This window comes from Nocardiopsis sp. CNZ308, assembly GCF_004217075.1.
Window position 1 is genome coordinate 1383175 of the sequence record NZ_SHKJ01000001.1, and the last position, 57671, is coordinate 1440845.

The 57671-nt window shown below is 72.7% G+C and carries 49 protein-coding genes (2 of these 49 only partly in view); 23 read left to right on the forward strand and 26 right to left on the reverse strand.

The genetic code is table 11. From position 1 onward, the window contains the following. A protein-coding gene (locus EV372_RS05900) for a helix-turn-helix domain-containing protein (protein WP_130395167.1) crosses the window boundary here: on the reverse strand, positions 1-116 show its beginning. It extends 646 nt beyond the left edge of the window; only the first 116 of its 762 coding nucleotides appear in the window; it begins with the start codon at positions 114-116; its stop codon lies off the left edge, out of view. Between the two features lie 168 nt (positions 117-284). Between EV372_RS05900 and EV372_RS05905 the strand changes: the two genes are divergently transcribed. Further along, positions 285-593, forward strand: coding sequence for a hypothetical protein (locus EV372_RS05905; protein ID WP_130395168.1), 309 nt, complete (start codon positions 285-287; stop codon positions 591-593). Positions 594-626: 33 nt separating this feature from the next. After that, positions 627-752, forward strand: coding sequence for a hypothetical protein (locus EV372_RS29330; protein ID WP_263364055.1), 126 nt, complete (start codon positions 627-629; stop codon positions 750-752). A gap of 217 nt (positions 753-969) precedes the next feature. On the opposite strand, the gene EV372_RS05910 is transcribed toward EV372_RS29330, so the two are convergent. The 4 genes from EV372_RS05910 to EV372_RS05925 all read right to left on the reverse strand — a co-directional run bounded on the left by EV372_RS05910 (position 970) and on the right by EV372_RS05925 (position 4307). Beyond that, entirely contained in the window at positions 970-1302 is a 333-nt protein-coding gene (locus tag EV372_RS05910) for a hypothetical protein (protein ID WP_130395169.1), read from the reverse strand. Between the two features lie 178 nt (positions 1303-1480). Further along, entirely contained in the window at positions 1481-2116 is a 636-nt protein-coding gene (locus EV372_RS05915; protein ID WP_130395170.1) for an MBL fold metallo-hydrolase, read from the reverse strand. A gap of 103 nt (positions 2117-2219) precedes the next feature. After that, a complete protein-coding gene (locus tag EV372_RS05920) occupies positions 2220-3203 on the reverse strand; it encodes an adenylate/guanylate cyclase domain-containing protein (protein ID WP_130395171.1) in 984 nt (327 codons plus the stop codon). A gap of 243 nt (positions 3204-3446) precedes the next feature. Beyond that, positions 3447-4307, reverse strand: coding sequence for a biotin--[acetyl-CoA-carboxylase] ligase (locus EV372_RS05925; protein ID WP_130395172.1), 861 nt, complete (start codon positions 4305-4307; stop codon positions 3447-3449). Between the two features lie 183 nt (positions 4308-4490). On the opposite strand from EV372_RS05925, the gene EV372_RS05930 reads away from it, so the two are divergent. Next, complete coding sequence (locus EV372_RS05930) at positions 4491-5045, forward strand: Uma2 family endonuclease (protein WP_253794956.1); 555 nt, start codon at positions 4491-4493, stop codon at positions 5043-5045. Between the two features lie 78 nt (positions 5046-5123). On the opposite strand, the gene EV372_RS05935 is transcribed toward EV372_RS05930, so the two are convergent. After that, positions 5124-7769, reverse strand: a complete 2646-nt coding sequence (locus EV372_RS05935) for a phosphoenolpyruvate carboxylase (RefSeq protein ID WP_275101103.1) — start codon at positions 7767-7769, stop codon at positions 5124-5126. Positions 7770-8080: 311 nt separating this feature from the next. Between EV372_RS05935 and EV372_RS05940 the strand changes: the two genes are divergently transcribed. The 6 genes from EV372_RS05940 to EV372_RS05965 all read left to right on the forward strand — a co-directional run bounded on the left by EV372_RS05940 (position 8081) and on the right by EV372_RS05965 (position 17429). Further along, positions 8081-9691, forward strand: a complete 1611-nt coding sequence (locus EV372_RS05940) for an acyl-CoA carboxylase subunit beta (RefSeq protein ID WP_130395174.1) — start codon at positions 8081-8083, stop codon at positions 9689-9691. After that, positions 9688-9912, forward strand: a complete 225-nt coding sequence (locus tag EV372_RS05945; protein ID WP_130395175.1) for an acyl-CoA carboxylase subunit epsilon — start codon at positions 9688-9690, stop codon at positions 9910-9912. Before EV372_RS05940 ends, EV372_RS05945 begins: the two co-directional genes overlap by 4 nt. 81 nt (positions 9913-9993) lie before the next feature. After that, positions 9994-11763 (forward strand): ATP-binding protein, encoded by a 1770-nt coding sequence (locus EV372_RS05950; RefSeq protein WP_130395176.1) that lies wholly within the window; start codon positions 9994-9996, stop codon positions 11761-11763. A gap of 650 nt (positions 11764-12413) precedes the next feature. Further along, on the forward strand, positions 12414-13856 hold the full coding sequence (locus EV372_RS05955; RefSeq protein ID WP_130395177.1) for a dicarboxylate/amino acid:cation symporter: 1443 nt from the start codon (positions 12414-12416) through the stop codon (positions 13854-13856). A gap of 337 nt (positions 13857-14193) precedes the next feature. Then, positions 14194-15453 carry a chemotaxis protein CheA gene (locus EV372_RS05960; RefSeq protein ID WP_130398782.1) on the forward strand — a complete coding sequence of 420 codons (1260 nt, stop codon included), beginning with the start codon at positions 14194-14196 and terminating at the stop codon, positions 15451-15453. Between the two features lie 683 nt (positions 15454-16136). Then, a complete protein-coding gene (locus EV372_RS05965) occupies positions 16137-17429 on the forward strand; it encodes an HNH endonuclease signature motif containing protein (protein WP_130398783.1) in 1293 nt (430 codons plus the stop codon). Between the two features lie 486 nt (positions 17430-17915). Here the strand turns inward: EV372_RS05965 and EV372_RS05970 are convergent, their stop codons facing one another. The 3 genes from EV372_RS05970 to EV372_RS05980 are packed head-to-tail and all read right to left on the reverse strand — an operon-like array spanning position 17916 to position 20409. Further along, a complete protein-coding gene (locus EV372_RS05970; protein ID WP_130395178.1) occupies positions 17916-18557 on the reverse strand; it encodes an AAA family ATPase in 642 nt (213 codons plus the stop codon). A 34-nt stretch (positions 18558-18591) separates the two neighbouring features. Further along, positions 18592-18981 (reverse strand): TFIIB-type zinc ribbon-containing protein, encoded by a 390-nt coding sequence (locus EV372_RS05975; protein WP_130395179.1) that lies wholly within the window; start codon positions 18979-18981, stop codon positions 18592-18594. Positions 18982-19029: 48 nt separating this feature from the next. Beyond that, on the reverse strand, positions 19030-20409 hold the full coding sequence (locus EV372_RS05980) for an NAD(P)H-quinone dehydrogenase (protein WP_130395180.1): 1380 nt from the start codon (positions 20407-20409) through the stop codon (positions 19030-19032). Between the two features lie 165 nt (positions 20410-20574). Here EV372_RS05980 and EV372_RS05985 point away from each other — a divergent pair, with 165 nt between their 5' ends. After that, positions 20575-21129: a gamma-glutamylcyclotransferase family protein gene (locus EV372_RS05985; RefSeq protein WP_197044367.1), complete on the forward strand. Its 555-nt coding sequence runs from the start codon at positions 20575-20577 to the stop codon at positions 21127-21129. 87 nt (positions 21130-21216) lie between these two features. After that, positions 21217-22041, forward strand: a complete 825-nt coding sequence (locus EV372_RS05990; RefSeq protein WP_130395181.1) for a purine-nucleoside phosphorylase — start codon at positions 21217-21219, stop codon at positions 22039-22041. 403 nt (positions 22042-22444) lie between these two features. Here the strand turns inward: EV372_RS05990 and EV372_RS05995 are convergent, their stop codons facing one another. From EV372_RS05995 to EV372_RS06015, 5 genes are all read right to left on the reverse strand, one after another. Further along, positions 22445-23074, reverse strand: a complete 630-nt coding sequence (locus tag EV372_RS05995; protein ID WP_197044368.1) for a PH domain-containing protein — start codon at positions 23072-23074, stop codon at positions 22445-22447. Beyond that, the gene (locus EV372_RS06000) at positions 23074-24171 is read right to left on the reverse strand and encodes an adenosine deaminase (protein WP_130395183.1); all 1098 of its coding nucleotides are present in this window, start codon (positions 24169-24171) and stop codon (positions 23074-23076) included. Before EV372_RS06000 ends, EV372_RS05995 begins: the two co-directional genes overlap by 1 nt. A gap of 84 nt (positions 24172-24255) precedes the next feature. After that, positions 24256-25494 (reverse strand): M20 family metallopeptidase, encoded by a 1239-nt coding sequence (locus EV372_RS06005; RefSeq protein ID WP_130395184.1) that lies wholly within the window; start codon positions 25492-25494, stop codon positions 24256-24258. A 25-nt stretch (positions 25495-25519) separates the two neighbouring features. After that, complete coding sequence (locus EV372_RS06010) at positions 25520-26692, reverse strand: glutamate--cysteine ligase (RefSeq protein WP_130395185.1); 1173 nt, start codon at positions 26690-26692, stop codon at positions 25520-25522. A gap of 181 nt (positions 26693-26873) precedes the next feature. Continuing rightward, the gene (locus tag EV372_RS06015; protein WP_130395186.1) at positions 26874-27998 is read right to left on the reverse strand and encodes a YhjD/YihY/BrkB family envelope integrity protein; all 1125 of its coding nucleotides are present in this window, start codon (positions 27996-27998) and stop codon (positions 26874-26876) included. A gap of 233 nt (positions 27999-28231) precedes the next feature. Here EV372_RS06015 and EV372_RS06020 point away from each other — a divergent pair, with 233 nt between their 5' ends. Then, the gene (locus EV372_RS06020) at positions 28232-29353 is read left to right on the forward strand and encodes a galactokinase family protein (RefSeq protein WP_130395187.1); all 1122 of its coding nucleotides are present in this window, start codon (positions 28232-28234) and stop codon (positions 29351-29353) included. A 183-nt stretch (positions 29354-29536) separates the two neighbouring features. Next, entirely contained in the window at positions 29537-30832 is a 1296-nt protein-coding gene (locus EV372_RS06025; RefSeq protein WP_130395188.1) for an LCP family protein, read from the forward strand. 565 nt (positions 30833-31397) lie between these two features. Here the strand turns inward: EV372_RS06025 and EV372_RS06030 are convergent. Beyond that, positions 31398-32615: an NADP-dependent isocitrate dehydrogenase gene (locus tag EV372_RS06030; protein ID WP_013154964.1), complete on the reverse strand. Its 1218-nt coding sequence runs from the start codon at positions 32613-32615 to the stop codon at positions 31398-31400. A gap of 183 nt (positions 32616-32798) precedes the next feature. Beyond that, positions 32799-33290, reverse strand: a complete 492-nt coding sequence (locus EV372_RS06035; RefSeq protein WP_130395189.1) for a DUF3017 domain-containing protein — start codon at positions 33288-33290, stop codon at positions 32799-32801. A gap of 525 nt (positions 33291-33815) precedes the next feature. On the opposite strand from EV372_RS06035, the gene EV372_RS06040 reads away from it, so the two are divergent. Continuing rightward, on the forward strand, positions 33816-34421 hold the full coding sequence (locus tag EV372_RS06040) for an FHA domain-containing protein (protein WP_013154966.1): 606 nt from the start codon (positions 33816-33818) through the stop codon (positions 34419-34421). A gap of 137 nt (positions 34422-34558) precedes the next feature. Here EV372_RS06040 and EV372_RS06045 read toward each other — a convergent pair whose 3' ends face one another. The 3 genes from EV372_RS06045 to purN are packed head-to-tail and all read right to left on the reverse strand — an operon-like array spanning position 34559 to position 37633. Continuing rightward, positions 34559-35416, reverse strand: coding sequence for a bifunctional methylenetetrahydrofolate dehydrogenase/methenyltetrahydrofolate cyclohydrolase (locus tag EV372_RS06045; RefSeq protein ID WP_130395190.1), 858 nt, complete (start codon positions 35414-35416; stop codon positions 34559-34561). 16 nt (positions 35417-35432) lie between these two features. Next, positions 35433-37001 carry a bifunctional phosphoribosylaminoimidazolecarboxamide formyltransferase/IMP cyclohydrolase gene (purH, locus tag EV372_RS06050; RefSeq protein WP_130395191.1) on the reverse strand — a complete coding sequence of 523 codons (1569 nt, stop codon included), beginning with the start codon at positions 36999-37001 and terminating at the stop codon, positions 35433-35435. Further along, positions 36998-37633, reverse strand: coding sequence for a phosphoribosylglycinamide formyltransferase (gene purN, locus EV372_RS06055; protein WP_130395192.1), 636 nt, complete (start codon positions 37631-37633; stop codon positions 36998-37000). The genes purH and purN overlap by 4 nt, the downstream gene beginning before the upstream one ends. A gap of 440 nt (positions 37634-38073) precedes the next feature. Between purN and EV372_RS06060 the strand changes: the two genes are divergently transcribed. The 9 genes from EV372_RS06060 to EV372_RS06100 all read left to right on the forward strand — a co-directional run bounded on the left by EV372_RS06060 (position 38074) and on the right by EV372_RS06100 (position 49393). Beyond that, on the forward strand, positions 38074-38466 hold the full coding sequence (locus tag EV372_RS06060; protein ID WP_130395193.1) for a DUF4190 domain-containing protein: 393 nt from the start codon (positions 38074-38076) through the stop codon (positions 38464-38466). 216 nt (positions 38467-38682) lie between these two features. Continuing rightward, positions 38683-41238, forward strand: a complete 2556-nt coding sequence (locus EV372_RS06065) for a lipopolysaccharide biosynthesis protein (RefSeq protein ID WP_130395194.1) — start codon at positions 38683-38685, stop codon at positions 41236-41238. After that, positions 41238-42656 carry a ligase gene (locus EV372_RS06070; protein ID WP_130395195.1) on the forward strand — a complete coding sequence of 473 codons (1419 nt, stop codon included), beginning with the start codon at positions 41238-41240 and terminating at the stop codon, positions 42654-42656. Before EV372_RS06065 ends, EV372_RS06070 begins: the two co-directional genes overlap by 1 nt. Next, on the forward strand, positions 42653-43876 hold the full coding sequence (locus tag EV372_RS06075; RefSeq protein WP_130395196.1) for an aminoglycoside phosphotransferase family protein: 1224 nt from the start codon (positions 42653-42655) through the stop codon (positions 43874-43876). The genes EV372_RS06070 and EV372_RS06075 overlap by 4 nt, the downstream gene beginning before the upstream one ends. 143 nt (positions 43877-44019) lie before the next feature. Continuing rightward, positions 44020-44901, forward strand: coding sequence for a sulfotransferase domain-containing protein (locus EV372_RS06080; protein ID WP_130395197.1), 882 nt, complete (start codon positions 44020-44022; stop codon positions 44899-44901). Further along, positions 44871-46412, forward strand: a complete 1542-nt coding sequence (locus tag EV372_RS06085; protein ID WP_130395198.1) for a lipopolysaccharide biosynthesis protein — start codon at positions 44871-44873, stop codon at positions 46410-46412. The genes EV372_RS06080 and EV372_RS06085 overlap by 31 nt, the downstream gene beginning before the upstream one ends. 255 nt (positions 46413-46667) lie before the next feature. Further along, complete coding sequence (locus tag EV372_RS06090) at positions 46668-47126, forward strand: glycosyltransferase family 28 protein (RefSeq protein ID WP_130395199.1); 459 nt, start codon at positions 46668-46670, stop codon at positions 47124-47126. Then, complete coding sequence (locus tag EV372_RS06095; protein WP_130395200.1) at positions 47123-48748, forward strand: glycosyltransferase; 1626 nt, start codon at positions 47123-47125, stop codon at positions 48746-48748. Before EV372_RS06090 ends, EV372_RS06095 begins: the two co-directional genes overlap by 4 nt. A gap of 60 nt (positions 48749-48808) precedes the next feature. Next, complete coding sequence (locus tag EV372_RS06100) at positions 48809-49393, forward strand: GNAT family N-acetyltransferase (protein ID WP_130395201.1); 585 nt, start codon at positions 48809-48811, stop codon at positions 49391-49393. Positions 49394-49495: 102 nt separating this feature from the next. On the opposite strand, the gene EV372_RS06105 is transcribed toward EV372_RS06100, so the two are convergent. The 7 genes from EV372_RS06105 to EV372_RS06135 all read right to left on the reverse strand — a co-directional run. Further along, on the reverse strand, positions 49496-50620 hold the full coding sequence (locus EV372_RS06105) for a glycoside hydrolase family 26 protein (protein ID WP_130395202.1): 1125 nt from the start codon (positions 50618-50620) through the stop codon (positions 49496-49498). 103 nt (positions 50621-50723) lie between these two features. Then, positions 50724-51614, reverse strand: coding sequence for a sulfotransferase (locus tag EV372_RS06110; protein WP_019609769.1), 891 nt, complete (start codon positions 51612-51614; stop codon positions 50724-50726). 240 nt (positions 51615-51854) lie between these two features. Next, a complete protein-coding gene (locus EV372_RS06115) occupies positions 51855-53015 on the reverse strand; it encodes a S8 family peptidase (protein ID WP_486484098.1) in 1161 nt (386 codons plus the stop codon). 537 nt (positions 53016-53552) lie between these two features. Further along, positions 53553-54836, reverse strand: coding sequence for a sulfate adenylyltransferase subunit CysN (gene cysN, locus EV372_RS06120; protein ID WP_268742225.1), 1284 nt, complete (start codon positions 54834-54836; stop codon positions 53553-53555). 181 nt (positions 54837-55017) lie between these two features. After that, positions 55018-55947: a sulfate adenylyltransferase subunit CysD gene (cysD, locus tag EV372_RS06125; RefSeq protein WP_130395204.1), complete on the reverse strand. Its 930-nt coding sequence runs from the start codon at positions 55945-55947 to the stop codon at positions 55018-55020. Between the two features lie 50 nt (positions 55948-55997). Next, a complete protein-coding gene (locus tag EV372_RS06130; protein ID WP_026338425.1) occupies positions 55998-56789 on the reverse strand; it encodes a 3'(2'),5'-bisphosphate nucleotidase CysQ in 792 nt (263 codons plus the stop codon). Positions 56790-56792: 3 nt separating this feature from the next. After that, positions 56793-57671 carry the 3' portion of a sugar transferase gene (locus EV372_RS06135; protein ID WP_130395205.1) on the reverse strand. The gene runs 681 nt beyond the window's last position, so the window shows 879 of its 1560 coding nt (coding positions 682-1560); its start codon lies beyond the right edge, outside the window; the stop codon is at positions 56793-56795.

Below are 57671 nucleotides of genomic sequence, written 5' to 3' on the forward strand. Positions count from 1 at the left end.
GTCCATCGGGAAGCCGAGGCCACGGACGTGTGGACACGGTGCGCGAGTTGCTTCTGGGAAAGCCCGTTCAGCTCTCGGAACTTGGTGAGCACATCGGAAAAAGGGGGTTCCGCCATACGCGAGAGGTTACGCCTGGGTTCCCCATCCCGTCAGGCGTTTGCCGAAACTCCGCAGATGCTGGAGCGACCCTTCTTCCAAGGCGCATGCTGATCCCGTGAAGGGCCGAGACTACCGACCGCCCTTCGCCCGACTCGGACGTGAGCAGTGGGAGAACGGTGAGCGCAGTGGCCTGGGAAGTCAGCGACGACCGCGCGCAGTACTCGGCCGCCCAGCAGCTCCACTTACTCCACCGCCGCCTCTGGTGGGTGATGTGGGCACCGGCGTCCCGGCGCTTCTTCGCCTTCTACCAGGGCGACGCCGAGTTCGCACCCCTCTCGGACGCCACCCCGCAGGGGCTGGACGCCCGGATCCGCCGCGCCCAGGCGACCATCGCCCGGGTCCATCCCAACGCGCACTGGCACTGCCCCGTGTCCGGGTGCGCGTGGACCTCCGTCAACCCGACGCTCCACGGGCCCTGTCCCCTGCCGGGATGAGCCCCCGACCCCCGAAACGGAACCGCACCCCCCGTGTCCACTCTCATCACCGACCTGCTGGTCGCCCTGACCGAGGTCCACCGGCTCGCCCTGACCATCGGCGCCCACGACGAGGCCGCCGACATCGCCCGCCTCATCGACACCCTCCGGATCCACTGACGAGCCTTCGGCAGCACGTTGACAACCGTCCGGCACTCGGGCACCGGATCGAAACCAGATCCGGACCGGGACCGCTGGCCGGGCCGGGGCGGCCTTCCGAAGCGATCGCCCCGGGCCCGGTCAGAGGGCGGAGCCGTCCAGCCGGAACGGGCCTCCGCCGTGCCCCCCGGGGGACGAGCTTCCCCAGCGGGTGTGGCGCCTTCGCCGTGTCCGGCTCCTACGCGGCGTCCCGCATATCCACCACGAACCAGTCACCGGAGTAGTGGACGGCGAAGCACCTGTACTCGGCGCGCTCCACCTCACCGGCGTCGTTCTCCGTGGTGGCGCTGGCGACGACCTCGTAATCCCACGAGTTCTCGTCGCTGGTCACGGTGATGTCGGAGGAGGTCTCGAACTCCGCGCTGACCAGGGACTCCCACGAGCGCTCGACGTGCTCCTGGCACGTGTCCGCGGCCGTCTGCCTCTCGCTCTCGGCAGTGGGCTCGGGGCCGCACGCGGTGGCGGCCAGGGCGACGAGGAGGGCTGCGGGGGCGAGACGGGTGGGGTTCATGGTGCTCCGATCCAGAAAGTGCAATCCGAGCGTAGAGGACCGGTTCGGAAGGATCTGATCGGCCCCGTTGTCCGGGACTGCCCCGGACGATCCCGGCTCGGCGGGTGCCGGACCGGGCCTCGGGCGGACCCGGCGGAGCGGCCCGCCCGGTGCCGGTCGGCGCCGACCAGTACCCGGCTCAGAACCCCCGTGCCGCCCAGGCGTCGAGGTTCTCGGCCGCCTCGGCCACGGTGGTGGACTCCCCGTGCCCGGGGTGGACGACCGTGTCCCGCGGCAGGCCCGCGAGGTGCTCGCGGATGGAGGCGATGATCGTCGGGAAGTCCGAGAACGGCTGCCCGGTGGCACCGGGACCGCCCGGGAAGAGGGTGTCGCCGGTGAAGACCACCCCGAGCGCGGGCGCGTACAGGCACACCCCGCCCGGCGTGTGGCCCGGGGTGTGCAGGACGTCCAGCTCCACTCCCCCCGCCACCAGCGTCTCGCCGTGCAGCAGCGGGGCGTCCGGCTCCCGGTGCGGGTGCACGCGGTGCCACAGCTCGGCGTCGTCGGGGTGCAGCAGGATCGGGCAGTCGGCCAGGTCGGCCAGCGCGACGGCCGCGTTGACGTGGTCGTTGTGCCCGTGGGTGGCCACGATCGCCATGAGTTCGCGGTCCCCCAGACCCCGGGCGATCGCCTCGTGGTCGTGGGCGGCGTCGATGACGACGGCGCTGTCGTCGTCCCCGACGATCCAGACGTTGTTCTCGACGTCGAAACCGCTGCCCTCAAGGCTGAAGACACCCGAGGTCCGCAGACGATGGACGGGGGAAGGATCGGTCACCGGCTCACCACCTGGCCTCTCGCGGTCGGGTGCGACGTCTCCGAGCCTATCCCGGCGGGCTTCGGCGCACACGGTGGTCGGGCGGGGAAAAACGCGGGGGTTCTCAGCCCGCGGGCTCGAAGTTGCGGCGCAGGGCGTAGGGCTGGATGAGGCCGAGACCGTGCGCGTGCCGGGCGCGCACCCGCACCACCTGGAGCCCCTCCTCCTCGGCCAGGCTCTCGGCGAGGCTCTCGTCGATGAGGACGGTGCCGGGTCTGGCGAAGGAGGTCAGGCGGCTGGAGCGGTTGACGGTCGTGCCGAACACGTCGCCGTGCAGGGTCAGCACCGGCCCGGCGGCCAGGCCGACCCGGACGTCGGGCACCTCCACGTGGGTCTTGACGCCCGAGGCCAGGCGCAGCGCGATGTCGGCGGCCTCGGCCGGGGAGTCGGCCACGTAGAGGATCTCGTCGCCCAGGGTCTTGACGACGCGGCCGCCGCCGGAGGCCACGATGTCGGCGGCGGTGGCCTCGAAGCCCTCGACCACCCCGGCCAGCTCGACCTCGTCGAGTTCGCGGCTCAGCGTGGTGAAGGAGACCAGGTCCGCGAACCCGACGACCAGCGGGTAGTAGTTGGGCACGGCGTCGTTGTCGGACATCACCGCGAGGGTGCGGGCCGAGGAGGCGGCGAGCTGTCTGCGCCAGATGTGCAGCAGGAGCCGCTCCACGTCGGGCAGCAGCTCCTTGACCCGGTTCATCAGCGGGCTGACGGAGTCCTCGCCCTCCTGGTAGATGAGGGTGCTCAGGATGCTGGTCTGCCAGTCGGCCAGGCGGGCCATGGTCTGGCCCATCGCGCGGGCGAAGCGGACCACGCCCTCCTCGTCCAGGACGCCCTCCTGGACGAGGGAGTTGGCGATGCGCAGCGACTCGACGTCGCTCTCGGCGAAGGTGACCGTGTCGTCGCCCTGGTTGGGAAAGCCCAGGGCGCGCCAGATGCGCCCGGCCAGCTCGTTGTCGGCGCCGGCGAGCTCGATCGCCTGCTCCCTGGTGTAGACCGCTTCACCGCCGAGCAGGGCGGACTCGATCGCTTTCGGGTCGGGACGCGACGGCATACGTTCTCTTTCACGGGCCATCCCCGCCGGGGCGGGGAACAGTCACTTCGGCACCGGCCGACAACGCGGCACGGGGTTCCACTCCAGCTTACGCCCGCGGTTCTTCCCCTGACAGGGCGCCTGCCGACAGGCCCGCGCGGCCCGCGGGCGGCGGCCGCACCCGGTGATGATCGCACACGGAAGGGTCGCGGCGGGAGTGCCCGAAGTCCCCTGTGGACGGCGGCGAAGGGCCCGGGGCGGGGGTCAGGAACCGGGGCGCACGTGGACGACGTCGCCCGCGCTCAGGGCCCGCTCCCCGCCGGGCCCGCGCACCAGCAGCTGGGCGTCGGCGTCGACGCCGGTGGCGGCGCCCTCCAGCACCCGGTCCCCGGGCAGGTGGACCCGCACGCGGCGCCCGATGGTGACGCACGCGTCCCGGTAGGCGGCGGCCAGCCCGCTGGCCTCGGCGTCGCCTCCGGCGGCGGTCCACACCGTGTACAGCTCCTCGAACTCACCGAGGACGGCGGCGAGCAGGACGCCCCGGTCCAGGGCGTCCGACCCTTCCCCGCGCAGGGAGACGGCGGTGTCCACGGGGAGTTCGGCTCGCTCCTGGGACACGTTGAGGCCCATCCCCACGACCACGCCGGGCTGGCCGGAGGAGAAGTCGGCCTCGGAGAGGATGCCCGCGAGCTTGCCGTCGGCCGTCGCGGGCTCCGAGCGCAGGTGCGCGGGGACGATGACGTCGTTGGGCCACTTGAGCGCGGCCTTGACCCCCGTCACCCGGTGCACGGCGCCGACCGCGGCCACGCCCATGAGCGCGGGCAGCCAGCCCAGCCGGGCGACGGGCACCGCGGGCCGGACCAGGAGGGAGAAGGTGAGGGCGGCGCGCGGCGGGGTGGAGAAGCCGCGGCCGAGGCGTCCGCGCCCGGCGGTCTGGTGCTCGGTGACCAGCACGCTGCCGTGCGGGGCGCCCTCCACCGCGCGCGCCGTCAGCTCGGTGTTGGTGGAGGCGGCCTCGGGGAGCACCTCGACCCGGTGCCACATGCCGCCCGGTCGGGCGAGGGCGGCGTCGAGGGCCGCCGCGTCGAGCGGGGGTCGCGGGAAGGGGTCGTGTGCGCTGGCCATGCCCCCATTACAGCAGCGCCGCAACCCTGTCCGGAAACCCCTGTGCGGCAAAGGGCCGCCCGTTAAGCTGAAACCAGCACTTTGATGGTCGTGCGTTGCTACGTTCAGCTACTGGAGGTGACGCGACAGATGAGTATCGCGGAAACTGAGACGGCTCCCGGAACACCGTCTCACTGGGAGCTCATGTTGCGCACCTGGAAGGAGTTGGACCTGCCCGACGGGTGGCGGGCCGAGATCATCGAAGGCGGGCTCTTTCTTGTGGCACCCCCAACACGCGAACACGCCCACATCGTCTCCCTGATCCAAAGGGAGATGTATCGCGAGTTCCTGCGGGATGGAAGCGACCTCGCGGACGCGAGCCTCCATCAGACCCTTGATGTGCGCGTCCCCATGAGGACCGGCGTCTACATCCCCGACCTCGTGATCCTGCCCTACTCGGCCATGGAGTACGACCCCGACAGCATGATGTCCGACGCCCTGCTGGTGGTCGAGGTGACGTCGAGGAGCACCGCGGACAAGGACCGCAAGCCCAAGCTCTGGGGCTACGCGCACGCCGGAATCCCCCTGTACCTGCTGGTGGACCGCTGGGACCCGCAGACCGGCGGGGGCGAGGTCACCCTCTACTCCGATCCGGGGAACGGCAGGTACACCAGCTCCACGAAGGTCCCCTTCGGCAAGGAGATCCACCTCCCCGAGCCGTTCGACCTCACCATCGACACCAGCGCCTTCCCCGAGTAACGGGCTCGGGCGCGCGAGGGCGCCCCGCGACCCCCTCCCGGGTGCGGGGCGCCCTCGCGCGTGCGGGCCGACCGGTGGTCAGCCGGTGTTCTGGAGTCCGGCGGCCACGCCGTTGACCGAGAGCAGCAGCAGCCGCTCCAGGTGCTGCTGGTCCTCCTCCGACAGGGAGTCGGCCTCCTCGCCCCGCAGCGCCTCCAGGGCGCGCAGCTGGAGGTGGGAGAGCGCGTCCACGTACGGGTTGCGCAGGTCCACCGCGCGGGAGAGCACCGCCCGGTTCTCCAGCAGGCGGCTGTGCCCGGTCACCTTGAGCACCAGGTCGCGGGTGCGGTCGTACTCGGCGAGCACCCGCTCGGTCAGCTCCGGCCGCCCGCCCAGCGCCAGGTAGCGCTCGGCGATGTCGCGGTCGGTCTTGGCCAGGCTCATCTCCGCGTTGTCCAGCAGGGACGAGAACATGGGCCACTCGCGGTAGGCCGCCTGGAGCACGCCCAGGTCCTCCACCGCGGCCAGGCCCGTGCCCAGACCGAACCAGCCCGGCAGGTTGACCCGCGTCTGGGTCCAGGCGAACACCCACGGGATGGCCCGCAGGTCGCCGAGCCCGCGCGCGGCGCCGCGCCGCGAGGGGCGCGAGCCCAACCGCAGCTCGCCCAGCTCCTCCAGGGGGCTGACCCGGGAGAACCACACCGCGAAGTCCTCGGTGTTGATCAGCTCCAGGTAGGCCTCCTGGGCGGCGCGGGCGATGGTGTCGGCGTGGGCGCGGTACTCGCGCTCAGCGGAGCGCTCGCGCTCCTGGACGGCGTCGGTGGAGGCCATCAGCACCGCGTGGCCGACCTGCTCGATGTGGCGTCGGGCGATCGCGGGCTGACCGTAGCGGGCGAAGATGACCTCGCCCTGCTCGGTGACCTTGAACCGTCCGCCGACCGAGCCGGGCGCCTGGGCGAGCAGGGCGCGGCTGGCCGGGCCCCCGCCGCGGCCGAGCGAGCCGCCGCGGCCGTGGAACAGGGTCAGGCGCACGTCGTGCTCCTCCGCCCACGCGGCCAGGCGGGCCTGGGCGTCGTAGAGGCGCAGGGTGGCGCTGACCGGCCCCACGTCCTTGGCGGAGTCGCTGTAGCCGAGCATGACCTCGATCCTGCGGCCGGTCTCGTCCAGGCGCTTGTTGACCTGGGGCAGCTTGAGCATGCCGTCGAGCACGTGCGGCGAGGCGTCCAGGTCGGCGCCGGTCTCGAACAGCGGGACGACGTCCAGGACGGGCACGCGTCCGGCGGGCAGCGCGTGGGCGGCCAGCTCGTACACGGCCGCGATGTCCTCGGCCGAGCGGGTGAAGCTGACGACGTAGCGGCGGCAGGCCTCCACGCCGAAGCGCTCCTGGATCCAGGCGATCACCCGGATCGTGGCGAGGACCTCCTCGGTGCGCTCGGAGAGGTCCTTGCCCTCGCGCAGTTCGGCGAGCGCGGCGGCGTGCACCTCGCTGTGCTGGCGGATCTCCAGTTCGGCGAGGTGGAAGCCGAAGGTCTGCGCCTGCCAGACCAGGTGCTGGAGCTCGCCGTAGGCCTGGCGGACCGCGCCCGCCTCGGCCAGGGACTCCTGCACGGTGCGCAGGTCGGCCAGGAAGGCATCGGCGTCGGGGTAGGCCAGGTCGGCGTCGCGCTCGCGCGTGGCGCGCAGCCGGGCGGCGGCCAGCAGCAGGAGCTGGCGGTGCGGTTCGTTGGGCGAGCGCGCCCCGATCTCCGCCGTCAGCTCGGGCTGTCCCGCCCTGGCCGAGGCGAGCGCGTCGAGCAGCGCCGGGCTGGCGGGGGTGAGGTTGGAGTAGGCGGTGAGGGTGCGGGCCACCTTGGTGCAGGAGGCCTCCAGGCCGCGCAGCACGTGCTCGGACTGGATGAGCACGGCCTCGCGGGTGATGTCGGAGGTGACGTAGGGGTTGCCGTCGCGGTCGCCGCCGATCCAGCTGCCGTAGCGCACGAAGGGCGTGGCGCGGGGCGGGCGCACGCCGGTGCCCTCGGGGTCGATGGCGGCGTCCAGGCTCCGGTAGACCTGCGGGATGACGGAGAAGATGGTCTCGTCGAACGCGGCGAGGGCGGTGCGCACCTCGTCGAGCGGGTTGAGCCTGGTGTAGCGCAGCTGGGAGGTGCGCCAGAGCAGGTCGATCTCCTCCAGCAGGCGCCGGTGCGCCTCGGCGGCGGCGCTGCTGCCCTCGTGGGAGGCGTGCCAGGCCTCCAGCTGGGCGCTGACGCGCAGGATGGAGGTGGACACGGCGCGGCGGCGCGCCTCGGTGGGGTGGGCGGTGACCACGGGGTGGAACTCCATGCCCGCGATCAGCTCGTTGAGGCGTTCCTCGCCGCCCTCGTCCTCGCGGATGGCGCGGACGGCCGCCGCGAGGGACTCGCGGGGCGGGTTGGCGGCGTCGTCGCGCTCGCGCAGGGCCCGCATCCGCTGGTGTTCCTCGGCCAGGTTGGCCAGGTGGAAGTAGACGGTGAAGGCGCGGGCCACCTGCTTGGCGCGCTCCAGCGGCCAGGCGGCGACGATCGCGGTGATCTCCTCCCCCGTGACCGACCCGTCGCGGGCGCCGATGACCGCCCTCCTGAGCTTCTCGACATCGGCGAGCAGATCCTCGCCGCCGCTTTCGGCGAGGACCGTTCCGAGCATCTCGCCGAGCAGTTTGACGTCATTCCTGAGCTGCTCGGGAACTTCCTGCCGTGCACTGTCGCGTTCCGCGCTTACCGCTGTCATGGTCACCGACCCTACAGAGATCGCACCCGCCGCCAGGTGCGCGGGGGCGTATTTTCGATGTTTTGCCCGGGCGTTAACCATTGTTGCTCACAAGAAAGGAGAGCACATTTCCTCACGCGTTTTCGGTGATACCGCGTTCCGCGCCGCGGACCCCGCGCGTACGTTCCGTGCGCTTTGCGTGCTCTCCGTGCACGCTCCGGACCCGGACTCCGGCGACGGCCCTGGTCGGAGGCCCGCCGCCGTGTACCTACTCGTCGGTAACCCGGGCTGGGTTCCCGTGTGACGACCCCTCGCGGTTAACCTGCGTAGTTATGGCCACCGAAGCCCCTGAACCGCTGTCCGCGGACGAGATCGACATCCACACGACCGCGGGCAAGCTCGCCGACCTGCAACGACGCCGGTACGAGGCCGTACACGCAGGGTCTGCTCGAGCCGTTGAGAAACAGCACGCCAAAGGCAAGATGACCGCCCGGGAGCGGATCGACGCACTGCTCGATCCCGGCTCGTTCGTGGAGTTCGACGCCCTGGCCCGACACCGCTCCACCAGCTTCGGCCTGGAGCACAACCGCCCCTACGGTGACGGCGTCGTCACCGGCCACGGAACGGTCGACGGACGTCCCGTGGCGGTGTTCAGCCAGGACGTCACCGTCTTCGGCGGATCGCTGGGCGAGGTCTACGGCGAGAAGATCGTCAAGGTCCTCGACCACGCCCTCACCAACGGGTGCCCCGTCGTGGGCATCAACGAGGGCGGCGGCGCGCGCATCCAGGAGGGCGTGGTCGCGCTCGGCCTGTACGCCGAGATCTTCAAGCGCAACACCCACGCCTCGGGCGTCATCCCGCAGATCTCCCTGATCATGGGCGCGGCCGCGGGCGGACACGTCTACTCCCCCGCCCTCACCGACTTCGTCGTGATGGTGGACGAGACCTCGCAGATGTTCATCACCGGCCCCGACGTCATCAAGACCGTCACCGGCGAGGACGTCTCCATGGAGGAGCTGGGCGGCGCCCGCACCCACAACACCAGGTCGGGTGTGGCGCACTACATGGGCGCCGACGAGCAGGACGCGATCGAGTACGTGAGGACGCTGCTCTCGCACCTGCCCGACAACAACCTGGAGGAGGCGCCGCCGCTGCCTCCCGAGGACGCCCCGGGCGACGAGGCCACCGACGCCGACCTGGCCCTGGACGCGTTCATCCCGGACTCGGCCAACCAGCCCTACGACATGCGCACGGTGGTCGAGGCCGTCCTGGACGACAGCGACTTCCTGGAGGTCCACGCCCAGTTCGCCACGAACATGGTGGTGGGCTTCGGCCGCGTGGACGGCCAGTCCGTCGGCATCGTCGCCAACCAGCCCCTGAGCCTGGCGGGCTGCCTGGACATCGACGCCTCCGAGAAGGCCGCGCGCTTCGTGCGCACCTGCGACGCCTTCAACGTGCCGGTGCTGACCTTCGTGGACGTGCCCGGGTTCCTGCCCGGCACCGACCAGGAGTGGGACGGCATCATCCGCCGCGGCGCCAAGCTGCTGTACGCCTACGCCGAGGCCACGGTGCCCCTGATCACCGTCATCACGCGCAAGGCCTTCGGCGGCGCCTACGACGTCATGGGCTCCAAGCACCTGGGCGCCGACGTCAACCTGGCCTGGCCCACGGCGCAGATCGCGGTCATGGGCGCCCAGGGCGCGGTGAACATCCTGCACCGGCGCACCCTGGCCGCCGCCGACGACGTCGAGGCCGAGCGCACCCGGCTGGTCGGCGAGTACGAGGACACCCTCCTCAACCCCTACTCCGCGGCGGAGCGGGGCTACGTGGACGGGGTCATCATGCCCTCCGAGACCCGCGTCCGGATCGCCAAGTCCCTCAAGGCCCTGCGCAACAAGCGCAAGCAGCTGCCGCCCAAGAAGCACGGGAACATCCCGCTGTGAGCGCGCCGAAGAACCCGCCGCACCTGGCCGTGGTCCGCGGCGAGCCCACCGCCGAGGAGCTCGCGGCCCTGACCGCCGTGCTCGCCGCCCGCGCCCGGGCCGCCCGGTCCGCCGAGGAGCCCGCCCCCGAACGCCCGTCCGGGTGGCGGGACCGCTCGCGCCTGGTGCGCGGCGCCCCGCCGCGTCCGGGCCCCGGCGCCTGGCGGCTGAGCACGCGATGACCCCGCCATCCCCACCCGCAGAATCACCATGGAGCGGACGGCGCGCTGCCCGCCCCGCGCCGACCAGAAGGACTTCCCACCGTGCGTAAAGTACTGATCGCCAACCGCGGCGAGATCGCCGTGCGCATCGCCCGCGCCTGCCGCGACGCCGGACTCGCCAGCGTCGCCGTCTACGCCGAGCCCGACCTGGACGCCCTGCACGTCAAGATCGCCGACGAGGCCCACTCCCTGGGCGGGAGCACCCCGGCCGACTCCTACCTGGACATCGCCAAACTCCTGGCGGTGGCCGAGGCCTCCGGGGCGGACGCCGTCCACCCCGGCTACGGGTTCCTGGCCGAGAACGCCGACTTCGCCCGGGCCGTCATCGACGCCGGGCTGACCTGGATCGGCCCGCCCCCCTCGGCGATCACCGCCCTGGGCGACAAGGTCCAGGCCCGCCACATCGCCCAGAAGGTCGGCGCCCCGCTCGTGGCGGGCACCGCCGACCCCGTGGAGTCGGCCGAGGAGGTCGTGGCCTTCGCCGAGGAGCACGGCCTGCCCATCGCGATCAAGGCCGCCTTCGGCGGCGGCGGGCGCGGCCTCAAGGTCGCCCACACCCTGGACGAGGTCGCCGACGCCTACGAGTCCGCGGTGCGCGAGGCGGTCACCGCCTTCGGCCGGGGCGAGTGCTTCGTGGAGCGCTACCTCGACCGGCCCCGGCACGTGGAGACCCAGTGCCTGGCCGACACCCACGGCAACGTCGTGGTGGTCTCCACCCGCGACTGCTCGCTCCAGAGGCGCCACCAGAAGCTGGTGGAGGAGGCGCCCGCGCCGTTCCTGTCCGCCGAGCAGATGGAGCGGCTGCACAGCTCCTCCAAGGCCATCCTCGCCGAGGCCGGGTACACCGGCGCGGGCACCTGCGAGTTCCTGGTGGGCGTGGACGGCACCATCTCCTTCCTGGAGGTCAACACCCGCCTCCAGGTCGAGCACCCCGTGACCGAGGAGGTCACCGGGATCGACCTGGTGCGGGAGATGTTCCGCATCGCCGACGGCGAGGAGCTGGGCTACGGCGACCCCGAGGTGCGCGGGCACTCCTTCGAGTTCCGCATCAACGCCGAGGACGCCGGACGGAACTTCATGCCCGCTCCGGGCACCATCACCGAGCTGAACCTGCCCGGCGGCCCGGGCGTGCGCGTGGACACCGGCTGCGAGGCCGGGTTCACGGTGCCCCAGGCCTTCGACTCGATGGTCGCCAAGCTCGTGGTGACGGGCCGCACCCGCCAGGAGGCGCTCCAGCGCTCGCGGCGGGCCCTGGCCGAGTTCACGGTCGGCGGGATGCCCACGGTGATCCCGTTCCACCAGGCCGTGGTGAGCGACCCGGCCTTCGCCCCGGCCGACCCCGAGCAGCCGTTCGGGGTGTACACCCGGTGGATCGAGACCGAGTTCGAGAACACCATCGAGCCGTGGTCGGGCACCCCGGGCGAGCCGGTCGAGGCCGAGCGCGAGAGGGTCACCGTCGAGGTGGGCGGCAAGCGCGTGGAGGTGGTCCTGCCCGCCGGGCTGGGCGCCTCGGCCACCGCCCCCGCCGGTGGCGGGCAGAGCCGCAGGAAGCGGACCGCGCGCAGGGGCGGCGGGAACACCGTGGCCGCGGGCGGCGACTCGCTGGTCTCGCCGATGCAGGGCACCGTGGTCAAGCTGGTGGCCGAGGAGGGCCAGCAGGTCGCCGAGGGCGACACCGTGGTCGTCATCGAGGCGATGAAGATGGAGCAGCCGCTCAACGCGCACAAGGCCGGGACGGTGACGGGCCTGAGGATCGCCGCGGGCGAGACCGTGGGCAACGGCGCGGTGGTCTGCGAGATCAAGGACGCCTAGCGTCCGCGCCACGCTCGGGTGAAGGGGGAGGCACCGGCCGCCGGCGCCTCCCCCGCGCACGCGGTCAGCGGTTCAGGATGCCGGTCGGGCCGATGTCCAGATCACAGGGTGCGCCGACCCGCGCACGACGCCGGTGGACACCGACGTTCACGTACCCGCTGTTGACGGGGTCGAACAGCACCGGCCCTCCCGGGACACGGAGCGCTCACCCTGGAACGGAGCGTGTCCACGCCTGGGCGTCCCGCGCGGGCTTTCGCGACTCTCGCTTCGCGCTGCGAGTGATCCTCGACGCATCCGCGCCGGGCGGAACGCGCCGCAGTGCCCGTGGAGTGGACGATGTGGCGCCAGGGACAGGAAGTTGTCGACACCCTCGTATGGAATAGATAAGGAACGAACGTTATTGTCCTTGTCTGTGACGAACATCTGGGGACTGACGCGACGGTGGCACATCGACCTGTGCCGCCGCGGCTGTCAGGCGTGTCGCTAGGTCCACGCGCGCCCTTGCGGGCAGCGCGCCGCGCACCCTTCTCCCCGCGTCACCATCCCCTCGGTGATGCCCGCCGTTCCCCGTGCCGGAAGCCCCGGCGGCGCCGACCGCTCCGCCGTGCGTACCCCTCCGGCTGCCTTCACCACCACTGGAGTCCCATCCCGTGTCCGCACAGAGCACAGACGCGCCCAAGAAGCGCAGAACCCTTCGTTTCCCATTCGCGGCACAGGTCCTGGCGGGCCTGGTCCTCGGCGTCGTCCTGGGCGCCGTCGCCTTCCAGCTCAGTCCGCCCGACCCCGAGACCGGTGACGCCACCAACTGGCTCGCCGTCACCCTCGACACCGTCGGCTCGACCTTCGTCACGCTGCTGCGGACCATCGTCCCGCCGCTGATCGTCCTCGCCGTCATCTCCTCCATCGCCAACCTGCGCAACGTCACCAACGCGGCGCGGCTGGCCTGGAAGACCCTGCTGTGGTTCGGCGCGACCGCCCTGGTCGCCGTGGGCATCGGCATCGCCCTGGGCCTCATCGTGCGGCCCGGCGTCAACAGCGGCGTGGACGCGGCCACCGCCGCCGAGCCCTCGGGCACCGGCTCCTGGATGGCGTTCATCGAGAGCATCGTCCCCGCCAACTTCCTCGGCCTGGGCGCGAGCGTCTCCGGCTCCGACGACGGCAGCTTCAGCGCCTCGCTGGACTTCAACGTCCTCCAGCTGATCGTCATCGCCATCGTCCTGGGCATCGCCGCGATCAAGGTCGGCAAGGCCGCCGAGCCCTTCATCGCCTTCACCGACTCCGCGCTCCAGATCGTGCTCAAGGCCCTGTGGTGGATCATCCGCCTGGCCCCGATCGGCACCGTGGGCCTGCTCGGCAACGCCGTGTACAGCTACGGCTGGACCACCATCGGCGCCTTGGGCAAGTTCGCGCTGACCATCTACATCGGCCTGGCGCTGGTGCTGTTCGTCGTCTACCCGGTGCTCGCCCGCGTCAACGGCCTGTCCCCGGTGAAGTACTTCAGCGGCGTGTGGCCCGCGGTCCAGCTGGCCTTCGTGTCCCGCTCCTCGATGGGCACCATGCCCGTCACCCAGCGCGTGACCGAGCAGAACCTGGGCGTGCCGCGCTACTACTCCGCGTTCGCCGTGCCCTTCGGCGCCACCACCAAGATGGACGGCTGCGCCGCGATCTACCCGGCGATCTCGGCGATCTTCATCGCCCAGTTCTTCCCCGGCATCAGCCTCGGCCTCACCGACTACCTGCTGATCGTGTTCGTGTCGGTGATCGGCTCGGCCGCGACCGCCGGAACCACCGGCGCGACCGTCATGCTGACCCTGACCCTGTCCACCCTGGGCCTGCCCCTGGAGGGCGTGGGCCTGCTGCTGGCCGTCGACCCGATCCTGGACATGGGCCGCACCGCGGTCAACGTGGCCGGTCAGGCGCTGGTCCCGGCCATCGTCGCCAAGCGCGAGGGCATCCTGGACGTGGCCCGTTACCACGCGCCGCGTGACGCCTCCGGCTTCGTGCCGCTGGACGAGGCGCACGAAGACGTCGAGGGCGAGGTCGGCGAGCCCGGCGTGAAGAAGGTTCCCGCCGGAGCCTCCGGCCAGGGCTGACCAGCCACTCCCCCGTCCGCAGCGGCCCGCCGGAGCACCTCCGGCGGGCCGCTGCGCGTGTAGGGCGGGTGGGACCGTGTAGGGCGGGCGGGACTACGTGTGCGGGTGAGACCGTGTGCGTGGGTGAGACCGTGTGTGCGGGCGGGACTGCGTGGTGCGGTTGAGACTGCGTGCTACGGGTGAGACTGCGTGCTGCGAGTGGGCTATGCAGGCGGATGAGACCGTGTACTGCCGGTGAGATCCGGCACAGGGGGAACCCCGCGGGGGCGCCCGTTCGTCTAGGTTGGAGAGGGAGGCGAGAGGAACGATCATGTTGCGCCGCTTGGTAACACCCACAGTGCTGACCGCCGGACTCACGGCGGCGATGGTGAGCGCCGCGGTGGCGCCCGCCTCGGCTGACGCCCAGCCCCAAACGCCCGAGGCCCAGGCGATCGCCGAGGAACTCGGGAACGACAACGTCTTCGTCGACCCGAGCATCGACGCGATCCCCGAGGCCGAGCAGGGAATCCTGGAGACGACGGCCGCCGACGCGGACGTCCCCGTCTACTACGTGATCCTGCCCACCGACAGCATCTCCTCCCAGGCCGGTCTCGACGCCCTGATGAACCCCGTCATGGACGAGGTCGGGGACGGGGTCTACGGCGTGTTCGCGGGCAGCCAGACCTTCCAGGTCATGTCCCCCAACGTCGAGGACACCGAGGCCATCCGGGAGATCGCCATGCGGGAGGGCGGCGGCAACCAGGTCGACACCCTCGTCGCCGTCCCCGACGCCGCCACCCAGGTCGAGGAGGCCGAGGCTGCCGGAGCCACCTCCGGGTTCGTGCTCCTCGGGCTCCTGCTGGCGGTCGTGGCCGCGGGCGCGTGGTTCGTCCACCGCAGCCGCAAGAAGCGCGAGGCCGAGAAGGCCAAGCAGCTGGAGGAGATCAGGCAGATGGCCACCGAGGACGTCGTGCGCCTCGGTGAGGACGTCGCCCGGCTGGAGATCGACGTCTCCAAGGTCGACGACGCCACCCGCAACGACTACTCCCAGGCCATGGACGCCTACGACCAGGCCAAGGCCCAGCTCGACAACATCCGCGAGCCCGAGCAGGTCCGCCTGGTCACCAGCGCCCTGGAGGACGGCCGCTACTACATGACCGCCACCCGGGCCCGCCTCAACGGCGACCCGGTGCCCGAGCGGCGCGGCCCCTGCTTCTTCAACCCGCAGCACGGCCCGTCCGTGGAGGACGTGACCTGGGCCCCGCCCGGCGGCGCGCCCCGCGAGGTCACCGCCTGCGCCGACTGCGCGCATGCGGTGCGCACCGGCGGCCACCCCGACGTCCGCCTGGTCGAGGTGGACGGCGAGCGCCGCCCGTACTACGACGCCGGTCCGGCCTACTCTCCCTACGCGAGCGGCTACTTCGGCATGAACATGATGATGGGCATGTTCACCGGCATGATGATGGGCTCCATGATGGGGTCGATGATGGGCATGGGTATGGGCATGGGCGCCGGTGAGGTCGGCGCCGGAGAGGACTTCGGCGGAGGCGACTTCGGAGGCGGGGACTTCGGGGGCGGCGACTTCGGCGGCGGCGACTTCGGGGGCTTCGACTTCTGACCCACCCGCAGCCGACGGAACGATGACGAGCGAAGGACCCCGGGCGATCCGCCCGGGGTCTTTTGTGTGTTTCCACGTTTTCCACAGGCGGGGGTTGGGGGTGGTCGTGGGTGGTGTGGTGATGGTTTCCTGGAAATAGGGGGGATCCCACCCAGTGGGCGTTTCGGCATGCCCTGAAACACTCGACGCTCAATAAGGATAATGGATTGAGGGGCAGGGAGGGGCCGCCCACAGGTCTCTCCCCTACGCCATTCCTGTCGGGGGTTGCTGGCGGCAGCGAAAGCGCACCAGCTGCCGCGAAGTGGAATGGTCTTCGGCAAACGGCTGGTGCTGGGTGGGGGGTGCAGGTGGCCGACGAACAGCCGCACCAAAGGCGGGAGCGACCACCGGAGGGCGACCAACGCCCGGGGGTGTAGGGGTGGTCGGGCTCTGCGACGTCGGCGCCAACGGTAAGAGGGCCCTCCAGCCTCGGGCAACGACTCCGGCCCCTGGGGTTGGGGCGGCTGGCGGTGACACCAACGGCGAGTTCCCGTTCTGGACGCTCGTTTTCGGACACCTTTTGAGGCCGCCTTAAATGTGATCCGGCAATCAAGAGCAGCCCCCGGAAAGAAAGGCGTCGAATTCGGAGTTGTGAATAGTGGAGAAAGGGCGGGTGCTGGCCTATAATAAGAAGTATGGAGATGATGATCGCAGCGCCCAAGGCGGCCCCCGGGGAATGTTCCCCGGCCGTGGCCGCGCTGGCCGGTGCGCGCGAGATCATCCACCAGGCGTTGAATACCGAGGTGCCGCCCGGGGCCGACGAGAGTGCGGCTGAGGAGGTCGCGGCGCTGTGGGCCCAGCTGGACCAGATCCGCTACCAGGCGCTCGCGCGGATGGCGCGCCTGTACGCACGCGGTGAGGTGGCCCGCTACAGCGGCTATTCCACGCTGGACAAGTGGCTGGTGCACCACGGAAAAATGCCCACCGCTCAGGCCAAGGATTTGGCCCGTCTGGCCCAGCACGTGCACGAGGAGACGTTGCCCGCCACGGTGGAAGCGGTGGAGAAGGGCGCTCTGGCCTTGGGTGAGGCGGTGGCGATCGCCAAGGCCACCGACAAGGCCGTCCAGGCCCGCGATGAGCAGCACTTTCCCGATCAGGTGGAGTACCGGCACGGGTTCGAAGCGGCTCTGGTGGCGGCGAAGGCGGAGCGGCCCGCGTTGTCGGTCAACCAGCTCCAGTCAGTGGCCCGCCAGGTCGCTTACCGCTTGGATCCGCACCGGTTGGACCGTGACCATGAGGCTGCTCACGCGGCCCGTGGACTAACACTCCATGACACCTTCCAGGGCAGCTACCAACTCCAATCTTGGGGCGGGTCTGGGGATGCGTTGATCGTGCGTGCGGCCATCGACACCTTCACCACCCCACCCGGGGAGGGTGACACCCGGTCCCGGTCCCAGCGTGAGCACGACGCGCTCATCGCCGCGCTGCGCTTTGCCACCACCCACACCGGATGCACTCATGCTCCGGCTCCGCTGGCGCAGATCCGCATCGTCGTACCGGTGCAGACCTACCTGGACGCCGAAGGTCAGGAACAGCCCGCGTTGGACGAGCACGGTCGGGTGATTCCGGTCGGGCTGGTCCACGAACTGGCTGGGGATTCTGAGGTGGTGCGGATGCTCACCGCCCCGCCCACCGGACAGGTGCTGGACGTGGGCCATAGCCGCCGCCTGGCCTCAGCCCGCCAGCGCACCGCCGCTTTCCACGGGCACAGCACCTGCGCCCACCCGGGCGGATGCGAAGTACCGGTCGCCCTCTGCCAGGCCGACCACGTGCGGTCGTTCTCGCGGGGTGGGCGCACGGTGGTGGCTAATCTGCAACCGTTGTGTGGGCCGCATAACCGGGCCAAGTACCAACGCGAACTCCGCACACACCACCACCCAGGACGGGACCGGGACCACCCGCCCGGCAGGGACCCGGATCCACCACCGCGCACATGAGACCCCCGGGCCCCGCCGAACCCCGGCATGCCCGCACCCGGCAAGCGGCGCGGGCCCCGCGCCCACCGTCGTCGCTGCCACCGTCGCCCACCCCCGCCCCAGGGGCCCGGACCGCTGCCCGGAGCCCGACAGTCCCGCCGCCTTCGCTGCCACCGCAGCAGAGCCCCACCACGCGCGAACAGCAAGCGTTGGTCACCCTCCCACGCCACTGCGCGGCAGCTGGCGCCGCTACCTCCCGCCACCACCAGCAGGTGGAGCGTTGAACGGCGCCCCCAGACACCCGCCGCCTTCGCTGCCAACGCAGCAAAACCCCACCACGCGCGAACAGCAAGCGTTGGTCGCCCTCCCACGCCACTGCGCGGCAGCTGGCGCCGCCGCCACCGCCACCACCCGCAGCCAGGGCGTTGAGCGGAACCCCGGACACCCACAACCATCCCGGGGCACCGCCAACGACGACAAGTAACGACGACAGGTGAAGACATCAGGTCAGGAGGCGGCGGCCCGCACGTGCCGTTCCTCGATCCACCGGCACACGGCGTCAGCGGTCTCCCGGGGCTCGGCGCTGGTGGTGTCCAGCAGATCGACCGGGGGCTCCAGGCACGCGGCCTCGGACTCCACCCAGGCCGCGTACTCCAGGGCCTCGGCGATCCGCTCCTCGTCCCACTCGCGCCAGGCGGGGCGGGCCCGCAGGCGTCCGGCCAGGACGTCGGGCTCACAGGTCAGCGCGAGGTAGTGCACGTCGGTGAACAGGGCGCGCTCGGGCAGGTGCTCCAGCTCCGGCGGCACCACCGTGCCGCACAGCACGACGGGCCGTCCGCTCTGCTGGACCATGGCGGCGGTGCGCAGCCAGGTGGAGCGGAACAGCCGGTGGTGGTCGGCGGGGTCGCGGAGTCCGCCGACCCACAGGAGGTCCTGTTCCAGGACGACGAAGCGGTCGCGGAGCCGCTCCAGCAGCGCTCCGGCGATGGTGGACTTTCCGGTGCCGCTCGGCCCCGACACGCAGTACAGGGGCAGTCGCAGGAACGGGCGGGTGCGCTGGCAGAAGGCGCAGCGCAACACGGAGACCCCCGCGGTGGTGTCGGGGGTCTCGTCCCATTCCCCGCAGTGGGTACAGATCAGCGGGTGCACGGGTTACTCGTTCGGGTTGTCGGGGCTGCTCGACTCAGTCGAAGAGGCCTTCGAGGAAGCTCTTCTTGCGGCGTCCGCCGTAGCCGCGCGGGGAGTCGGGGTAACCGCCGTGACCGCCCCGGTAACCCTTCGGCGAGTCCGGGTAACCGCCCCGGTAGCCCTTCGGCGAGTCCGGGTAGCCGCCGCCCCGGTAGCCCTTCGGCGAGTCGGGGTAACCGCCGCGGTGCTGCTGCGGGTAGCCGTGGGGCGGAGCCTGGTGGGGGTCGGGCGGCGGCGCGACACCGTAGTGGCGCTGCTCGGCGTTGACGACCCGCTCCAGCTCGCCCCGGTCGAGGAAGATGCCCTGGCATCCGTCACACCGGTCGATGTGGACGCCCTGGCGGTCGAACGTGCGCATGGTGCTTTGACACTTGGGACAGATCACGAAACGACATTACTCGATTCTTGTCAGGAGCGGATAAAAAGGGGCGGCCTACTCCGGGGAGGCCAGCATGAGCGAGCGGGCGGCCTCGGTCACGCTGCCCGACAGCGACGGGTACACCGAGAAGGTGTGCGCGATGTCGTCCACGGTCAGGCGCTGCTGGACGGCGATGGACACGCCCAGGATGAGTTCGCTGGCGCGCGGTCCGACGATGACCCCGCCCAGAACGATGCCGGTGTGCTGGCGGCAGATCAGCTTGACGAAGCCGTCCTTGACCTCGTTCATCTTGGCGCGCGGGTTGGTGTTGAGCGGCAGGGTGACCGACCGGCCGTCGATCCGGCCGCTGCGCACGTCGTCCTCGCTGGCGCCCACGGCGGCCAGCTCGGGGTGGGTGAACACGGTGGAGGCCACGGTGGAGAGCTTGAGCGGGGACACGGCCTCGCCGAGCGCGTGCCACATGGCGATGCGCCCCTGCATGGCGGCCACGGAGGCCAGCATGTTCACGCCCGTGCAGTCGCCCGCGGCGTACACGCCGGGGACGGTGGTGCGCGAGACCCGGTCGACCTCGACGAAGCCGCCGTCGCCCAGGCGGACACCGGCCTCCTCCAGGCCCAGGTCCTGGGTGTTGGGGATCATGCCGACCGTCATCAGGCAGTGGCTGCCCTCCACGGTGCGGCCGTCGGAGAGGGTGACGAGCACGCCTTCGTCGGTGCGCACCACCGACTCGGCGCGGGTCTTGTTGAGGACGGTCATGCCGCGGCGCATGAAGACCTGCTCCAGCACCTCGGCGGCGTCGGGGTCCTGGGTGGGCATGACGCGGTCGCGCGAGGAGACCAGGGTGACCTGGGAGCCGAGCGACTGGTAGGCGCTGGCGAACTCGGCGCCGGTGACGCCGGAGCCGACCACGATCAGCCTCTCCGGCAGCTCCTCCATGTCGTAGAGGTGGCGCCAGGTGAGGATGCGCTCGCCGTCGGGCTTGGCGGACGGCAGTTCGCGGGGGTGGGCGCCCGTGGCGATGAGGACGACGTCGGCGCGCAGGCGCTGGTCGCCCACGGCCACGATGTGCGGGTCGACCAGGCGGGCCTCGCCGCTGATCACCTCCACGCCCTCCTTGACCAGGCGGGCGCGGGTGTCCTCGGACTGCGCCTGGGCCAGGAGTTTGATGCGGGTGTTGATCCGGTCGGTGTCCACGCGGACCGCGTCCTCGTCCTGGGCGTCGCGGATACGGATGCCGAGGCTGTCGGACTCGCGTACGTACGTGGTGCGGGTGGACGTGGCGATCAGGCTCTTGGAGGGCACGCAGTCGGTGAGGACGCAGGCGCCGCCGATACCGTCGCGTTCCACCACCGTCACGTCCGCGCCGAGCTGCGCGGCGACCAGTGCCGCCTCGTAGCCCCCGGGTCCGCCACCGATGATCACGACCTTCGTCACGCTAGCCTCACTCCCTCTGCTGCCTGGCCGCCACGCGCGTCCCCGGTCCGGGTGATATGCGGGCATGGCGCGGCACCACCTGTTTTCGTCGCTTGCTCCCATTGTCGGCCATGCCGACCGGGGGAAATAGCAGGCACCCCGGGCCAACCGGTCTACGATGGCCCCGTGTCCATCTACGCGGCGTACGGAACCAGTCTCCACCCCGGGCAGATGGCCCGGCGGGCCCCGCACTCGCCCCTGATCACCACGGGCTGGTTGGAGGGTTGGCGGCTGACCTTCGGCGAGTGCCTGCCCGAGCCCGGGGGCGCGCTGGCGACCCTGGTCGAGGACGCTGGTCGGCGGGTGTTCGTGGCGCTGTACGACCTCATGGAATGGGACGAACCCCACTTGGACTTCTGGCAGGGCGCCCTGGAGACGCCGCGCGGGGGTCAGCACCGCCTGCGGGGCGTGTCCGAGGACGAGTACGAGGACCTGCGGCGCAGGCGGGCGCTGTGGTCGGTCGCGGGTGACGGGCGGGCCTACCGCAAGGTCACGGTGCGCGCCCGGACGGCCGACCACGGCGTGGTGACGGCCTGGGCCTACGTGCTCGACGGCTACGAGGGCGGAATGCCCTCGGCGATCCAGCTGGGCGAGCTGGCGGTGGCCGCCGAGAAGGCCGGGGCGCCCGACTGGTACGTCTCCGAGCTGCTCGCCCGGGAGTGCCTGCCCACCGAGCTGTGACCACCGCGTCCGCCGTGCGACCGGGCGCGGGAACACACGTGCGCACGCTCCCGGACGCCGCGGTCACCCGGAGGTAGCATCCGTCGTGTGACGGAACCAGAGCAGCAGCCGAGGACGACCGGCGAGGCCAAGGAGCTGGCGGCCGACGCGGCGCGCGAACTCCTGTCCCGTACCGGTGCCGACAGCTTCGACGCGCTGGTGGTGCTCGGTTCGGGCTGGGCGGGCGCGGTGGACACGCTGGGCTCGTACGACATCGAGCTGGACGCCGCCGACCTTCCCGGCTTCCACGAACCCGCCGCCGAGGGGCACTCCGGCAAGATCCGCAGCATGTGGGTGGGCGACAGGCGCGTCATCGTGTTCATGGGGCGCGTCCACCTCTACGAGGGCCGCGGCCCGCTGGAGGTGGCCCACGCGGTCCGCACGGGCGTGGCCGCCGGTGCGAGGACCGCCGTGCTGACGGGCGCCGCCGGGTCGCTGCGCACGGACTTCGCCACGGGGCAGCCCGTGGTGGTGCGCGACCACATCAACCTGACCGCCCGGTCTCCGCTGGTGGGGCCCTCGTTCGTGGACCTGTCGTCGGCCTACAGCCCCCGGCTGCGGCGGGCCGTCCAGCAGGCGGACGCCTCGGTCCCCGAGGGTGTGTACGCGTGCACGACGGGGCCGCAGACGCAGACCCCGGCGGAGCTGAAGGTGCTGCACCAGGCGGGCGCGGACCTGGTGGGCCACTCGATCGCCCTGGAGGCGGTCGCGGCGGTGGAGGCGGGCGCCGAGGTGCTGGGGCTGGCGGTGGTCAGCAACGACGCCGTGGGGGCGGTGTTCGAGCCCTTCGAGGCCGAGCGCGCCCTGGATGTGGTCACCCAGCGGGCCCGCAGGCTGGGCGAACTGCTCAACAGGGTGATCGGCCAGGCCTAGAAGCCGGGCCTGGAGGAAACCGTGGGGGTGGGGCGCCTCCGACCGGGCCCGTCCGGTACCGGCGTGGCGAGCGTACACCCCGAGGCCTGGGGGTGGACGGTACCGACCGGGTTCCGGTCGGAGGCAGTGCTTGCCCCGGTGCCCGCGTCGCGCGGAATCCCCGCAGATCCCGTTGGACTCGCGACCTGGGCACCTTGTACTTCCGTTATTCAGTTGGACCGCGCGCGTCGCCCTCGGGGAAGGTCCGGGCGGACGGCCATCCGCGCGAAGTCGCCCGCCCGGAACACTCTCCCTTAGGCATGCCTTACCTAACCAGAACTCGGGAAGCGCGTCAACCCCCGACATGGCGGACCCGACCGCCACACGGGGGTGGGGGCCGGGTCGGATCCGGGAGGGGCTGTGCTCAGGCCAGCAGGAACACCGCCACGAGCAGGGCCGCGGTCGCGCCGACGACCACGATCACCTCCAGGGGGACCATGGTCTGGGGCTCGTCCTCCGCGCCCAGCGCGGCGGGGCCCGCCTCGTCCACGTCCCTGACCGGCCCGCTGAGCGGGCGCGCCTTGTGGCGCTCGGCGTCCTGGCGCAGCTGCCGGGCGGCCAGGTCCACCGGACGCGTGGAGGCGGGGTCCCCGTCGTCGTCCGGATCGAGGAATCCCCCCTCCCGGCGCATGTTGTCGCGGACCCGCTGGCGCTTGGTCTCGCGCAGCGGCCACGAGCGCACCACGCCCCCCGGCGTGTGCACCCGCAGGACGTCGGTGACGTCCACCCAGAGCACCGCCGCCCACGGCACGAAGGTCTCGCGCAGCGGGTTGACCACCCTCAGACCGCGTTCGGTGGAGACCACGCGCGGACGCAGCCAGACCAGGTACACCGCGGAGACGGTCGCGATCAGCAGGGCCCCCGCGATCCAGGCCTGGCGGCCCTCGCCGCGCAGGAGCACGTCCACCAGCAGCAGGGCCGCGATCACGATCCACACGATCGCCGCCACCCGCGTGAAGGTGGAGTAGTGGGTGGTGGGGTTGGGTCCGTCCATCAGGGGGTCGTCCACTTCAGCTGCGCGAAGCCGGGCTTGATGACCCCGTTGATCAGCGCGAGGCGCTCGTCGAAGGGCAGGAAGGCCGACTTCATGGCGTTGACCGTGAACCACTGGACGTCGTCCCAGCCGTACCCGAAGGCCTCGCAGAGGCGGGCGAACTCCTCGGACAGGCTGGTGCCGCTCTGGAGGCGGTTGTCGGTGTTGACGGTGACGCGGAAGCGCAGGTCGCGCAGGAGCCGGATGGGGTGGTCGGCGATGGACTCCGCGGCTCCGGTCTGCACGTTGGAGCTGGGGCACATCTCCAGCGGCACCCGCTTGTCGCGCACGTACTGGGCCAGGCGGCCCAGTCGCGGTGCGCCGCCGGTGTCGGTGTCGATGTCGTCGATGATGCGCACGCCGTGGCCCAGGCGGTCGCACCCGCACCACTGGAGGGCCTCCCAGATGGAGGGCAGGCCGAACGCCTCACCCGCGTGGATGGTGAAGTGGAAGTTCTCCCGGCGCAGGTACTCGAACGCGTCCAGGTGCCGGGTGGGCGGGTTGCCCGCCTCGGCGCCCGCGATGTCGAACCCGGCCACGCCCGCGTCGCGGTAGCGGACCGCCAGCTCGGCGATCTCCGAGGAGCGCGCGGCGTGGCGCATGGCGGTGACGAGCTGGCCGGTGCGGATGCTGCGCCCCTGGTCGGCGGCGCGCTTCTGGCCGAGTTCGAGGCCCTCCTGGACGGCCTCGACGACCTCCTCCAGGGTGAGCCCGGCCTCCAGGTGCTGCTCGGGGGCGTAGCGCTGCTCGGCGTAGACCACGCCGTCGGCGGCCAGGTCCTCCGCGGCCTCGGCGGCGACCCGCACCAGGGCGTCACGGGTCTGCATGACCGCCGTGGTGTGCGCGAACGTCTCCAGGTAGCGCTCCAGTGAGCCGGAGTCGGAGGCCTCGCGGAACCACCGCCCCAACTCCTGCGCGTCGTAGGTGGGCAGACCGGTGTAGCCGGTCTCCCGGGCCAGTTCCACGACGGTGGCCGGGCGCAGCCCGCCGTCGAGGTGGTCGTGCAGCAGTACCTTCGGCGCCCGCCGGATCTGGTCGACTGTGAGTGGCTGGTTCATGGATTCAGGATGCCACCAGCCGGGGAGCCGCCCCGACAGGCGGACGCGGGTCGCCGCGTCGGGCGGCCGGGGCGGCGGGCCGCCTCAGGCCATGGCCTCCTCGGTGTCCACGCGGGTGTCGCGGCGCGCGCTCTCCCACAGCGCCGTCAGCGCGGTGGTCACCATGAAGCGGGTGCCCGTTCCGATGGCGCGCTCGTCCACGTCGAAGGTGCCCCGGTGCAGGTCCAGCATGGGGCCGTCCCAGTCCGGGGAGTGGGTGCCCAGGCGGGCCAGCGCGCCGGGGACGTGCTCCAGGTACCAGGCGAAGTCCTCGCCGCCCAGGCTCTGCGGGGTGGAGGCCGCCGCCTCGGGGCCCAGGGCGGCGGTGACGGCCTCGCGCATGAGGGCCACGCTGGTCGCCTCGTTGATGGTGGGCGGCACGCCCCGCCGGTAGGTCACCTCGGCCTCGGCGCCGTAGGCCGAGGCCACCGACTCCACCAGCCCCTTGACGATGTCGGGAGCCGCGTGCCAGGCCTCGTCGTCCAGGCAGCGCACGGTGCCCTCGGCGACGGCGTCGTCGGGGATGACGTTGGGCGCGGAGCCGGCGCTGATCCTGCCCCACACCAGGCTGAACCCGGCCCGGGGGTCGATCCGCCGCGACAGCGCGGCGGGCAGCTCGGTGACGACCTTGCCCAGGGCGTAGACGAGGTCGGAGGTCAGGTGCGGGCGCGCGGTGTGCCCGCCCGGGCCCGACAGGCGCACCATGAGCTGGTCGCAGGCGGCGGTGATGCCGCCCGTGCGCAGCCCGACCCGGCCCGTCACCAGGCGGGGGTCGCAGTGCAGGGCGAAGATCCGGTCCACGCCCTCCATGGCCCCGGCGTTGATCACCTCCACGGCGCCGCCGGGGAGCTCCTCGGCGGGCTGGAAGATGAGCCGGACCCGGCCGGGCAGCGCGCCCGCCCGCTCCAGCTGCGCCAGGAAGACCCCGGCCGCCAGCACGACCGTGGTGTGCACGTCGTGCCCGCAGGCGTGGGCGACCCCCGGCACGGTGGAGCGGTAGGGGACGTCCTTCTCGTCCGTCAGGGGCAGGGCGTCGATGTCGGCGCGCAGGGCCACCAGGGGACCGGTGCCGGATCCGATGTCGCAGACCAGACCGGTGCCCTGGGGCAGTTCCCGCGGGCCGAGGCCCACCTCGCGCAGGCGTTCGGCGATCCGCCCGGTGGTGCGGTGTTCGGCGAAGGCGAGTTCGGGGTGCATGTGCAGGTCCCTGCGGAAGCCGCTCAGCTCCCGCCCGTGCCGCGCCAGGAAAGCGGTCAACTGTTCCGGCAGGTCATGTCCCTGCATGCGAGGGTCCCCTCTTCTCCACGTCTCAGCGCGTACCGGCTCCGTCGCCGGCACCGACCCTTGCGCGGGTGGGAGGACCGCCCTGGAGCTCGGCGGCGAGCATGTCCACGACGTCGTCGAGGGTCCCGCCCTCGGCGATGACCGCGCGCTGACGTTCGTAGGAGGCGCCCTTGTCCAGGATCTCGGAGATCAGGTCCAGGTCCTCGGCGCAACCCAGGCGGGTCGCGACCGGTCTCAGCTCGCGGACCAGCTCGTACAGGTCGTCGCGGAGCGGAACCGTGGTTCCGCGAGCGTCCGTGATGACACGAGCGTCGAGTCCGTAGCGGGTGGCACGCCACTTGTTGTCCTTCACCACCCAGGACGGCGGGCTGGGCAGTCCGTACCCGCGGTCGAGCTGGTGATCGAACAGCTCCACCAGGCTCTGAGAGAGCGCGGCGGCCATTCCCACCTCGCGCAGGGTGGGAATACCGTCGAACATCCGGATCTCGATGGTGCCGAAATCAGGGTGCGGACGGATGTCCCACCACACTTCCTTGATAGAGGCGATGGTACCTGCCCGGAGAAGCGTTTCGAGGTATTCCTCGAAAGCGGCCCAGTGCGGAAGGTTCGGCGGCGGCCCCGCGGTGGGCAGCGTGCCGAAGATGACGGACCGGGAGGAGGCCAGGCCGGTGTCCTGTCCGCCCCAGAACGGGCTGGACGCGCTCAGGGCGAGGAAGTGCGGCAGGTAGCGCGACAGGGCGTTGACCATGGGGATGGCCTTGTCCCTGTCGCGCACGCCGACGTGGACGTGGACGCCGCACGTCAGGATGCGCCGGACCAGCCACTGCATCTGCTCGACCAGCTCGCCGTAGCGCTCGCCGGGGCTGAGCTCCTGGTCGCGCCAGTCGTCGATGGGATGGGTTCCCGAGCAGGTCAGCGTGGTCCCCCAGGGCGTGAGGACCTCCCTCATGCGGTCGATGTTGCGGCCCAGGTCCCCCTTGGCCTCCTCGACCGTCTCGCAGATCCCGGTCACGACCTCCACCTGGGACTGCATGAGCTCGTGGCGCAGCGGCGCGGCGGAGTCGGAGCTGAGCTCGGGGAGTTCGGCCAGGAGCTTGGGCGCCTCCTGTCTCAGGTGCCGACTGCGCCGGTCGACGAGCTGGAGTTCCCACTCCACTCCGATCGTCGCGCGTTCGGACGAGTTGAATGCGATTCCCATCTGCCCTCCGAAGGGGGTGTTTGCGGCCGTCCCCGGCCGTCGCACCGTCGCGCCCCGGAGAACCGGTCAACCGGGACAGGGGAGGACTACCCCTCACGCACCGCACACATACGGGACAATCGCCTCGCTTCATGCGAATTCCGTGGAAAGAATGTCTGGTCCGGGCGTGCCGCCGGAACGCCTACGCGGGGTCGCCGCGGCGTCGGCGCAGCGCCCACGCCGTAGTGCCCGCGGCGCCTGCCGCTCCCAGCAGGGACAACACCCCGGCCAGCGCGCGCCGTGCCCGGCGGCGCTCGGCCGCCTCCCGCGCCGCCATCCGCGCCGTCACCCCCGAGGCCCAGTCCTGGCGGGACCAGTCCATGCCGTGCTCCTCCGGCAGGGGCAGGGAACCGGTGTAGGGCGGCGGCATCGGCAGCCACGTGGCCGTCCACGCCGCGCTGAACATCACCAGGCGCATCACGAGGTTGATCCACACCAGCAGCCCGACCAGGACGGCGAAGGACGCGTAGACGGGGTTGCCGAGCGTCCCGGCCAGCAGCACCGCCGCCGCGGCCTTGAGGACCTCGAACCCGACCGCGCCCAGCAGGGCTCCCCTCCACATCATCCGCGTGGACCGCCCGCTGCCCGACAGCAGCGCGAAGGCCAGCACGAAGATCGCCATGTTGGCGCCGACCGCGATGGCCAGGGCCAGCGCGCGCAGGGACAGGTTGGCCAGGAGCGAGCCGTCCAGGCCCACCAGCCCGAGGAGCCACTGCGTGGCGGTCTGGGCGACGCTGGTGAAGGCCACCGCGAGCAGCAGCGCCGCGCCCAGGCCCAGCATGACCAGCAGGTCGGCCAGCTTGCGCAGGAGGAGGTTGGGGCCCTCCTTGAGGTTCTTGAGCCAGATGGAGTGCAGGGCCTCGCGCAGCGCCGACACCGCGTTCAGGCCCGCGTAGAGCAGACCGAGCACGCCGATGACACCGGCGCCCACGCGGGCCTGGGCGATCTCGTCGATGGGCAGCTGCTCGGACAGGCCCGGCAGCACGCCGTCCAGCGCCTGCTGGAGGTAGTCGCCCACCTCGACCTGCACGGCGGCGAGGTAGCCGACCCCGGCGAAGGCCAGCGCCAGCAGGGGGAAGAAGGACAGGAAGGCGAAGTAGGTGACCGCCCCGGCCAGCTGGTTGCCGTTGCGGTCGGCGTAGCGCTCGTAGGCCCGGACCAGGTGGTCGAGGGCGGGCCTGCGCCTGCGCAGCTCCCAGTACGCGTCCATGCCCAGGTTCCGGTAGTGCCTGCCGGTGTCCCTGGCCCGGTCCAGCGCTGCGGCCACACGGCCTCCCTCTCCGTCGCACGTGTCACCCGTGTCCCTACCCCGCGCGGCTCCGAGGTCACCGGTGGCCCGCAACCGTAGCGGCGCCGCGCTCCCCCGTGAAGCCTGCGCGTCGGATTCGGCGGCGAACACCCCCGTGCGGGACGAAGCGCTTCAGCGGGGGTGATCACGGACACGTCCGGGCCTTGGGCAGACTTGGGGGACGAAGATCCATCCGGCGGAAGGGGGCCTTGGTGGGGGGCGCGGGGGCGCGGCTGCGTGCCGTGTTGGGTGTGCGGTCGGCGGGGCCTCGGGGGGACTGGCCCGAGGAGGCGCCGGACGCCGACGCACTGGTCGGGGAGTACCGGACGCGGTTCCAGGCGCCGCCGGCGGGCGTGTGGCACGCGCCGGGGCGCCTGGCGGTCATGGGCGAGCACACCGCGGCCGGTGCGGGGGCCGGGCTGTACGCCGCCCTGCCCTGGGGCGTGACGGCCGCCGTGGGCCCCGCGCCGGACCCGGGCGTGCACGTGGCCGCCCCGAGCGGCCCGCTGCGCCCCCGGGGGGCGGCGGCGCGCGCGGTGGCCGGGGCCGTGGCCGCCGCGCGCCGGACGGGTGTCCTGGGCGGAGACACGGGCGTGCGCGCGGTGCTGGGCGCGGACCTGCCCGAACACGCCTCCCTGGGCTACGCGGCCGCCGTGGGCGCGGCGGTGGCGCTGGCCCTGGCCGACCTGGGCGGCGGTCCCCCGCCCGAGGGCGCCACCGCCGACCAGCGGGTGGCCCTGGCGGCCCGCCCCGGGTGCGCGGTCCGGGTGAACCTGAGGAGCCTGCGCACCACCGTGCTGCCGTTCGACCTCGCCGAGGCCGGGCTGAGGCTCGTGGTGGTGGACACCGGCGCCCTGCCCCGGCGCGACCTGCGCGCGGCCCGCTCCGCCGAGCTGGAGCGCGCGCAGCGCACGCTCGGGCCGCTGCGCGCCGTCCAGGACCTGTCCGGGGCGCTGGCGAGCCTGCCGGACCCCGTGCTGCGCCGCCGGGTCGAGTACGCGGTGACCGAGGTGCACCGGCTCAACGCGGCCGTGGGGCTGCTGCGCGCCGGGCGCTTCGGGGAGGTCGGGTCGATCCTGTCCGCCTCCCACCTGTCCCTGCGCGGCTTCGGGCTGCCCACGCCGGAGGTGGAGCTGGCCGCGGAGACCGCCGCGCGGGCCGGGGCGCGCGGGGTGCGGATGTCCGGCTGGGCGGGGACCGTGCTGGCCCTGGCCGCCGAGGAGCGCGTGGAGGGGATCGGCGAGGCGCTGGCCCGGGAGTTCCGCGCCGACGGCCGGGTCCCCCCGCGGGTGCGCGCCGCGGTGCCCTCCGCGGGCGCCCACCGGCTGCGCTGAGCGGGTCGGGGCGGCGGGCACGGGCCCCGGACCCCGTGCGGAGGCGGTCGCGCGGCGGGCGCCTTCCGGGATCCGAGAGGCCGAACCGTGACATTGCGCCGAACCCCGCTACCCTTTTCGCGATCACACAGGGTGGAAGTAAGCGACGAGGCGATCCACGACGCTGAGCAGATGGGCGATGCGATGGCTGACCGACGGAACCGGGACGACCCCGGCCGCACCGGCGAGCACGACAGGCAGGGCGTGTTCCGGCGCGGCGGGACCCCGGGCAGGCCGGACGAGTTCGAGAAGCTCTACCGCCCGCGCGAGTCCGAGCAGAGGGTGGTCGGCGGGACGCGTCGGCTCCCGCCCGCCGAGGACGTGCCCCCGGTGCGGCCGAGGCGGTCCCAGAGGCCTCAGCAGTCCCAGAGGCCCCGGCGCACCCACAGCGCCGGGCGCGTCTACGACGGCCGCGGCATCGAGCGCAGGCGCACGGAGCGCAAGCGCCGGCTGGCCACCACCATCACGGTGACCGTGCTGGTGCTGGTGCTGGTCCTGCCCCTGGCCTTCGTCGGCGGGTTCTACGTGTACGCGAACTCCCGACTGGAGCGGGTGGAGGCCCTGCTGGACTACGAGGGCCGTCCGGACGGGCAGCCCGGCACGACCTACATGATCGTGGGCTCCGACAGCCGCCAGGGCCTGTCCGAGGAGCAGATGGACGAGATGGCCACCGGCTACGCCGAGGGCCGCCGGACCGACACCATCATGGTGCTCTACATCCCCGACGGGGGCGACCCCACCATCGTCAGCGTCCCCCGCGACTCCTACGTCCCCCTCGCCGTCCCCGGTTACGCCGACAACAAGATCAACACCGCCTTCGCCGACGCCGTGTGCGGCACGAACGACGCGGGCGAGGAGGTCTGCGGCGGCCCCGCCCCCCTCGTGGAGACCTTCGAGCGCGCCTCGGGCGTGCACATCGACCACTACGTGGAGATCGGCATGGGCGGCTTCGTCGACATCGTGGACGCGGTGGGCGGCGTGGAGCTGTGCCCGGAGGAGGCCATGGCCGACCCCAAGGCCGGGCTGGACATCGAGGCGGGCTGCCAGACGATGGACGGCGGCACCGCCCTGGGCTACGTGCGCACCCGGGCCACGCCGCGCGCCGACCTGGACCGCATCGCCCGCCAGCGCGAGTTCTTCTCGGCGCTGGTCCAGACGGCCAGCGCGCCCTCCACGCTGTTCAACCCCTTCGAGTCCATCCCGCTGGTGCTCGCGGGCACCGACACCTTCATGGTGGACGAGGGCGACGACCTGCGGCACCTGGCCAGCATGCTCCTGGCGATGCGCGGCGGTACGCAGACCACCGCGATCCCCGTGGGCCAGACCCCCACGCTGGACGGGGTCGGCTCGGTGGTGGTCTGGGACGAGGTGCGCTCCGAGGAGATGTTCGCCGCCATGCGGGCCGGGGAGCCGATCCCCGAGAGCGCCTTCCAGGAGTAGGCCGGACGTCGGACCGCCGCGGCCCGGGGGAAGCGGGCGGTCCGGGGAAAGGCGAAGGGCCCGTCGCCGAGGCGACGGGCCCTTCTTCGTGACGTTCCGTACTGTGCGCGCCTACCCCCCAGCGGGCGCACGGCCGGCACGTCGGTCATGGTGGCAGAGGAGCCGAAACCCGCTCTGGCCTGCCGGTTCTCACCGGCACGTCTCCACAATAGGTCAAAGCTCGCTTAAGGTGCGAATCCTGTGCACGTGGCCTATGTCGCACCCTTGGGCCTCTGCGGTGGTCCGGCGTTGCCATCCTCCCACCGCGGGCCCGCGTATGTACGCCGAACACGGGAAACACGCCGGGAAACTTTGGCCGACCGCGGCCCCAGAACCCCGCGAACACCGCGTTTGCGACACCCGGGCCCCCTCGGGAGCGGGCCCCTCCCCGCCCCGGGCACGACGGCGCCCGGCCGCCCCTCGGGGGCGACCGGGCGTGAGCGAGGTCTCACCCGGACGGTCCCGATCGGGACCGTCCGGGACCGGGCCCGCCGCGTACACCGCCGCACGGACGGTGCGCGGGGACTCAGGCCAGGCGCTTGGCGAGGTTCTCGTCCAGGGCGGCGAGGAACTGCTCCGTGGTCAGGAACTCCTGGTCGCCGCCGACGAGCAGCGCGAGGTCCTTGGTCATCTGGCCGCCCTCGACGGTCTTGATGACGACGTCCTCCAGGGTGTTGGCGAACTCGACGACCTTGGGGGTGTTGTCGAGCTTGCCCCGGTGCTCCAGGCCGCGGGTCCACGCGAAGATGGAGGCGATCGGGTTGGTGGAGGTGGGCTTGCCCTGCTGGTGCTGGCGGTAGTGGCGGGTCACCGTGCCGTGGGCGGCCTCGGCCTCGACCGTGCGGCCGTCCGCGGTGCGCAGGACGGAGGTCATCAGGCCGAGGGAGCCGAAGCCCTGGGCGACGGTGTCGGACTGCACGTCACCGTCGTAGTTCTTGCAGGCCCAGACGTAGCCGCCCTCCCACTTGAGCGCCGCGGCGACCATGTCGTCGATGAGGCGGTGCTCGTAGGTCAGGCCCGCGGAGTCGAAGCGGTCCTTGAACTCGGTCTCGAAGATCTCCTGGAACACGTCCTTGAACATGCCGTCGTAGGCCTTGAGGATCGTGTTCTTGGTGGACATGTAGACCGGGTAGTTGCGGTCCAGGCCGTAGTTCAGGCTCGCGCGCGCGAAGTCCTCGATGGACTTGCGGAAGTTGTACATGCCCATCGCGACGCCGCCCGCCTCGGGGAAGTTGGCGATGTCGAACTCGACCGGCTCGCTGCCGTCGGCCGGGGTGTAGGTCATGGTGACCGTGCCGGGGCCGGGCACCTTGAAGTCGGTGGCCTTGTACTGGTCGCCGTGGGCGTGGCGGCCGATGATGATCGGCTTGGTCCAGCCCGGGACCAGGCGGGGCACGTTCTCGCAGATGATGGGCTCGCGGAAGACGACGCCGCCGAGGATGTTGCGGATGGTGCCGTTGGGCGACCGCCACATCTTCTTGAGGCCGAACTCCTCGACCCGGGCCTCGTCCGGGGTGATGGTGGCGCACTTGACGCCGACGCCGTGCTCCTTGATGGCGTTGGCCGCGTCGACGGTGATCTGGTCGTCGGTGCGGTCGCGCTCCTCGATGCCCAGGTCGTAGTACTTCAGGTCGACGTCGAGGTAGGGGAGGATCAGACGGTCCTTGATGAAGGACCAGATGATCCGGGTCATCTCGTCGCCGTCGAGCTCGACTACGGGGTTCTCGACCTTGATCTTGGCCATGGCTGTGTGGCTGTCCCTTCAGTCTTCGCTGCCGCCTCGTGCGCCGCGGACCCGTGTCCGGCTCGTGGCCGGGGGCCGGTCCGCGCACCCGGCGGTCCACCGGTCCCGCCCGGGGTCCGTGCTCCCCGGTGAGGCGGTGGCTTCTCGGTGTCGCGGTATCTCGACGTCAAGCTTATTCGACGCCTAAGCGGACAGTTGCGGCGCCACCCATGCCAGCACGATCAGCAGGACCGCGAGGGTGGTCAGGGTGAGCAGGTCGATCCACCGGCGGCGCACGGCGAGCATGCCGACCCAGTCCCGGGGCAGGAGCACCCGGAAGGTCGCCGCCAGCAGCAGCGCGCCCGCGATGATCGCCGGTCCGCGCTTGAAGTAGGCCGCGGCCACGACCACGATCCCCGCCGCGAGCGCCGACATGACCAGGAAGTAGGGCACCTGCGAGAGCCAGTACGGCGTCTCGGGCCCCTCCTCCCCGGCGGTCCGCCCGCGCGCGACCTCCCCGGAGTCCTCCCCGGAGTCCCGGGCGGAGCCGCCGCCGGGCCCGGGCCCCTCGGGGCCGCCCCCGTCCGGCGCTCCCCCCTCGGGCACCCGCCCGCCTCGGGCCGCCTCCCCCGGCGCCCTCGCACCGGGAGCGCCCTCGTCCGCGTCCGCCAAATCCGCCTGCCCCGCCTTGTCCACCGCGTCCCGACCCGTTCGGTTACGAATGTGCTTGGCCGCCTCGCGGCTCGTTCACGGTCTTCTCCCGGGAACTGGCACGGACCGGCCACCCGTCGAGGACTGGCTGTCCGAAAACCGAATACCGCTCCGGAGGCTCGCGTCCGTGAGGGTTTCGGCGGCGCCGCGCGGGAAGCGAGGCTTCCCGTCCGGGAGAGACTGCGCCCATTGTAGTGATCCGTATCGCCGACTCCTCAGGGCTCACGGAAACGGTCTGGCCCGGGCCTCCACGGCCCATGACCGTTTCCCGCTTCCGGTTCGGTCACAGAGCCGTATTTGCACGCCTTATCCGTCTAACTCCGGAGTAAGCGCGTAGAACGCTTACCGCCCGGGTAACCAAGCTGGAGATGAGTGCACCGGTGAGCGAGGACCACCCCCATGAAGCCCACTCCACGCGTAGACCGAACCGTCACCCCACGACAGCCTCCCCTCCACCACCGTCGCCCGCACCCCCACCGGCAGCGCCACCCCACTCCGGGAGGAACCACCGTGGACGGGCCCTACCTCCGCATCGAAGAGACCGGGGACATACGCCAGCTCGCCGGTGAGGTCACCACGATCGGTCGAGGGGAGGGCGCCGACATCCGGCTGAACGACCCGAGCGTCTCCCAGCTGCACGCCGAACTGGTCCGCCGCGGCCCCTACGTCTACGTGGTGGACCTGGGCCTGTCGCGCAACGGGACCCGGGTGAACGGCCGCCCCATCGCCCGCCGGGTGCTGGAGGAGGGCGACGTGGTGAGCTTCGGCACCGCGCGCTGCCGTGTCGGCGGACTGCCCAAGGAGCAGATCAGCCCCGACATCGAGCTGCGCCGCGGCGCCGCCCCCGAGCTCACCCGCCGGGAGCTGGACGTGCTGACCGCGCTGTGCCAGCCCGCGCTGTCGGAGGAGGCCTTCGTGGCCCCCGCCACCGCCCGGGACATCGCCGAGGCGCTGGTGGTCACCGAGGCGGCGGTCAAACAACACCTGTTGCGGCTGTACCAGAAGTTCCGCATCCCCGAGGGGCAGAACCGCAGGACGCGGCTGGCCAACGAGGTCGTGGCGCTGGGCCTGGTGCGGCCGATGCCGATGGGCGGACCGGCCCGCAAGGCCAGCTGAGCACTCCCCCCGGCCCCGCCGCGGGGGCCTCACGCCGACGGCCGGGCCGGGGTCAGTCACTCGGAGTGAACGGTTTCGGCCCGTGTGTGACGCCGGAGCCGGGCCCCGTCCCCGGACGGGGCCCGGAAGAGGTGTGGCTAGAGGGCGGCGGCCTGCCGCTCGGCGGCCTCCACCACGTTCACCAGCAGCATCGCCCGGGTCATCGGGCCCACGCCGCCGGGGTTGGGCGACAGGTGCCCGGCCACCTCGGCCACGTCGGGGACGACGTCGCCGACCAGGCCCGACTCGGTGCGCGAGACGCCCACGTCCAGCACGGCCGCGCCCGGCTTCACCATGTCCTTGGTGATCAGGCCCGGCACACCGGCGCCGGCGACGATGATGTCCGCGCGGCGCGTGTGGTCGGCCAGGTCCCGGGTGCCGGTGTGGCACAGGGTGACGGTGGCGTTCTCCGACCGGCGGGTCAGCAGCAGGCCGAGGGGGCGTCCCACGGTCACGCCGCGCCCGACCACGACCACCTCGGCACCCCTGAGCGGCACCTCGTAGCGGGTGAGCAGCTCGACGATGCCGCGCGGGGTGCACGGCAGCGGCGCCTCCTGCATCAGCACCAGCTTGCCGAGGTTGGAGGGCTGGAGGCCGTCCGCGTCCTTGACCGGGTCGATCAGGCCCAGCACGCGGTTCTCGTCCAGCCCCTTGGGCAGCGGGAGCTGCACGATGTAGCCGGTGCAGGCCGGGTCCTGGTTGAGTTCGCGGACGGCCTGCTCCACCTGCTCCTGGGTGGCGTCGGCGGGCAGGTCGCGGCGGATGCTGGCGATGCCCACCTGCGCGCAGTCGCGGTGCTTGCCGCGCACGTAGGAGTGGCTGCCCGGGTCGTCGCCGACCAGGACCGTGCCCAGGCCGGGGGTGACGCCGCGGTCGTGCAGCTTCGCCACCCGCTCGGAGAGCTCCTCACGGATGGACTTGGCGACGGCCTTGCCGTCCAGGACGATCGCGCTCATGCGTGTGTCTCCTCGCTCAGTGGAAGAAGTGCCGGGTCCCGGTGAGGTACATGGTCACGCCGGCCGCCTCGGCCGCGGCCACGACCTCCTCGTCGCGGACCGAGCCGCCGGGCTGGACGACGGCGCGGACCCCCGCCCCGGTGAGGATCTCCAGGCCGTCGGGGAAGGGGAAGAAGGCGTCGCTGGCCGCGACGGAGCCGGTCACCCTCTCGCCCGCGCGCGTGACCGCCAGGCGTGCGGAGTCCACGCGGTTGACCTGGCCCATGCCCACGCCCACGGTGGCGCCGTCGGAGGCCAGGAGGATGGCGTTGGACTTGACCGCGCGCACGGCCTTCCAGGCGAAGGCCAGGTCGGCCAGGGTGGCCTCGTCGGCGGGCTCGCCGGTGGCCAGGGTCCAGGCGGAGGGGTCGTCGCCGGGGGCGTCGATGGCGTCGCGCGACTGCACCAGCAGGCCGCCGCTGATCTGGCGGTGCTCCACGCCCGCGCCGGGGCCGGAGCCCTGCGCCACGAGCAGGCGGATGTTCTTCTTGCGGCTGAGGATCTCCACGGCCGCGGGCTCGAAGGCGGGGGCGACGACGACCTCGGTGAAGATCTCCGCGATCTGCCCGGCCAGCTCCTCGCCGACGGGGCGGTTGGTGGCGATGACTCCGCCGTAGGCCGACACCGGGTCGCAGGCGTGCGCCCTGCGGTGGGCCTCGGCGTTGTCGGCGCCGACGGCGATCCCGCACGGGTTGGCGTGCTTGATGATGGCCACGCACGGCTGGTCGAAGTCGTGGGCGGCGCGCAGCGCGGCGTCGGCGTCCACGTAGTTGTTGTAGGACATCGCCTTGCCGTGCAGCTGCTCGGCTCCGGCCAGGCCGGTCCGCGGGGCGCCCGCGACGGTGTACAGCGCCGCCTTCTGGTGGGGGTTCTCGCCGTAGCGCAGGACGTCCCTGCGGTGGTGGACGGTGGCCAGGAAACCGGGCCAGCCCGACTCGGCGGCCTCGGCGTCGGGGGCGTAGTCGGCCGCGAACCAGTCGGCGACGGCCGCGTCGTAGGCGGCGGTGTGCTGGAAGGCGAGCCCGGCCAGGCGCCTGCGCTGTTCCAGGGTGAAGCCGCCGTCGCGGACGGCCTCCAGGGCGGCGTCGTAGCCGCCCGGGTCGACCACGATCGCGACGCTGCCGTGGTTCTTGGCCGAGGCGCGCACCATGGCGGGGCCGCCGATGTCGATCTTCTCGATGCAGTCGGCCTCGGAGGCGCCGGAGGCGACGGTGTCCTGGAAGGGGTAGAGGTTGACCACGACCAGGTCGAAGGGGGCGATGCCCAGCTCCTTGATCCTGGCGACGTGCTCGGGGTTGTTCTGGTCGGCCAGGAGCCCGGCGTGCACGGAGGGGTGCAGCGTCTTGACGCGGCCCTCCATGATCTCGGGGAAGCCGGTGACGTCCTCCACGGGGGTGACGGGGATGTCGGCCGCGCGCAGCCGCGCGGCGGTGGAGCCGGTGGAGACGATCTCCACCCCGGCCTCGGCCAGGCCGATGCCCAGCTCCTCCAGACCGGTCTTGTCGTAGACGCTGATCAACGCACGCCTGATGGCCTGCTGGGTCACCGGTTCTCCTTCGTGTCGGTCGCGTCGGTGACGCGCTGCTCGGTGCGGCCGAACCGCACGTGCCTGCCGTCGATGGTCCAGCCCTCGCGGGCGAGCCTGCCGACCGTGTCGACCAGCATCGTCCGCTCCACGGACTTGATCCGCTCGTGGAGGCTGGCTTCGTCATCGCCGTCCTCGACGGGTACCGCGACCTGGTCGATGATCGGACCGGAGTCGACGCCCTCGTCGAGGAAGTGGATGGTGGTGCCGGTGACGCGGACACCGTGGGCGAGCGCGTCACGCACGGCGTGCGCGCCGGGGAAGGAGGGCAGCAGCGCGGGATGGATGTTGACCGCGGGGTGGCTGCCGATCACGGCGGGGCCGAGGATGCGCATGAAGCCCGCGGAGACCACCAGGTCGGGGCGGTGCTCGCTGATGCGTTCGGCCATGGCGGCGTTCCACCGCGAGCGGTCGGGGTAGTCGCGGAAGGGGACGACGAACACGGGCACACCGGCCTGATCGGCCAGCTCGATGCCGCGGGTCCCCTCGCGGTCGGAGCCGACGGCGACGACGGTCGCCCCGTAGGCCGGGTCCCCGGCCGCCTCCAACAGGGCGGCCATGTTGCTGCCCGTGCCCGATATGAGGACCACCACTCGCGCGGACAATGCTTCTCCCATTGTGTAGAGAACGGTGCGAGAGCCGCCCCTCGCCTTCCGGGGGCGCCGGGGGACGGCGCAGCATCCGGATCCCGCGTACGCCGGTCCGGGGGTCGGCGCGAGCCGGAGCCGGAGGCGTGGTGTGCGGGTGACCCGATCGTCCTCCGCCGGGCGCTCCCTCGCGGGCTTCCGTGGGCCGGAGGCGTCCGTTGGGGGTGGTGGCGGGTGACGGGCGGGTGACGGGCGCGCCCGCTGGGCCCGCCCGCGTTCCCACCCTATCGGTCCAGGTAGCGTCTACCCACGGGGAGTGGGTGTTGGCCGGCCTGTGACGGGGGTCTCGGCGGCCCGCGGACCGGCGTGACCATGGACGACGGGTAGCCTCCGTGCGGCGGAGGCGACCACGGCGCCCCGAGCGGGGCGCGCATAAGGAGTGAACCTTGACCGACAACAGCCCGGAGTCCCGGACCGAGGGGCAGCCGCCCAGAGCCGAACGCGGCGGCCTGTGGGGCCTGTTCTTCGGGGCGGCCGGCCTGCTGCTGCCGCCCTACGGGGTCGTGCTGTCCGTGTTCGGTGTCGTGCAGGGTTTCCGGGCGAGGCGGGCCGCGCGGGCGAACCGCACCGAGGCGCCGGGCGCGCTGATGAGCGTGGTCGTGGGCGTGCTGGGGATCGTGATGTCGCTGTCGCTGTTCGCGGTGGCCGTGGTGTACCAGGAGCAGATGGCGCAGTACCGGGACTGCTCGGCCCTGGCGCACACGGTCTCCAGCCAGAACGAGTGCGACGAGGCGTGGGAGTCCTCCACCGGCCTTCCGCCCACGGTGGTCATCAGCTAGGTCGGTCGGGGCGCCCGAAGGGGGCGGCGGGAGTGTCCCGCCGCCCCCTTCGCGTGCCCGGGGGCCTTCCCGGGTGGTGACGCGCTCTCCGGTTCCGGTCACTACCCGAGTCGGGAAACGGCCGCTCGCCCACGCCGCGGAGACCCCCCAAGGGATTACACTTAGTATGCAATCAATCACTAAAAGTGTTGACCACCCTTGCGCGGAGAGGACTCGATGGACACCGACGCCCCCGGCCCGTCCGGACCGGAACTGAGGGAGTACACGGCACTGCTGCGCCGCCGCTGGCGGTTCGTCGGCGCCGGGGTGCTCGGCGGGCTGGCCCTGGCCTCCGCCGCGGTGGTCGCACTCCCCGCCGCCTACACCTCCGTCTCCGCCGTCCAGGTCCAGCCCAGCGGGATGGCCGAGTTCACCGGGGAGCGCTCCGGCCGCCTGGCCGGGGACGTCAACCTCGACACCGAGGCGCAGGTCCTGCTGTCGGACCGCGTGTCGTCCTCCGTGGCCGAGGCCCTGGCGGAGGAGGGCGGCGCCGCGCCCTCCGTGGCGGACCTGCGCGAGCGGGTGGACGTGAGCGTTCCCCCCAACAGCAGCGTCCTGGAGATCAGCTACTCCGCCGGGAGCCCCGAGGCCGCGCGGGCGGGCGCGCAGGCCTACGCCGACGCCTACCTCGAACTGCGCCGCGAGCGGGTCGACGGGCTGATCGAGAGCCACCTGGAGGCGCTGCGCGGTGAGCAGGAGGCCCGCTACGAGGCCCTCGCCGAGGCCGCCGGGCAGTCCGCCGACCCCGGCGCGGACGCGCGGGTGGAGGCCCTGCGCGCGGAGATCACCGAGCTGGGCAACGGCATCAGCCCGCTCAGCGCCCTGGCGGAGACGGTCGAGCCCGGCAGTGTCATCACCCCGGCGGGGCTCCCCGAGCGCGCGAGCAGCCCGATGCCCGCCCTGTGGCTGGTCGGCGGCGCCGCGCTCGGCCTGCTGACGGGGCTGCTGGCGGCCGTGGTGCGCGACCGCCTCGACCCGAGGCTGCACGACGCCGAGGAGACCGGGCGGATCGGGGCGGTGCCGGTGCTGCTCGACCTGTCCGAGCGGGTCGGGCGCGGCCAGCGCTCCCCCGGGCTGCTGCCGGACGGCGACCGGCGCGGGCAGCGGGTCAACGAGTTGGCGCACCTGGTGCGCGCCCGCCTCGCCGCGGTCCCCGTTCCCGCGGCGGCCGACGGACCCTCGGTGGTCGCCGGGCCGATCGGGGCGGGTGGGACGGGAGCGTCCGACCGCGCCGGAGCGGGCGCGGGAGGCGCCCGGGGGGAGGACGAACTGGCCGTGCTCCTCGGGGAGGGGGAGGCGGTCCTCGGCCGCGTGCTGCTCGTCACCGCGACCACCCCGGGCCGCGCCGGTGCGGCGACCGCGGTGAACCTGGCCGCCTCCCTGGCCCGCACGGGCTCGGAGACGCTGCTGGTGTGCGCCGACCCCCGCGCCGACACGGTCGGCGAGCTGCTGGGGCTGCCGGAGGGCCCCGGCCTGGCGGAGGCGCTGCTGGAGGGCGAGGACCCCGCCGACCTGGAGGTGCGGCCCGACGCGGTGCCCCGTCTGCGGGTGCTGCGCTACGGGTCCCCGGGTCTGGACGCGCCGGTGCAGGGCACCGCGATGCCGGAACTGGTGCGGCTGCTGCGGGCGGGGGCTGAGTACGTGGTGGTGGCGGTGGCGCCGGTGAGCGAGCGCGCCGACGCGCACGCGCTGGCCGCTTCGGCCGACCTGATGCTGCCGGTGGTCGAACTGGACCGCACGCGCCGCGCCGAGCTGAGGGAGCTGCTCGTCCTCGCCGACCGGTTCGGGGTCCCCGTTCCGGGCACGGCCGTGCTGCCGCGCCAGCCGCTGGCCGGGCCCGCGCCGGTGGCGTCGCCGTCCGCGGCCGGGCCGGTCGCCGGAGAGGAGGCCACCGGGTCCGACCGCACGCCCGGAAGGGACGGAGCGGACGGGTCGGAGGAGGCGGCCGGGACCGCGAGGGGCCGCACCGGTGCGGGGATCACGCTGACCGGCATCGTCAGCGAGCTGCCCGCCGCCGCCGGGGCCGCGGGGCCGCGGGGGCGCGGCGGGGCGGTCCGGCCCCCGGCGCCCAGGGACGCCGAGGGCGCCCCCGGGGTCCCCGACCCCCGGCGGGCGGAGGCCGCGGAGGAGCCCGAGGCGGCGGTGAGCGGCAGGACCACGGCCGGCGGTGCCGCCAGCACGCCTTCGCGGGCTCGTGGTGAGGACGCGGAGTCCGCGGTCCCGGACGGCGACGAGCGCGCCGGGGGCACCGGCCCCGCCGGGGAGCGCTCCGGCTCGGCCTGGGCCGACGCTGCCGAGCGGAGTCCGGAGGCGGGCGGGACCGACGACGGCACGGCGGAGGACGCGGGGACCCCCCTCGACGGCGGGATACCCGCGGGCTTGGACGTCCCCCGCGTGATGGGAGGCGACGGTGCCACCCAGATCCCGGTGGCGCCCGGGGCCGCCGGGACCGGCCGGACGGAGGAGGACACCGCGGGAACCGCCGCGGCCCCGGGTACGGCCTCGGAGGCGGAGATGGCCTTCGGACTGGCCCGGACCGCCGAGGCCCGGGAGCCCCACGACCCCGAGGCGACCGTCAGCGGCGCCGAGGCCACGGAGGCCCTCGTGGCCTTCGCGACCGAGGGGGCCGAGGGGGTCGAGGAGTCCCGGCCGACCGGAGCCGCCGGGGACTCCGCCTCCCCGGACAGCGCCCCTGACACCGCCCCGGACACGGCCCCGGGGACCCGGAACTGATGGCCTGGAGCACGTCCGCGCGCGCCCCCCGGCCGACCGCCGGGGCGGCGGGCCCCGTCGTCGGGGGTCCGCTCCCGGCGGGCGGGACCGGCGACGGCGCCGGTCGGCCGCTGCTCTGGCTGCTGGCCGGGTACCCGCTGTGGTGGGCGCTGGGCCTGGGGCAGTTCGCGTACTGGCTGTTCGCGGTCCCGATGGCCGCCGAACTGGTGCGCCGGCACCGCGCCACGGGGCTGCGGGTCCCTCCGGGGTTCTGGCTGTGGGCGCTGTTCCTGCTGTGGACGGTGCTGGGCCTGTGCCTGGTCCACCTGGAGATGCCCGGCACGGTGCCGGACAGCGGCGGATACGGCGGCGCCGTGCTCCGGGCGGTCAACTACCTGGTGCTGACGGTCCTGGTGCTCTACGTCGGCAACCTCTCCGAGCGCGAGCTGCCCACGCGCGCGGTCGTGGGCGCGCTGGCGGTGCTGTGCCTGACCACGATCGCGGGCGGCTACCTGGGCATGCTCGCGCCCCGGTTCGAGTTCACGGCCCCGACGGAGTACCTGCTCCCCGCGGCCCTGACCTCCGACGCCTACATGCAGACCCTCATCCACCCGGCGTCCGCGCAGGTCATGGACATCTTCGGGTACGAGTCGGCCCGCCCGAAGGCGCCCTGGGAGTACACCAACGTCTGGGGCTACATGCTCTCCCTGCTGCTGGTGTGGCTGGTGGTGGGCTGGGTGGCACAGGGTTCGGGATGGGTGCGCTGGGGCGGGCTGGCCGCCGCCGCGCTGGCCGTGGTCCCCGCCGTGTACTCGCTCAACCGGGCCCTGTGGGCGGGGCTGGCCCTGTCCGCGGCCTTCGCCGCCCTGGTGGCGCTGCGCCGCGGCCGGGTGGTCCTGGTGGGCGCCTGCGCCGTCGCGGGCCTGACGGTGCTGCTGGCGCTGGCCGCCTCACCGCTCGCCGACGTGGTGCGGGCCAGGCTCGACAACCCGCACAGCGACGACGGCCGGGCCGCCACCAACGCGGCGTCCGTGGAGGCCGCCCAGCTGTCCCCGGTCCTGGGGTGGGGCACCACCCGCGAGAGCCTGGGCAGCTCGGAGTCGATCGCGATCGGCCCCACCTCGGAGTGCCCCGGCTGCGGCCAGCACGTCATCGGCAACGCGGGACAGCTGTGGATGACGCTGATCACCGGGGGCTGGGTGGGCACCGGCCTCATGCTCGCCTTCTTCGCGCACGTCGTGTGGCGCTACCGCCGCGCGGCCACGCTGGAGGGGCGGGGCGCGCTGCTGACCGTGCTGCTGCTGTTCTGGTACATGTTCTTCTACGTCGCGCTGATGTCCCCGCTGGCCGTCACCATGGTCGCCGTCGCCCTGCTGTGGCGCGGCGAGGAACCGGTGCTCCGGCGGCGGACCGCGCGCACCCGCGGGGGTCCTTGGTGAACAGCGAGACGACCTACCTGACCGACCTCGCCGCGGTGCTGTGGCCGTGCGGCGGGCTGCTCGGCCCCGGCGACCGCGGTATGCGGCGGCTGGCGCACCGCGACCGGGGCACCCAGTACCTTCCGGTCCCCAACGCGCAGAACCCCCGGGTGATCCTGCCCGCCCACGACCGGTCGGCGGCCACGCGGGGCATCACGTCCTTCGCCCAGGGGCACTCGTTCCGGGAGAGGGCGCGCACGCTGCTGCTGACCGGGGCGTTCGCCACCGGGCTGGCCCCGCTCCTGCTGCGCGACCGGCTGTACGTGGGGGCCGGTCCGGGCATCGAGCACGCGCTCACGACGGCGCTGGACCGCGACCTGGCCGTCGCCATCCACGTGGGACCGCCCCGGGCCAACCGCAAGCCCGTGCTCCTGCTGCTCACCCCCGGCGGACGCACGATCGGCTACGCCAAGGTGGCCGTCAACGACCTGACCTCGCGCCTGGTGCGCGCCGAGACGCGCGCCCTGCGCCAGCTGGCCGAGGCCCGCCTGCCGGACGTGACCGTCCCCCGGCTGCTGCACGAGGGCGAGTGGAACGGCCACCCCCTGCTGGTGCAGGAGGCGCTGCCGGTCGGCGTCCAGACCGACCGGCCCACGCGGCGCCAGCTGCTGAGGTGCGTGACGCAGATCGTCGGGCTGTCCAGGGTGCGGCGCCGGAGGCTGTCCGACAGCCCCTACCGCAGGTCGCTGGAGGAGCGGATCGTGACGCTGGGCACGCGCCCCGAGGTGGCGCCCCTGCGCGCGGCGCTGCGCCGCCTGCCCGACGTGTACGTGCCGTTCGGAGCCTGGCACGGCGACCTGACCAGGTGGAACATCGCCAGCACCGCGCGGCGCGCGTTCGTGTGGGACTGGGAGCGCCTCGCCATGGACGCCCCCGCGGGCTTCGACGCCCTGCACTACGACCTCAACGAGTGCGTGCAGGCCGGGGTCCACCCGGGGGTGCACCGGTGGCTGGAGAGCGGGTCGCGGCTGCTGCGCGACCCGCTGATGTCCGAGACCGGGGTGCGCTCCCACACGGTGTCCACGGTGATGGCGCTGTACCTGATCGACCTGGCCACCCGGTACCTGCACGACCGGCAGGACGAGAACGGCGGCCACCTGGCGGCCGTGGACGACTGGCTGCTGCCCGCGCTGGAGGGGCTCCAGGAGAGGGCCGCCCACGAGGCCGCCCACCGGACCTGAACGTCCCGCCGGGCCTGAGCGGCCCTCTCGGGTCCGGGCGGTCCGGCGAACCGGGCCACCCGATCGATCGACACGACCCGCCGAGCCCCGGCACCGAGGACCGTGGCCGGGGGTGACCGAAACTGCGACAGAAGGAGCACGTGATGCCCCGGAGCACCGTTCCCGTCCTGTTCCACCGCATGGCCGTCCCGGCCCGGAAGGCGCTCCTGCCCCTCGCCGACGGCCTGGGCGCGCTCACCGCGCCGGCCCGCGCGCTGCCCGACTTCCTCATCTGCGGGGCGCAGCGCTCGGGCACGACGTCGCTGTTCAGGACGCTGTGCCTGCACCCGTGCGTCACCGGGCCCACCCTGCGCAAGGGGGTGCACTACTTCGACACCGGCTACCAAGGCGGCCCGGACCGGTACCGGGCGTACTTCCCCCCGCGCGCGAGGCTGCGTGCCCGGCGGGGGCGGCCCCGGGTGAGGGCGGTCGAGTCCAGCCCGTACTACCTGTTCCACCCGCTGGCCGCCGAGCGGATCGCCCGCGACCTGCCGGAGGTTCGGGTGGTGGTCATCCTGCGCGACCCGGTGGAGCGGGCCTACTCGGCGCACGCGCACGAGACCGCGCGGGGGTTCGAGACCGAACCGTTCGAGCGGGCGCTGGAGCTGGAGCCGGAGCGGCTGGCCGGTGAGGAGGAGCGGATGCTGGCCGACCCCGGGTACCGGTCGTACTCCCACCAGCACCACGGCTACGTGGCGCGCGGCCGCTACGCGGACCAGCTGGAGCGGATGGAGAAGCACCTGGGGCGGGACCGGATGCACGTGGTGGACCACGCCGACCTGTTCGACGGCACGGCGCGGGCGCTCGGTGAGGTGGAGCGGTTCCTGGGGCTGCCGCCCGGGCCGGGCCACGCCCCGGGCAGGCACAACGCGCGCGCCCGGACGAGCATGCCCGAGGGGCTGCGCGCGGAACTGGCGGCGCGGTTCGCCGACAGCGACGCGCGGCTGGCGGACTGGTGGGGGCGCGTCCCCTCGTGGCGCGCGTGACCGCCGCGGCGGAGCGGGAGCGGGCGGGACTGCGCCGTGTACTGCGCGGCGGGGCGGTCAACATGGCGGGGGCCGTGGTCGGCGCCGCGCTGAACCTCGCTGTGATCGTGACGATCACGCGGGCGTTCTCCCAGGAGACGGCGGGGCTGCTGTTCTCGGCGACGTCGGTGTTCCTGATCGCCGCGGTGGTGGCCAACCTGGGCGCGTCGGACGGGTTGGTGTACTTCATCGCCCGGATGCGCGTGTTCGGCGAACCCGGGGGCGCGCCCCGGCTGCTGCGGACGGCCGCGGCCCCGGCCGTGCTGGCGGCGTGCGCGCTGGCGGTGCTGCTGCTGGTGTGCGCCGGTCCGGTGGCGCGGGGCCTGGGCGGCGGCGAGGCGGAGGTCTACCTGCGGCTGCTGGCGGTGTTCCTGCCGTTCGCGGTGCTGGCCGACACGGCCCTGGCCGCGACGCGGGCCCACCACGACATGGCCGGGACCGTGCTGGTGGACAAGGTGGGCCGTCCGCTGGCCCAGCTGGCCCTGGTGGCGGGGGTCGCGCTGTCGGGGGCGGCGGGGCTGCTGGCGCTGGCGTGGGCGGGGCCGTACCTGCCCGCGGCCGTGGTGGCGTGGTTCTGGTTGGGGCGTGTCGTGCGCCGGGCCGTTCCCGACGGTACGCCCGTGCCCACCGGAACGGCCGAGGCCGCGGGGTCCGCGGAGCGGGTGGACGCGCGGACGTTCTGGGCCTTCTCCCTGCCGCGCGCGGTGGCCGCGGTCGCCCAGATGGGCGTGCAGCGCGGCGGCGTGGTCCTCGTGGCGCTCCTGGGCGGGCTGAGCGGCGCGGCGGTGTTCACGGCGGCCACACGGGTCATGGTGGTCGGCCAGTTCGGCACGCAGGCGGTGCTGTACGCGGCCCAGCCCAGGTTCGCCGAACAGCTGGCGACGGGCGACCACGCCGGGGTCCGGGCCCTCTACCAGGCGGGAACGGCATGGCTGGTGTGCCTTCTGTGGCCCTTGTACCTGTCGGTGCTGGTGTTCGCCCCCCAGGTGATGCGGCTGTTCGGGCCGGAGTACGCGGCGGGTGCGACGGCGCTGACCGTGGTGTGCGCGGGCCAGCTGACGGCCGCCGCGCTGGGGATGAGCGACCTGGTCCTGACGATGACCGGGCTGACCCGGCTCAACCTGGTCAACAACGTGCTGTCGCTGGCGGCGAACGTGCTGGTGTGCGTGCTGCTCGTGCCCGTGGCCGGAGCGGCCGGGGCGGCCGTGGCCCTGGTGGCCGCGATGCTGGTGCGCAAGCTGCTCCCGCTGTGGCAGTTGCGGTCCCACGTGGTGCTGCACCCCTTCAGCCGCCCGGTGCTGGCTGCGACCGCCAGCGCGCTGACGTGGTTCGGCGCCCTGCCGCTGCTGCTGGAGGCCCTGCTGGGCGGCGGGATCGCGACGCTGGTGATGGCGGTGGCCTCGGGAGCGGTGGGGCACCTGGTGACGGTGTGGTCGCTGCGCGGACTGCTGGGCCTGGATCCGCGCCGGTGAGGCGTGCCGCGGCGGCCGGGGTGCCCGGCGGCGGGTGAAGGCGGTGCGGGCACGCGGCGGCCGAGGACGCCAGCCGGGGAGTGCGGCCGGAGGCGGTGCGGGCACGCCGAGGCGGGCGGACCCGGGGGACCCCCCGTTATCCATGAAAGCCCCTGCGCGCGCCCGGCGGAAGACGCCCTCCCCCGCCTGTGGACAACCGGTGCGCCTCGCCGCGACCCTCCCAGCGACTACACAGAGTTATGAAATGATGACCACATGTCTCCACGACCGGTTCTCCTGGTGGCCTCCAGCGGAGGGCACCTGGCCCAGCTGTGCTCACTGCGTCCCTGGTGGCGGCACCGCGAGCGCGTGTGGGTGACCTTCCGGACCCCCGACGCCGAGTCCGCCCTGACCGGCGAGCGCGTCCGGTGGGCCTTCCACCCCACCACCCGCCACGTGGGCAACCTGCTGCGCAACACCTGGCTGGCCGTGCGCGTCCTGCGCGAACGGCGCCCGTGCGCCGTGGTCACCACCGGCGCCGGGGTGGCGCTGCCGTTCTTCGCCCTGGCGTGGCTGCTGCGGATACCGACCGTCTACATCGAGGTCTACGACCGCCTCGACACACCGACGCTCACCGCACGGCTGTGCCGTCCGTTCACCCGGCTGTTCCTCGCCCAGTGGGAGGAACAGCGCGCCTTCATGCCGACCGCCATCACGGTAGGACCGCTGCTTTGACCGAACAGACCACGCGTCCCGTCCCGCGCCCCGACGACAGCGGCCACCCCGACGTGGTCGTCAGCCTCGGCACCGACCACCACTCCTTCGACCGGCTGGTCCGCTGGATCGACGACTACGCCCGGCGCCACCGGACCTTGCGCTTCCTGGTCCAGCACGGGCACAGCGCCGCCCCCGAGGTGGCCGCGGGCACCCCGTTCCTGCCCGGCGAGGAGCTCGGCGAGCACATGCGCCGGGCCCGGGTGGTCGTCGCCCACGGCGGACCGGGCACCATCGTCCAGGCCCGCCGCGCCGGACGCCTGCCCATCGTCGTCGCCCGCGACCCCGAACTGGACGAGCACGTCGACGAGCACCAGCTCCTGTTCGTACGGCGCCTGGAGGAGGCGGGCCGGGTGCGGGCCTGCGCCACTCCCCAGCAGCTCTGCGCGCTCCTGGACAGGGCGCTCGCCTCGCCCGCGGACTTTCGGGTGGACCCCGGCGACAGTGAGGGCACCGAGCGGGCCGCGCTGCGCGCCGGGGAGCTCATCGACCTGCTCACGCGGGGCCGGGGCGCGACGGCGGAACCCGCCGCCGCGGCCGCCGGGACCCCCGCCCGGACCGCCGGAAGCGGCGCGGACCCGCTGGCCGCCGCCCCGACAGCCCCCCGGGCCGCCGACCACACCTTCGGCCGCACCGCCGCGCGGACCGCCGCCTCCGGAGCCGACGGCACCGGGCCCCTGCCCGGCGTGACCGTCGTGGTGCCCACCCGGGACCGGCCGGAACTGCTGCGCCGCACCCTGCGGGCGATCAACGAGCAGGACTACTCCGGCCGCATCACCACGATCGTCGTCTTCGACAACGACCAGCCCGACCCCTCACTGGCCCGCTCCGACGGCGACCGCCCCGTGCGGGTGGTCACCAACACCCTCACCCCCGGCCTGGCCGGAGCCCGCAACACCGGTGTGCTCGCCGCCGACACCGACCTGGTGGCCTTCTGCGACGACGACGACACGTGGCTGCCCGGGAAGCTCCGGGCACAGGTCGGCGTCATGCTCGACGAGCCCGGCACGGAGATGGTGTGCTGCGGCATCCGGGTGGTCTACGACAGGGTCGAGGCGGTCCGCAGCCTGGACCGCACCAGCGTGACCTTCGGCGACCTGCTGGGGTCGCGCCTGACCGAGCTGCACCCGTCCACGTTCCTCATCCGGCGCCGCGCCATGATCGACGGCTGCGGAACCGTCAGCGAGGAGATCCCCGGCAGCTACGCCGAGGACTACGAACTGCTGCTGCGCCTGGCCCGGCGCGGCCCCATCCGCAACATCCCCGAACCGGGCGTGCGGGTGCTGTGGCACCGCAGGTCGCACTTCTCCGGGCGCTGGCGGACCATCTCCACCGCCCTGCGCTGGCTGCTGGACCGCTACCCCGAGTTCGCGCTGGTGCCGCGCGGCCACGCGCGCGTGGCCGGGCAGATCGCCTTCGCCGAGGCCGCCTCCGGCCGCCGGCGCGCCGCGCTGCGCTGGATCGGCACCACCGTCCGCAGCCGCCCCGCCGAGGCCCGCGCCTACCTGGCGCTGGCGGTGGTGCTCGGGGTGCCCGCCGGGTGGGTCACGCGCGCGCTGCACCTGCGCGGCAGGGGCCTGTAACCTCGGTCCGCGCGCCGGCGGTCCCGGCGCGCGGACCGAGAACAGCCGGGAAGGACACGCATGATTCGTAAAGCCACCCCCGAGGACGTCGAGGGGGCGGCGGACACGCTGGCCGCCGCTTTCGCGGACTACCCCTTCACCCGTCACGTGATCAGCGCCGACGGCCACGAGAGGCGCCTGCGGGAGTTCCAGCGCGTCTTCCTCGCCGAGGTCGGCCTTCCGTACGGACGGGTGTGGGTGAGCGACGACCTCCAGGCGGTCTCCGTCTGGACGGTGCCCGGTTCCGAGGGCGCGCAGGAGGCCATGGAGGCCCTGCTCCCCGGGCTCGTGGAGCTGGCGGGCGACCGCGCCCCGGCCTACGCGGCGGCCGAGGCCGCCATGGCTCCGTACCGGCCGGAGGAGCCGGTGTGGTTCCTCGGCACCGTCGGCGTCCACCCCGCGTCCCGGGGCCGGGGCCTGGGGCGCGCGGTGATCGGCGCGGGCCTGCGCGAGGCCGACGCGGCGGGCTTCCCGACGTTCCTGGAGACGTCGACGGAGGACAACGTGGGCCTGTACACGTCGCTCGGCTTCCGGGCGACCGCCGAGTACGTGCTGCCCGAGGGCGGCCCGCGCACCTGGTCGATGTCGCGGCCCGTGGGCGGCTGAACCGGCGCGCCCCGAGCGCGGGCCCCACACGCGCGGACCGCCGCCCCCTGGCGGGAGCGGCGGTCCGCGCGAACCGTCCCGGACGGCCCGGGCCCTGGGCGGTCAACCCCGTTCCTGGGCGTACTCGGCCAGGCGGCGCACCCGCTCGGGCAGGTACACGTACGGGTCCTGTCCGGCGGCCTCGAAGCCGCGCTGGGCGTACTCGTTGGCCCGGATCCGGAAGTCGCAGTCCGGGGACAGCTTGTTGTCCCACACCTTGACCGCGCGCACCCGCTCGTAGCGGCGCAGCACGTCGGGGATCTCGGAGTACCACTCCAGGGTCTCCTGCGAGCCGATGGGCGTGGTGCCCATCTCCCCGATCATCACCGGCTTGTCCGGGTCGATCCCGTGGTCGGGCCCCTCGTTCTGGAACCATTCGTAGGCCGGGCGCATCATGTCCTCGAAGGAGTACACCTCGTCCCAGTGCGGCTGGGAGTCGCAGCCGGTCATGTTGTACGCCTCCCAGCTGACCCAGTCGACGTAGTCGTTGCCGGGCCACAGGCCGGGGAGGCGGTCGAAGTTGCCCTCCCAGCCGGTCACGTTCCACACCCAGATGGCGTTGTCCGCGCCCTCCTCGCGGTACAGGTCCACGATGTGCCGCCAGGCCCGCACGAACTCCTCGGGCGTGCCGCGCCTGTTGTAGCGCGTGTTGGCGTCGGCCTCGTGGTCGAAGGTGACGAAGTAGGGCACGTCCAGCTCCGCGATGGCACGGGCCTGGGAGCGCAGCGAGTCGTCGAACCCGCCGTCGATGAGGGACTCGTAGGAGACCGCCGGATGCCCGGAGCGCGTGAACCGCCGGGCCTCGATGTTGGTGTGCACGAACCTGCCCTCGGCGATCAGCTCGCGCTCGCGCCTGCCGGGGATGTTGGCCTGGTCGACGCCGCGCCAGGTGTAGACGATGTCCATGCGGCGGTCGACCGCCTCCTCCAGGGGCTCGATCCGGTCCTGGTAGGGGCTGGCCCCCCACCAGGCGCCGCACGAGGGCTCCAGGATCTCCGAGACGGTGCACTCCTCGTCGGTGGCGTATCCCCAGCGCCAGGGCGGCTCCGTCACCCCCGCGGGCCGGTCCGAGGGTTGCCGTGGAGAGGACGAGGCCCCGCCCGCCGGGGCGTCCCCCGCTCCGACCAGTGTCAGGACGAGGGTCAGTGCCCCCGTCGTCGCCAGTGCCCGTACCGGTCCCCTGTCCACGTCGAACTCCCCCTAATTCTCCATATGTGACTTAGAGTGTTCAGATGAACACCATACGTCATCATTGGGGCGAACAACAGTCCTCGAAGTGGCAAAACGGACTTCAGTAGCCGTAACGCCCCCGAGAGGGAGCCGTCACGGCGGCCACCAGGCGCCGCCGCCAGGAGGGCATCGCCTCACGCCACCCGTGGTCGGCGCGGACCCCGACGCGCCCGGCCGTGAAGCGCATCGGATTGCCCGACACGGCGTGCCCCTCCGACAGTTCGAAGCCGCCCCGCGCCGCGTCCGGCGGGGTGCCCGCGTACCCCGCGAACTCCGCGATCCGGGCGAACTCGCCCCCGGGATCGGCGACGAAGTCCTCGTAGCGCACGCGCAGGGTCGGGACGCCGCGCCGGGCCAGGGCGTCGAAGCAGGCGTTCTGGGTCATCCACTGCACCGACGCCCGCCCGGCCGAGTAGCGGGCCATCTCCGGCTCGCTGCTGTCGGGGGAGGCGTCCGGGCGCGCCACACGCCTGGCCCAGGAGTGGGCCACCGCGCGCGGGTCGCGCACCACGTGCAGCAGGCGCATCCGCGCGCCGTAGCGCCAGCGCAGACAGGCGGCCAGGGAGGCGTGCTTGCTGGCGTCCACGATCACGTGGGCGCCGCTGACCAGGGACACCGCCGAGTACAGGCGGTGGTAGAGCTCGGTGTAGCGGTCGCAGCGCGAGGCGAGCAGGCCCTGGTGGGCGCCGTTGAGCAGTACCGGCAGGAAGCGGGTGCGGTCGACGCGGTCCTTGAGCCGCAGCACCTCCCCCGTGTCCAGGCGGTCCCAGCCGCCGAAGGCCTCCTTGCCCACGTCGGACCAGAAGCCGCAGCCCGAGAACGGTCGGCCGCAGCCGCACAGCTCGTCCTCCACCAGTCCGCGCCGCCACAGGTGCACGACCTCGCCGACCGAACAGAACCCGGGCAGTTCGCCGAGGAGCCGCTCGATCAGGGTCGAGCCGGAGCGGCCCATTCCACCGACGAACACCAGTCGATAACCATCGTCCACCCCACCAGGCTATTACTTTCTGTCACCCAACCGGCCCCTAAAGTGACGACTCCGTTCCCGGGCCGGGGCCGCGACACGGACACGCGTCGGCCCCGGTCCGGGGGAAGCCTCCCCCGGACCGGGGCCGAACGGTCGGTCGTCCGCTCCTCGCGCGGTGGCCGCCGAGCGGGCTGTGGAAGAGCGGGGTCTCCACAACCCCCCGGGTCAGAGGCCCTGGACGTTGAGCAGCAGGTTGACCGTTCCCGAGGGAACGCCGCTGAGCTTGTCCACGCCGGCGTTGGAGACGAGCCAGTCCTGGATGGTGGCCTGGTCGTCGTCGCCGTTCACGCTCTTGTACAGGGCTGCGGCCCCGGCCACGTGCGGGCTGGCCATCGAGGTGCCGTCGTAGGAGTCGGTTCCGCCGCCGGGGACGGTCGACTCCACGTCCACGCCGGGGGCGTAGATGTCGACGGACGGGCCGTGGTTGGAGAAGACGGCCGCGGCGTCGGTCGCGTCGGAGGCGCCCACCGTGGTCACGCCCTCGGCGCCGCCCGGGGAGGTGTTGCCCGCGTCCTGGCCCTCGTTGCCCGCCGCGACCGCGACGAACACGCCGGACCCGGCCAGGCTGTTGACGGCCTCGTCCAGGGTCGGGGAGGACGGACCGCCCAGGGACAGGTTGGCCACCGCGTTGGGTCCGGCGTTGGCGGCCACCCAGTCGATACCGGCGATGACGTCGTCGTAGGAGCCCGAGCCGTTGTCGTCGAGCACCTTGACGCCGAAGAGGTCGGCGGCGGGGGCGACGCCGTACGCGGCGGAGCCGATGGTGCCCGCGACGTGGGTCCCGTGGCCGTTGCCGTCGGAGCCGTCGCCGCCGTAGGCGTCGAAGGCGGAGGAGGCGCGACCGCCGAAGTCGGGGTGCGAGGCGTCGATGCCGCTGTCGATGATGTAGGCGGAGACGCCGGCCCCGTCGCCGGTGGTGCCGTAGGAGCCGTCCAGGGGGAGGTCCTCCTGGTCGATGCGGTCCTGGCCCCACGTGACGGTGGTGTGCGCGACGCCGACCTCCTCGACGTAGGCGACGCCCGACTGCCCGCGCAGTTCGCGCACCTCCGCCGCGCTCAGGCTGGCCGAGTAGCCGTTGACGACCTCGTCGTAGGTGTGGTTGACCTGGTCGGAGGAGATGCCGAGGGACGAGGGGGTGACGGAGGCGGCGCTGAGCGTGTCCTCCAGGACGACGAAGTAGTCGCCGGTGGCCGAGGCGCCGACGGTGTGGAGGGGGGCGAGCTCGTCGGCGCCCGCCGAGACGGCGCCCGACAGGGCCAGGGGGACGGAGAGGGCTCCGGCCGCGGCGAGGCCGAGCACCGTTCTCCTCGTGGTGTGCCTGTGCACTCGTATTCTCCTTTTGCGGGGGACGGTAATGGGAGGCGCACAGCAGTCAATAACCCAGAGTAGTCAAGCGATTCCAGGCTCGCTGCGCTTTGCCACCATAACCAGACTTCGTCCTTCGCTCCAGGGTGCGAGAGCAACTTTTTTTGCGTCCAAGTACCGCGGATCAGCCTTCGGCGCCCGTCGCGTCCCAGCACCCGAGGGCTTGGGTGCGGCGGCGGGGAGACCGAAAAACACTCGCCTGTAGTGGTCAAACGTTTTTCGGACAGACCTTTCGGCTCCTCCGGGAGTCCTTACGGAGAAACATGGCGTTGGCCGACGGAAACCATTACGTAAGAATCCGAGAACCGAAACAGGTTTCTCGGGTAACACGGTCGCGGGCGTGGGCGGCGCACCTGAGGCCGCCCTTTCCGGTGCGTCCGGGCCCGCCGGGCCCGCTCCCCGCCGGACCTCCCCGTCCGGTGGCGGAACACGTGGAAGGGGACCGCCCGAGGGCGGCCCCCTTCCACGTTCCGGGCGCCCGGCGCGCCCCGGCCGGGGTCAGTCGGTCTTGACGACCATCCCCGCGGCGACCGTGGTGTTGGTGGACTCGTCGATGAGGATGAACCCGCCCGTCTGGCGGTTCTTGGCGTACTCGTCCACGAACAGGGGCTGGGTGGAGCGCAGCCGCACCCGGCCGATCTCGTTGAGCGACAGGTGGTCGGCCTGCTCGTCGCGGTGCAGCGTGTTGACGTCCAGCCGGTAGCGCAGGTCCTTGACCACGACCTTCGCGGTGCGTGTGGTGTGCTTGAGGATGAGCTTGGAGCGCGGCGTGAGCTTGCGCGCGTCCGTCATCCAGCACACCATCGCCTCCAGGTCCTGGGTGACCGCGGGGGCGTTGTTGGGGCGGCAGATCATGTCGCCCCGGGAGATGTCGATCTCGTCCTCCAGCAGGAGGGTGACCGACATCGGCGAGTAGGCCTCGGTGACGTCGCCGTCGGCGGTGACGATCCTGGCGATCCGCGTGTTCAGCCCGGAGGGCAGGTGGGTGACCTCGTCGCCCGGCTTGAGGACGCCGCCCGCGAGCTGGCCCGCGTAGCCCCGGTAGTCGTGCAGTTCGGGGTCGGCCGACCTGTGCGGCCGGATCACGTACTGCACGGGGAAGCGCGCGTCGATGAGGTTGCGGTCGGAGGCGATGTGCACGTTCTCCAGGTGGTGGAGCAGGGAGGGCCCGGTGTACCAGGGCATGTTCTCCGAGCGGCTCACCACGTTGTCGCCGTTCAGGGCCGAGATCGGCACGAAGGTCAGGTCGCACACGTCCAGCTTGGTGGCGAAGTCGGCGAACTCGGCCCTGATCTCCTCGAAGCGCTCCTGGGAGTAGTCCACCAGGTCCATCTTGTTGACCGCCAGCACCAGGTGGGGCACCTGGAGCAGGGTGGTGAGGAAGGCGTGGCGGCGGCTCTGCTCCTGCAGGCCCTTGCGCGCGTCCACCAGGATGATGGCGAGGTCGGCCGTGGAGGCGCCGGTGACCATGTTCCGGGTGTACTGGATGTGCCCGGGGGTGTCGGCGATGATGAAGGTGCGCTTGGGGGTGGCGAAGTAGCGGTACGCCACGTCGATGGTGATGCCCTGCTCGCGCTCGGCCCGCAGGCCGTCGGTGAGCAGCGCCAGGTTGGTCTGCTCCTCGCCGCGCGCGGCGCTGGTGCGCTCCACCGCGTCGAGCTGGTCCTCGAAGATGGACTTGGAGTCGAACAGCAGTCGGCCGATCAGGGTGCTCTTGCCGTCGTCGACGGAACCCGCCGTCGCGAACCGCAGGATGTCGTTACTCATGCTTGCCTGGTCCAATGCGGAGTGTGTGGTCTGCGGGGAACGGGTCCCGGCGCGGGTGCCAGTGGGCTGACCCGGACGTCGCCGGTGTGGTGCGTGGGGTCCTGACCCGCGTCCCGGCCGGTGTCGGCGCCCGAACCCCGCCACGAGTGCGGGATCCGGCGGACGGGGCGGGCCGTGGACCCTCCCGGCGGTCGCGCTAGAAGTAGCCCTCGCGCTTGCGGTCCTCCATGGCGGCCTCGCTGGTGCGGTCGTCCGCCCGCGTCTGCCCCCGCTCGGTCACCCGGGTCGCGGCGATCTCGGCGATGATGTCGTCGATCTCCACGGCCGTGGACTTGACCGCCCCGGTGCAGGTGAGGTCGCCGACGGTGCGGTAGCGGACGGTCTCGGTGAACGGGACCTCGGTCTCGTCGCGGTTGATGATGGGCGAGTTCGACAGCAGGATGCCGTCGCGCTCGAAGACCTCGCGCTCGTGGGCGAAGTAGATCGAGGGCAGCTCCAGCCGCTCCCGCTTGATGTAGGCCCACACGTCCAGCTCGGTCCAGTTGGAGATCGGGAAGACCCGGATGTGCTCGCCCCGCTCGATGCGGGTGTTGAACACGCTCCACAGCTCGGGGCGCTGGTTCTTGGGGTCCCACTGGCCGAACTCGTCGCGGAAGGAGAAGACCCGTTCCTTGGCCCGGGCCTTCTCCTCGTCGCGTCGCGCACCGCCGAAGGCGGCGTCGAAGCCGTTCTCCTCGATGGCCTCCAGCAGCGCCGAGGTCTGGAGGCGGTTGCGGCTGGCCCAGCGGCCGGTGGGCTCGACGACCTTGCCCGCGTCGATCTGCTCCTGCACCGAGGCCACGACCAGGCGGACGCCCGCCTCCGCGACCCGGCGGTCGCGGAACTCGATGACCTCGTCGAAGTTGTGGCCGGTGTCCACGTGCATGACGGGGAAGGGGACGGCACCGGGCCAGAACGCCTTCTCGGCCAGGCGCAGCATCACGATGGAGTCCTTGCCACCGGAGAAGAGCAGCACCGGCCGCTCGAACTCCGCGGCCACCTCGCGCATGATGAAGATGGCTTCGGCCTCCAGGACGTCCAGCTGGGAGAGCTGGTAGCGTCCGGCCTGCTGACTCGCCTGACCCATGAATCCGCCTTAGAAATACCGACAGGGCCGACGGCGGAGGGGTCGTCCTATCAGCCCCCCGCGTGCGGACCCGCGCTGTCCAGGTCCGCGCCGTCGCGGATGCTTGCCAACAACATACCCGACAATTCCGATCGGCATACAAGGACATCCGGCAGCAGCGGGTCCGCCGTGTTGTACCGCAGCGGGGAACCGTCGATCCGGGAGGTGTGCAGACCCGAGGCCCGGGCCACCGCCACCGGGGCGGCGCTGTCCCACTCGTACTGGCCGCCCGCGTGCACGTAGATGTCGGCGATACCGAGCAGCACCGCGCAGATCTTGGCGCCCGCGGAGCCCATCGGGACCACCTCGGCGCCCAGCTGGGTGGCCATCCGCTGGACGAAGGCCGGGGGCCGGGTCCGGCTGGCGGTGATGCGCAGCCGCTGGTCCGAGGGGCGCTCCTCGGGCAGCCAGGGCGGGTCGACCGTGGACAGGGTGCTGCCCTGGGCGGGCAGCGCCACGGCGCCCGCGACGAGGTCGCCGTTCTCCCACAGCGCCACGTGCACCGCCCAGTCGGTGCGCCCGGCCTCGGCGAACTCGCGCGTGCCGTCGAGGGGGTCGATGATCCACACCCTGCGCGCGTTGAGCCGCGCGGGGTCGTCGGCGCCCTCCTCGGAGAGGACGGCGTCGCTGGGCCGCAGCCGTCCCAGCGCGGAGAACAGGAACTCGTGGGAGGTGCGGTCCCCCAGGGTGCGCAGGACGTCGGGCTCGTCGAAGCCGTGCCGGGCGCGCAGGCGCAGCAGCAGCTGCCCCGCCTCGCTGGCCAGGTCGCGGGCCACCTCATGATCGTTTCGGATGTTCTTCACCGGCTAATATGCTCCCGCCCCACGGATCACCGCTGACCACGTCTTCCACAAGATCTGGACGTCCAGTGTCAGCGACCAGTTTTCCACGTACCGCAGGTCGAGCCGGACCGATTCCTCCCAGGAGAGGTCGGAGCGGCCGCTCACCTGCCACAGACCCGTCATACCCGGCTTGACCACCAACCTGCGGCGGACGTCGTCCCCGTAGCGGGCGACCTCCTCCGGAAGCGGCGGCCTCGGGCCGACGAGCGACATCTCCCCCCGGACCACGTTGACGAGCTGGGGAAGCTCGTCGAGCGAGTACCGGCGCAGCCAGGCCCCCACGGCCGTCACCCTGGGGTCGCGGCGCATCTTGAACAGCACGCCCTCGTGCTCGTTGCGGGGCTGGAGCATCGCCTTCAACGCCTCGGCCCCCACCACCATCGTACGGAACTTGTAGACGGTGAACTCGCGGCCGCCCCTGCCCACACGCGTCTGGGTGAAGAGGGCGGGCCCGCCGCCCTCGGACCGCACCAGGACGCACAGCGCGAGGAACAGCGGGGACAGCAGCACCAGGGCCAGGGCGGCGGCGCAGCGGTCGAAGGCGCCCTTGAGGACGCGGCGCGCGCCCACCAGTTCGGGGTGCTCCACGTGCAGCAGGGGCAGCCCCGCGACCGGCCGGATGGAGGTGCGCGGTCCGGCCACGTCCATGAGCGCGGAGGCGACGATGAGGTCGGTGCCGGTCTCCTCCAGCCGCCAGGCCAGGCGGCGCAGCTCGGCCCCGTCCATCTCCGGGCAGGCCAGGACCGCGACGGTGTCGGCCCCGGCCAGGGCGGCGGCCTCGGCCGCGCCGGTGAAGGTGCCCAGGACCGGACAGCCCTCCACCTCGTCGGCGCCCGGACCGGG

Excerpts from the sequence above, each read along its gene's own strand:
- EV372_RS05965 (WP_130398783.1), top strand. The coding sequence starts at position 16,137 with ATGATCGCAGCGCCCAAGGCGGCCCCCGGGGAATGTTCCCCGGCCGTG.
- EV372_RS06080 (WP_130395197.1), top strand. The coding sequence starts at position 44,020 with ATGCCCCGGAGCACCGTTCCCGTCCTGTTCCACCGCATGGCCGTCCCG.
- EV372_RS06005 (WP_130395184.1), bottom strand. The coding sequence starts at position 25,494 with ATGCAGGGACATGACCTGCCGGAACAGTTGACCGCTTTCCTGGCGCGG.
- EV372_RS05930 (WP_253794956.1), top strand. The coding sequence starts at position 4,491 with ATGTTGCGCACCTGGAAGGAGTTGGACCTGCCCGACGGGTGGCGGGCC.
- EV372_RS06110 (WP_019609769.1), bottom strand. The coding sequence starts at position 51,614 with ATGGGCCGCTCCGGCTCGACCCTGATCGAGCGGCTCCTCGGCGAACTG.
- EV372_RS05995 (WP_197044368.1), bottom strand. The coding sequence starts at position 23,074 with ATGGACGGACCCAACCCCACCACCCACTACTCCACCTTCACGCGGGTG.
- EV372_RS05920 (WP_130395171.1), bottom strand. The coding sequence starts at position 3,203 with ATGCCGTCGCGTCCCGACCCGAAAGCGATCGAGTCCGCCCTGCTCGGC.
- EV372_RS06100 (WP_130395201.1), top strand. The coding sequence starts at position 48,809 with ATGATTCGTAAAGCCACCCCCGAGGACGTCGAGGGGGCGGCGGACACG.
- EV372_RS05935 (WP_275101103.1), bottom strand. The coding sequence starts at position 7,769 with ATGACAGCGGTAAGCGCGGAACGCGACAGTGCACGGCAGGAAGTTCCC.
- EV372_RS06045 (WP_130395190.1), bottom strand. The coding sequence starts at position 35,416 with ATGAGCGCGATCGTCCTGGACGGCAAGGCCGTCGCCAAGTCCATCCGT.
- EV372_RS06025 (WP_130395188.1), top strand. The coding sequence starts at position 29,537 with ATGGCTGACCGACGGAACCGGGACGACCCCGGCCGCACCGGCGAGCAC.
- EV372_RS06070 (WP_130395195.1), top strand. The coding sequence starts at position 41,238 with ATGGCCTGGAGCACGTCCGCGCGCGCCCCCCGGCCGACCGCCGGGGCG.
- EV372_RS05910 (WP_130395169.1), bottom strand. The coding sequence starts at position 1,302 with ATGAACCCCACCCGTCTCGCCCCCGCAGCCCTCCTCGTCGCCCTGGCC.
- EV372_RS06000 (WP_130395183.1), bottom strand. The coding sequence starts at position 24,171 with ATGAACCAGCCACTCACAGTCGACCAGATCCGGCGGGCGCCGAAGGTA.
- EV372_RS05940 (WP_130395174.1), top strand. The coding sequence starts at position 8,081 with ATGGCCACCGAAGCCCCTGAACCGCTGTCCGCGGACGAGATCGACATC.
- cysD (WP_130395204.1), bottom strand. The coding sequence starts at position 55,947 with ATGGGTCAGGCGAGTCAGCAGGCCGGACGCTACCAGCTCTCCCAGCTG.
- EV372_RS06010 (WP_130395185.1), bottom strand. The coding sequence starts at position 26,692 with ATGGGAATCGCATTCAACTCGTCCGAACGCGCGACGATCGGAGTGGAG.
- EV372_RS06030 (WP_013154964.1), bottom strand. The coding sequence starts at position 32,615 with ATGGCCAAGATCAAGGTCGAGAACCCCGTAGTCGAGCTCGACGGCGAC.
- EV372_RS06090 (WP_130395199.1), top strand. The coding sequence starts at position 46,668 with ATGTCTCCACGACCGGTTCTCCTGGTGGCCTCCAGCGGAGGGCACCTG.
- EV372_RS05925 (WP_130395172.1), bottom strand. The coding sequence starts at position 4,307 with ATGGCCAGCGCACACGACCCCTTCCCGCGACCCCCGCTCGACGCGGCG.
- EV372_RS06065 (WP_130395194.1), top strand. The coding sequence starts at position 38,683 with ATGGACACCGACGCCCCCGGCCCGTCCGGACCGGAACTGAGGGAGTAC.